Below are 52,205 nucleotides of genomic sequence, written 5' to 3' on the forward strand. Positions count from 1 at the left end.
GCTCGGGCTGTTCCCCTTAATCGCCTCGTTCCTGTTCGAGCTCGGCGAGACCTCGCTGTCGATCGCCGGCATCGTGATCGCGGGCTTTGCGATCGGCGGCCTGCTCTACACGCTGACGGTGGCGCGCCTTTTGCCGTTGATCGGGGTGAGGGGGATGATGATCGTTGGCGCGACGCTGGTCGCGATCCAACTCGTCGGCGTCGCCTTCGGGCCGCACTGGAAGCTGCAGATGGCGGGCCTCCTGGTGATGGGCCTCGGCTTCTACATGATCCACGGCTGCCTGCAGGTGTTCGCCAGCGAGCTGTCGGTCGAGGCGCGCGCCACCGCGCTGTCGCTGCACTCGTTCTTCTTCTTCATGGGCCAGACCGTCGGCCCGATCGCCTACGGTTTTGGGCTTCAACACGCCGGCAAGACGACGACGTTGGTCTCGGCCGCCGCCGTGATGGCGGTGCTCGGATTTATCTGCGCGAGATTTTTGAAGCAGACGCGGCCGGCGGATGCTGCCGCGAGGCCGGACGTCGAGCCTTAGTGATCCGCCGAGGAAACGAGGTTGGATTGCGTCGGTTCGCTGCGCGTCCGTTGTGATGCCATCAGTTTCCTGACGCTCCAGATCGTCAGGTCAACGACCAGCAGAACGTAGGAAACAGCGGCTGCGAAACCGAACCACAGTTCGAAACCGTCGACGCCTGAGGTGTGATCCTCATACGTCCCAGCTTGCGTAAAACATTCGTATGGGGTGTTTGCCGCTATGTGCAGAATTGATCCGGCACCACAAACTGTGACCAAGCCTATGATGAGGTTCGCCAGGATCAAGGCGTTGCTACGGGCCAAGAATAGCGGAACAGTGACAATGGCGAGCGCCATACAGAGGAAGTTGACCGACCATCCCTCACCGAAGGTCATACCTTGGCTTGAACAGAGATCATTATAGGCCTTGGCGGCTATCGGATAAGCATAGCTGACAATAAAGACAGAAAGGCCGTAGAACAGCAGCGGCGCCAACCGGAACGACGTCTTGAGATTGCGCATTGACGCGTGTTCTCCTGCTGACGCAGCCCAACTACGCTGGCTTAGGAGGATAAGCAGGCGCGGCGAATTTGCCAGAGCCCGCCTAACCCCGCCCGCGATACGTCGCGACGCCCTGATCGGGAACCCAGATGCCCTTCGGCAGCCGGCCGGTCTGGAAGAACACGTCGATCGGGATGCCGCCGCGCGGATACCAGTAGCCGCCGATGCGCAGCCATTTCGGCTTGATCTCGTCCGATATCCGCTTGCCGATCATGACTGTGCAGTCCTCATGGAAGGCGCCATGGTTGCGGAAGCTCGCCGCGAACAGTTTCAGCGATTTGGATTCCAGCAGCCAGCGGCCCGGCACATAGTCGATCACCAGATGCGCGAAATCCGGTTGGCCCGTCACCGGGCAGATCGAGGTGAATTCCGGCACCGTGAAGCGGACCAGATAATCGGTACCAGCCTGCGGATTGGGCACGCGGTCGAGCTGCGCCTTTTCCGGCGTGTCGGGCCATTCCACCGCACGGCCGAGTTGCAGGCCGGGGGAGGTCGTTGATTTGCTGGATTTCTTTGCCATTGGGGTCTCCGTGCGGGTCTCATAGAGCATGATCCGGAAAAGTGGAAACCGGTTTTCCCGCAAAACAACCCCATGCAAAGTACGGCAATGCGGGCCGTCAGGCGGCCTTTTCCCCCTCGATGCATTGCGGTAGAAGCACCGCCATCCGACCCCCTCACTGCCCATAAGAGGTTCTCATGACTGACATCGTCGACATCATCGGCCGCGAAATCCTGGATAGCCGCGGCAACCCCACGGTCGAGGTCGATGTGGTGCTGGAGGATGGGTCGATCGGCCGCGCGGCGGTGCCGTCGGGCGCCTCCACCGGCGCCCATGAGGCGGTGGAACTGCGTGATGGCGACAAGTCGCGCTATCTCGGCAAGGGCGTCGAGAAGGCGGTCGCAGCCGTCAATGGCGAGATCTTCGAGGCGCTCGCCGATCAGGCGGTCGAGGAGCAGGTCGCGATCGACCAGATCATGATTGATCTCGACGGCACGCCGAACAAGAGCCGGCTCGGCGCCAACGCCATCCTCGGCGTCTCGCTGGCCTGCGCCAAGGCGGCAGCCGAATCCTTCGACATGCCGCTGTATCGCTATGTCGGCGGCACCTCGGCGCGGACGCTGCCGGTGCCGATGATGAACATCATCAATGGCGGCGTGCATGCCGACAATCCGATCGACTTCCAGGAATTCATGATCCTGCCGGTCGGCGCCACCTCGTTCGCCGAGGCGCTGCGTTGCGGTTCGGAGATCTTCCACACGCTGCGCGGCGAATTGAAGAAGGCCGGCCACAACACCAATGTCGGCGACGAGGGCGGCTTCGCGCCGAACCTGCCGTCGGCCGACGCCGCGCTCGAGTTCGTGATGAACGCGATCGGCAAGGCCGGCTACAAGGCGGGTGATGACGTCGTCCTCGGCCTCGACTGCGCCTCCACCGAATTCTTCAAGGAAGGCTCCTACGTCTACGGCGGCGAGAACAAGACTCGCTCGCGTTCGGAGCAGGTGAAGTATCTCGCCGATCTCGTCAGCCGCTATCCGATCGTCACCATCGAGGACGGCATGTCGGAGGACGACATGGACGGCTGGAAGGAGCTGACGGATGCGATCGGCAAGAAATGCCAGCTGGTCGGCGACGATCTGTTCGTCACCAACGTCACCCGGCTCGCCGACGGCATCAAGAACGGCCGCGGCAATTCGATCCTGGTCAAGGTCAACCAGATCGGCACGCTGACCGAGACGCTGGCGGCGATCGAGATGGCCTACAAGGCCGGCTACACCGCCGTGATGTCGCACCGCTCCGGCGAGACCGAGGACTCCACCATCGCCGATCTCGCGGTCGCCACCAATTGCGGGCAGATCAAGACCGGCTCGCTGGCGCGCTCCGACCGCACCGCCAAGTACAACCAGCTGCTGCGCATCGAGCAGCAGCTCGGCACGCAGGCGAAATACGCCGGCAGGGCGGCCTTGAAGGCGCTGGCGTAACGCCCCAACTGATCGGGACTGAATAAAACGCAAAAAAGGGAGGTCGGGATGAGTGACGGCAAGAGCGGTCTGCAACTGCGTTCGCTGCTCAAGAAGAATGGTGAGCTGGAATTGTCGCTGGTCAATGTCCCGACCCCCGAGCCCGGACCCGATGAGGTCGTGGTCCGGGTCGAGGCGACCCCGATCAATCCGTCGGATCTCGGTCTCCTGATCGGGCCGGCCGACATGTCGGCCGCAAAGGTCTCCGGCAGCAAGGACTTGCCTGTCGTGACCGCGCGCGTGCCGGACGCGGCGTTGGCCGGCATGGCCGCGCGGCTCGACGAGTCGATGCCGGTCGGCAATGAAGGTGCCGGCGTCGTGATCAGGACCGGTTCGTCGGACGCCGCGAAAGCGCTGATGGGCCGGACGGTCGCGATGATTGGTGGTGCGATGTATGCGCAATACCGTACGTTGCGGGTCAACGAATGCCTGCCGCTGCCCGAGGGCATCACACCGGCGGAAGGCGCCTCCTGCTTCGTCAATCCGCTGACTGCGCTTGGCATGACCGAGACGATGCGGCGCGAGGGACACAAGGCGCTGGTGCACACCGCGGCGGCGTCCAATCTCGGCCAGATGCTCAACAAGATCTGCCTCAAGGACGGCATCGGCCTCGTCAACATCGTGCGCAACGAGGAGCAGGCCGGCATCCTGCACAAGATCGGCGCCAGGCATGTCGTCGATTCCAGCGCGCCCGATTTCATGGACAAGCTGACCAACGCGCTGGTCGAGACCGGCGCGACCATTGCCTTCGATGCGATCGGCGGCGGCAAGCTCGCGGGCCAGATCCTGGTCGCGATGGAGACCGCGATCAACAAGACCGCCAAGGCCTACAGCCGGTACGGCTCGAATGTGCACAAGCAGGTCTACGTCTACGGCAGCCTCGACAACCGCTCGATCGAGCTGCCGCGCGGCTTCGGCATGGCGTGGGGCGTCGGCGGCTGGCTGCTGTTCCCGTTCCTGATGAAGATCGGTCCGGAGGCGGGCAACAAGCTGCGCCAGCGCGTGGTGGCTGAGTTGAAGACGCCCTTCGCGAGCCACTACACCAAGGTGGTCTCGTTGCAGGAGACCTTGCAGCTCGACAACATCGCCGTCTACGGCAAGCGTGCGACCGGAGAAAAATTCCTGATCAACCCGAACAAGGGCGCGTAACCGCGCGGCCACTTCGCTCGAAAGCGCTCTATTCGCGCTCGAATGCCAGCTTCCTGGAGCGCTTGTGACGCTCCAGGGCATGGCGGATCAGGACATCCATCAGTTCGGATTGCGGCAGGCCGCTGGCCTCCCACAACCGCGGATACATGCTGATGTCAGTGAAGCCGGGCAGGGTGTTCGCCTCGTTGACGAACGCCTGCTCGCCATGGAGGAAGAAGTCGATCCGTGCCATCCCTTCGCAGCCGAGCACGGCGAATGTCTTGTTCGCCAGCTCCCGGATGCGGTCGGCGACGGCAGGCGCGACGTTGGCGGGCACCTGAAGCAGTGCGCCATCCGCGTCGAGATATTTTGCGTCGTAGGAGTAGAAGCCGTGCTTGTCGGACGGAACGATCTCGCCGAGCTGCGAGGCGCGGACGCGGCCCTCGGCATCCTCGAGCACGGAGCACTCGACCTCCCGGATCGGCGCGACGCAACGCTCGATCAGGATCTTGGTGTCGAAGCGGAACGCCAATCTGCAACCGGCCTCGAACTCCTCCGCATTGCGCGCCTTCGACACCCCGACCGATGATCCCATGTTGGCGGGCTTGACGAAGACCTCTCGCGATCCGAGGGCGCCGGCCGCGTCGTCATAGCTGATCGGCGCTGTCGTCGACATCACGACAAAGGGGACGATCGGCAATCCCGCCTCGCGCAGCAGCCGCTTGGCGACGTCCTTGTCCATGCCGGCCGCCGAGCCCATCACGCGCGAGCCGACATAGGCGACGTCGGACAGCTCGAGTGCACCCTGGACCGTTCCGTCTTCGCCGTTCGGGCCATGCAGGACCGGGAAGACGACATCGAACGCCGGCAATTCCTGAACGCCTGTGGCGCCGCCGCCCAGCGCCAGCGTGCGGCCCTGGCCTCCCGGCAGCAGCGCGAGCTGCGGTCCGTCGGGGGAAATGGTCAATGCGCTGTCGCCGGTGCCAGCGCCGTTTCCCGCGCCAACCGCGATCCAGCGGCCATCCCGGGTGATGCCGATCGCCGTGGCGTCGTAGCGATCCGGGTCGAGCGAGCGAAGCACGTTGGCGGCCGATGCCCGCGAGACGTCGTGTTCGGCCGATCGTCCGCCGAACAGGATTGCAACCCGTATCTTGCGCTCTGCCATCAGCTGCTCTTCAGTTGGCGCGATGCTTGCCTGGAATCGCGACAGTATGTTTCGAGGAACGTGTCGACAATTTGCCGCCGGTTGCGCCCGGCGCGGCTTTCGGGCGGAATGGCATTCTCCGGGGGCGAGCTGACGGGGCTTGAGCGGCGCAGCCTCGGCGCCGTTGGTGCAAAATTCGCAAACGCTGCGTTTCCGGAATTGGACGATCCATGCACTTGCATCTTTCTCGGCGGGCCGGTAGGTGAAGTGCAGTGTTACGCGCAACCCGAGGGGAATATGCAATGGCCTATAACATCGTCACCGTCGTCGGCAGCATTCGCAAGCAGAGCTTCTCGCTCAAGATCGCCAATGCGCTGGCCAAGCTCGCCCCGGCCTCGCTGAAGCTCGACGTGACGACCCTCGAGGGCATTTCCTTCTTCAACCAGGACCTCGAGGCGGCCCCGCCGGCGGACTGGCTCGCCTTCCGCGAGAAGCTGCAGAAGTCGAACGGCGTCCTGTTCGTGACCCCCGAATACAACCGCTCGATCCCGGGCGTGCTGAAGAACGCGATCGACGTCGCCTCGCGGCCGTACGGCAAGAGCTCGTTCATCGGCAAGCCGGTCGGCATCATAGGCAACTCGCCCGGACCGCTCGGCGGCGTCAGCGCGGTGAAGCATCTGCAGAACATCCTGCCGGGTATCTCCGGCCCGATCCTCGGCCAGCCGGAAGCCTACCTCAACGGCGTCGGCGATGCCTTCGACGACAAGGGCGAGCTGACCAAGGAGTCGCTCAAGGGCGTGCTGCAGCAGTATCTCGATGCTTTCTCGGCCTTCATCGAAAAGCAGAACCGCTGATCTTGTTTTGACGCGTTTTCTACCGCAGATAAGTCTACGCGATCTGCGTAAACTTGATTGCTACGCGAACCGGCATCCACTTCGCTCGAAAACGCTCTGGTTTAGCAGTCCGTTAACTCCATGGCCGCATCTTCGCGGCCATGGTTTCTCGCACACGGCTCAAATCGATTCTGACCGGGCTCGCCCTCTACACGCTGGCGGCGCTGATGGTCGGCTATTTCGGCGTCAATGCCTACACCGGCAAATACGGCCTGAATGCGCGGCTGGAGCTCGACCAGGAAATCATCGCGCTGACCTCGGAGCTGGCGCGCTTGAAGAAGGAGCGGGCCGAGGGCGAGCAGCGGGTGTCGCTGCTGCGCTCGGACCGGGTCGACCCCGATATGCTGGACGAGCGCGCGCGCTTCCAGCTCGACTACGCAAACCCGCGTGATCTCGTTCGGATCAACAAGACGAACTGACGCCGGCAGTTATTTTAGGACAGCTGCATGTCCGAAAATAACTGGCTGCTGTTCTTCAAATTTCAAAATCGATCGATCCGTATCACAAAAGTGTCGCGCCGCGCTGCACTGCGGCATAGCAAAATTCCGTCGAGCGAACGCAATCCTTCCAAGGTGATTTGAGTTGGGTTAGAGAGGGTTCTTCGACTTCTCTCACCCGGAATTGCCATGGCCACACCCAAGAAAACCGTCGCAAAGGAATCAGGGCAGGAGAAGGCGGGCTCTCCCCCCGAATTCAGCAGGGAGCAGGAGCTCAAGGCCCTGCGGGACATGCTGCTGATCCGGCGCTTCGAGGAGAAGGCCGGCCAGCTCTACGGCATGGGTGCGATCGGCGGTTTCTGCCATCTCTATATCGGCCAGGAAGCGGTCGTGGTCGGCATGCAAATGGCGCTGAAGCAGGGCGACGAGGTCATAACCGGCTACCGTGACCACGGCCACATGCTGGCCTGCGGGATGGAATCCCGGGGCGTGATGGCCGAACTGACCGGCCGGCGCGGCGGATATTCCCGCGGCAAGGGCGGCTCCATGCACATGTTCAGCAAGGAGAAGCATTTCTACGGCGGCCACGGAATCGTGGGCGCGCAGGTGTCGCTCGGCACCGGCCTTGCCTTCGCCAATCGTTATCGCGGCAACGACAACGTCAGCGTGACCTATTTCGGCGACGGCGCGGCCAACCAGGGCCAGGTCTACGAGAGCTTCAACATGGCCGAGCTGTGGAAGCTGCCGGTGATCTACGTGATCGAGAACAATCGGTATGCGATGGGCACCTCGGTGTCGCGCGCGTCGGCCCAGCAGGACTTCTCCAAGCGCGGCGTCTCCTTCAACATTCCCGGCAAGCAGGTCGACGGCATGGACGTGCGCGCGGTGAAGGCTGCCGCCGATGAGGCCACGGCCTGGTGCCGCGGCGGCAACGGTCCGATCATCCTGGAGATGCAGACCTATCGTTACCGCGGCCACTCGATGTCCGATCCCGCGAAGTACCGCACGCGTGAGGAAGTCGAGAAGGTTCGCCACGACCAGGACCCGATCGAGCAGGTGCGCAACCGCCTGCTGGCCGACGGCGTGAGCGAGCAGGACCTCAAGGCGATCGACGCCGAGGTGCGCGAGATCGTCAACGAAGCCGCCGACTTCGCGCAGCACGATCCCGAGCCCGATGCGTCCGAGCTCTACACCGACATCTACCGCTGACCCCACCCGCGCAGACGAATTTCAAGACCGATTTCGGGAGCCGATATGCCCATTCAAGTGCTGATGCCTGCGCTGTCGCCCACCATGGAGAAGGGCAACCTCGCCAAATGGCTGAAAAAGGAAGGCGAGACCATCAAGTCCGGTGACGTCATCGCCGAGATCGAGACCGACAAGGCGACGATGGAGGTCGAGGCAACCGACGAGGGCACGCTCGGCAAGATCCTGATTCCGGAAGGCACCGCCGACGTCCTGGTGAACACGCCGATCGCCACCATCCTGGCCGACGGCGAAAGCGCCGCCGACCTCGCCAAGGTGCCCGCCGCGCCGGCGCCGAAGGCTGCCGAGGCTGCGCCTGCTGCTGCCGAGGCCAAGGGAGATGCAAAGGCGGAAGCGCCGCAGCCTGCGGCGAAGGTGCCGGCCGCGCCGGTCAGCGAAGCGCTGCCCGATCCGGAAATCCCTGCGGGCACCGAGATGGTCACGCAGACCATTCGCGAGGCGCTGCGCGATGCGATGGCCGAGGAGATGCGCCGCGACGGCGACGTCTTCATCATGGGCGAGGAGGTCGCCGAGTATCAGGGCGCCTACAAGGTGACGCAGGGCTTGTTGCAGGAGTTCGGCGCCCGGCGCGTGATCGATACGCCGATCACCGAGCACGGCTTTGCCGGCGTCGGCGTCGGCGCGGCGATGGCCGGGCTGAAGCCGATCGTCGAGTTCATGACCTGGAATTTCGCGATGCAGGCGATCGACCAGATCATCAATTCCGCCGCCAAGACGCTGTATATGTCCGGCGGCCAAATGGGATGCTCGATCGTGTTCCGTGGTCCGAACGGCGCCGCCGCGCGCGTCGCGGCCCAGCACAGCCAGGACTACGCCGCCTGGTACTCGCAGGTGCCGGGCCTGAAGGTGGTCGCGCCGTATTCGGCCTCTGACTACAAGGGCCTGCTCAAGGCCGCGATCCGCGATCCCAATCCGGTGGTCTTCCTCGAGAACGAGATGCTGTACGGCCACACCGGCGAGATACCGAAGCTCGACGATTTCGTGGTGCCGATCGGCAAGGCGCGCATTGCGCGGGCCGGCAAGGACGTCACCATCGTCTCCTGGGCGATGGGCATGTCTTATGCGCTGAAGGCTGCCGACGAGCTCGCCAAGGAAGGCGTCGAGGCCGAAGTGATCGATCTCCGCACCATCCGTCCGATGGATACCGAGACCATCATCAACTCGGTGAAGAAGACCGGCCGTGCGGTGACGGTGGAGGAGGGCTGGCAGCAGAGCGGTGTCGGCTCGGAGGTCGCGGCGCGCATCATGGAGCACGCCTTCGACTATCTCGATGCGCCGGTGGCGCGGGTCTCCGGCAAGGACGTGCCGATGCCTTACGCGGCCAACCTCGAAAAGCTCGCTCTGCCCTCCGTCGCCGAGGTGGTCGCAGCCGCCAAGGCCGTGTCCTACCGGTAACGCCGATGGCCGGTCCCAAGGAGCAGCCGCTGCCGCCTGACGTGATGGGCCGCGACGACGCCATCGAGGTGCTGCGCGCCTTTGTCGTCGACGGCGGCCTGTCGATCGCGTTCCAGCGCGCTTTCGAGGAGCCGGACATGTGGGGGCTGATGCTCGTCGACATCGCCCGTCACGCTGCGCGCGCCTATTCGCGCGAGAGCGAATACACCGAAGACGAGGCGCTCGCGCGCATCGTCGAGATGTTCGAAGCCGAAATCGCCCGGCCGACCGACATGGGCCAAACCAAACCGCGGTCGCAACAAGGTCACTGACAATGCCGATCAATATTCTCATGCCCGCGCTGTCGCCGACGATGGAAAAGGGCAACCTCGCCAAGTGGCTCAAGAAAGAGGGCGACAAGGTCAAGTCCGGCGACGTGATCGCGGAGATCGAGACCGACAAGGCGACGATGGAAGTCGAGGCGGTCGATGAAGGCACGATCGCCAGGATCCTGGTGCCCGAGGGCACGCAGGACGTGCCGGTCAACGACATCATCGCGGTCATGGCCGGCGACGGCGAGGATGTGAAGGCGGCCGCCAGCGCCGGAGCGGGCGCGGCACCCGCAGCCAAGCCCGCCGAGGCACCGAAGCCCGCGGCCCCGGCTGCGCCTGCGGCAGCTCCCGCTGCGGCGGCAGCGCCGAAGCCGGCCGCAGCGCCCGCAGCCGCGCCTCAGGCGGCGGCACCGGCCGCGCAGGCCAATGGCCACGCCCGCGTGTTCTCCTCGCCCCTGGCGCGCCGGTTGGCAAAAGAGGCCGGCATCGATCTCGGCCGCATCACCGGCACCGGCCCGCACGGCCGCGTCATCGCGCGCGACGTCGACGATGCCAAGTCCGGCAAGGGCCTGAAGGCACCGGCGGCGGCACCCGCCGCAGCAGGACCGAGCATCGCTCCCCAGGGCGCAGTTGCGCCCGGGATGTCCGACAAGCAGATCCTGGCGCTGTTCGAGCCGGGCTCCTACGAAGTCGTGCCGCATGACGGCATGCGCCGCACCATCGCGCAGCGTCTCACCGCTTCGGTGCAGAACGTTCCGCACTTCTACCTGACGATCGACTGCGACATCGGCAAGCTGCTCGCCGCGCGCGAGGAGATCAACGCGTCGGCGCCGAAGGACAAGGAGAAGAAGCCGCTCTACAAGATTTCGGTCAACGACTTCGTCATCAAGGCGATGGCGGTCGCGTTGCAGAAGATTCCGAACTGCAACGTCAGCTGGACCGAAGGCGGCATGCTCAAGCACAAGCATTCCGACGTCGGCGTCGCGGTGGCGATGCCGGGCGGCCTGATCACGCCGATCATCCGCAAGGCCGAGACCAAGACGCTGTCGACCATCTCCAACGAGATGAAGGATTTTGCGGCGCGCGCCCGCGCCCGCAAGCTGAAGCCGGAAGAATATCAGGGCGGCACCACTGCGGTGTCCAACCTCGGCATGTACGGCATCAACCACTTCACCGCCGTGATCAATCCGCCGCACGCCTCGATCCTCGCGGTCGGCACCTCGGAGGAGCGTCCGGTGGTACGTGGCGGCAAGATCGAGATCGCGCAGATCATGAGTGTGACCTTGTCGTGCGATCACCGCGCCATCGACGGCGCGCTCGGCGCCGAGCTGATCGGCGCCTTCAAGCAGCTGATCGAAAACCCCGTGATGATGATGGTGTGACGGGCATCCGCCATGTACGCGATGTCAGGTCCGTACGTTCTGCTCGCCGCCATCGCCGTTGCGCTGCTCGTCGCGGTCAACCGCGACCTGATATCGACGTTCCAGTTCCGGTTGATGATGATCGGCGCCGGTGTGCTGGCGCTGGTGTGGACCATATTTCTTGGTGCGGTATGGCAGGAGTACCGATGAATGGCCGGCTTGGCCCGCTCGCGCTGGCCCTGGATCTCGCTGCTGCTGTCGGCCGTGCTGGTGTTCAACCCGGTCGGGTTGAATCTCCTGCACTCCGCGTTCTTCGCCGGCGAGCAGCTGGCGCGGGACATCGCCCAGCCGATCGTGCTGACGGCCCTGGCCCTCACGGCCGTGGTGATCGGGCTCGAATGGCTGGTCAGGTCGTTGATCGCAAGAAGCCGCGCGCGCGGCGTCACACGTTGAGTTGAACGGGAGCCGCCATGGCCGACACATCCTTTGACGTCATCATCATCGGCTCCGGCCCCGGCGGCTATGTGACCGCGATCCGCGCCGCGCAGCTCGGCTTCAAGACCGCGATCGTCGAGAAATCCTATCTCGGCGGCATCTGCCTGAACTGGGGCTGCATCCCGACCAAGGCCCTGCTGCGCTCGGCCGAGATCTACCACTACATGCAGCACGCCAAGGATTACGGGCTGTCGGCCGACAATGTCAGCTTCGATCCGAAGGCTGTGGTGCAGCGCTCGCGCGGGGTCTCGAAGCGCCTCAATGACGGCGTCGGCTTCCTGATGAAGAAGAACAAGATCACGGTGATCTGGGGCGACGCCACGATCGATGCGCCCGGCAAGATCACGGTGAAGAAGTCGGCGGTCGAGGCGCCGAAGGGCGCGAGCGGCGAGGGCAGCTACCAGGCCAAGCACATCGTCGTCGCGACCGGCGCGCGGCCGCGCGTGCTGCCAGGGCTCGAGCCGGACAAGAAGCTGATCTGGACGTATTTCGAGGCGATGGTGCCGGAGCGGATGCCCAAGTCGCTGCTGGTGGTCGGCTCGGGCGCGATCGGCATCGAGTTCGCTTCGTTCTTCCACACCATGGGAGCGGACGTCACCGTGGTCGAGGTGCTGCCGCAGATCCTTCCCGTGGAAGACGCGGAGATCGCCGGCCTGGCGCGCAAGCGGTTCGAGAAGCAGGGCATCAAGATCATGTCCTCGACCAAGGTGACGAAACTGGAGAAGAAGGCCGACAGCGTTGTCGCGACCATCGACGACGGCAAGGGCCAGCCGCAGACCAAGGAATTCGAGCGCGTGATCTCGGCGGTCGGTGTGGTCGGCAATATCGAGAATCTCGGGCTGGAGAAGCTCGGCGTGAAAACCGACCGCGGCTGCATCGTGATCGACGGTCTCGGCAAGACCAACGTCCCCGGCATCTATGCGATCGGCGACGTCGCAGGCCCGCCGATGCTCGCGCATAAGGCCGAGCATGAGGGCGTGATCTGCATCGAGGCGATCAAGGGCCTGCACCCGCATCCGATGGACAAGCTGATGATCCCGGGCTGCACCTACTGCAACCCGCAGGTCGCTTCCGTCGGCCTCACCGAAGCCAAGGCCAAGGAAGGCGGCCGCGAGATCCGCGTCGGCCGCTTCCCGTTCGTCGGCAACGGCAAGGCGATCGCGCTCGGCGAGGACCAGGGCCTCGTCAAGGTGATCTTCGACAAGAAGACCGGGCAGTTGCTCGGTGCGCACATGATCGGCGCCGAGGTCACCGAGCTGATCCAGGGCTATGTCGTGGCGATGAATCTGGAGACCACGGAAGAGGAATTGATGCACACCGTATTCCCGCATCCGACCTTGTCGGAAATGATGAAGGAAGCGGTGCTCGACGCCTACGGGCGCGTGCTGAATATTTGATTGGCGGGAGCGGAAGCTTCGCAACGTTAGCAGTTCCGTCATCCTGAGGTGCGAGCGCAGCGAGCCTCGAAGGATGCACGGCCAAGACCTGGCAGCGGGGCCTGTCGCCCTTCGAGGGCCGCTGAAGAAGCGGCCACCTCAGGCTGACGGGTCTCATATTGGTGAACCTAAAAACAAGAAAGAGCGCACCCCATGAAAGACAACGACAACCTCACCATCGAACGCCCGACCTTCGTGACCCATCTCGAATGCGCGATGGAGGGCGACCATTATGCGGCTGACCAGGTGCACAATCTCTCCAAGGCCGGCAAGCCGCTGCTGGTGCGCTACGATCTCGCCGGGGTGAAGACGGCGCTGACGAAAGACGCGCTGGCCCAGCGCCCCGCCGACCTGTGGCGCTATCGCGAGCTGCTGCCGGTGCGCAAGTGCCAGGACATCGTCAGCCTCGGCGAAGTCACGACGCCGCTGATCCGGCTGCCGCGGCTCGGCTCCAAGCTTGGCGGCGGCGAGATCATCGTCAAGGACGAGGGACGGTTGCCGACCGGCTCGTTCAAGGCGCGCGGCCTCGTAATGGCGGTGTCGATGGGCAAGGCGCTCGGCATCAAGCACATGGCGATGCCGACCAACGGCAATGCCGGCGCGGCGCTCGCGGCCTACGCCACCTCGTGCGGCATCAAGACCACGATCTTCTGTCCGGCCGATACGCCGGAGGTGAATGTCAGCGAGATCGAGCTGCAGGGCGCCACCGTCTATCGCGTCAACGGCTATATCGACGACTGCGGCAAGATCGTCGGCGAGGGCAAGACCAAGGTCGGCTGGTTCGATACCTCGACCCTGAAGGAGCCGTACCGGATCGAGGGCAAGAAGACGATGGGCCTCGAGCTCGCCGAGCAGCTCGGCTGGGACGTGCCCGACGTGATCTTCTATCCGACCGGCGGCGGCACCGGGCTGATCGGCATGTGGAAGGCATTCGACGAGCTCGAGAAGATCGGCTTCATCGGCTCGAAGCGTCCGCGCATGGTTGCAGTGCAGGCCTCCGGCTGTGCGCCGATGGTGCGGGCCTATGAGGCCGGCACCCAGCACGCCGCGCGTTGGGAGGACGCCCACACCATCGCCTCGGGCATCCGCGTGCCGCAGGCGATCGGCGATTTCCTCATCCTGCGCGCGGTGCGCGAGAGCAAGGGGTTTGCGATCGCCGTCGACGACGACAAGATCACCACAGCGCTCAACGAGGTGGCGCGCGAGGAGGGGCTGCTGCTGTGCCCCGAGGGCGCCGCGACCTACGCGGCCTACAAGGAGAGCCTTGCCGACGGCCGGGTCAGCAAGACCGACCGCGTGATGCTGTTCAATTGCGCCAGCGGCCTCAAGTACCCGCTGCCGCCGATCACCCGTACGCTGGACCGGCATAAGCCGATCGACTTCTCGCAGTTCTGACGCCTCATCCGAAGGGCCATCTTGTCGAAAGGTGGCCCTTCAAAATAATCAGAAACAAGAAAAGTCGGGAGAGCGTGATGCGGAAACTGGTTCTGGCCGTGTTGGCGATGTTGGCGTTCACGGGGACCGTTGCCGCGGAAACCTGGCCGGCGCATCTGATCACCATCGTGGTGCCGTTCGCCGCCGGCGGCCCCTCGGATGCGATGGCGCGCATTCTCGGCGAGCACATGAAGCAATCGCTCGGCGAGGTGCTTCTGATCGAGAACGTGACCGGAGCGGGCGGCTCGATCGGTGTCGGCCGCGCGGTGCGTTCGGCGCCTGACGGCTACACCATCTCGTTCGGCCATCTCGGCACCCATGTCGCGAACGGCGCGATCTACAAGCTCGGCTACGACCTCGTCACCGATCTCGAGCCGGTGGTGCTGCTCCCGAGCAATCCGATGATCATCGTCAGCAAGAACGCGGTGCCGGCGACATCGCTGAAGGAGCTGTTGGCATGGCTGAAGTCGCGGCCGGCGCCGCCGACCGCAGGCACCGCGGGCGCCGGCAGCGGCAGCCACATCGCCGGGCTGTATTTCGAGAATGTCTCCGGCATCAAGCTGCAATACGTGCCGTATCGCGGCACCGGGCCGGCGCTGAACGACCTCGTTGCCGGCCAGATCGACATCATCGTCGACCAGACCTCGAACTCGATCAACCAGGTCCGCGCCGGCAACATCCGCGCCTATGCAGTGACCGATTCGAAGCGGGTCGCGAACGCGCCCGAGGTTCCGACGGTCGACGAGGCTGGCCTGCCGGGATTCCACATGACGCTGTGGTCCGGCCTTTGGGTGCCGAAGGGCACGCCGAAGGAGATCGTGGCCAAGCTCAACGCCGCCGCGGTCGCGGCGATGGCCGATCCGGCGGTGCAGAAGCAGCTCGAAAATCTCGGTTTGCAGATGCCGCCGAAGGATCAGCTCACGCCGGAAGCGCTCGGCGCCTGGCAGAAGGCGGAAATCGCCAAATGGTGGCCGATGATCAAGGCGGCCAACGTGAAGGTGGATTGAAGGCGGCGCTCTTTCTTCCACGTCGTCCCGGCGAAAGCCGGGACCCATACTCCGCGGCCTTGGTAAGGGGCATGCGGCCCGACGATTTTCAACCAATCGATGGCGGTGGTTATGGGTCCCGGCTTTCGCCGGGACGACGATTGAGGGGGCATCGTCTCACTGCGCCGGCGCTGCGTTGCTCTCCTGCGTCACGACGCGGTCGCCGCCCTTTGTCGCCACCGCCGTGCCTGCGTCCTCGAAGCGCGCGCGATAGACCGCGAAATTCTCCATCACGCGCTGGACGTAGTTGCGGGTTTCCGAGATCGGGATCCGCTCCACCCAGTCGACCGGATCGACTTTGGGATCGCGCGGATCGCCATAAGCCTTGATCCAGTCGCGGACACGGCCGCGGCCGGCGTTGTAGCCGGCAAACGTCATGATGTGGCAGTTGCGATATTCGGACAGCAGCGCGCTGAGCTCGGCCGCGCCCATCTGGGTGTTGTAGACCGGATCGGACACCATCCGGCTCCAGTCATAGCTGACGCCGAAGCGCTTTGCGGTGTCGCGGCCGGCTTCGGGTGTGACCTGCATCAGGCCGACGGCGTTGGCCGCCGATTTGTCGCGCTGGTCGAACGCGCTTTCGGTGCGCGCAATCGAGTAGGTCATGCTGCGCCCGATATCGGGAGCGATCGGGGTGTGCTTGGGAATGCCGATCACCGGGAAGGCGTAATGGTCGAAGGTGAAGCCGCGGCCGAGCGCGATCTTGCCGATCTGCAGCATTGCGCGGGCATCGCTGTGGCGCCCGGTGAGTTCGCCGAGCGCTTCGAGCATGCCGACATCGGTGCTTTCTTCGGCGAGGTCGGCGGCGAAATAGAGCACGATGTCGGGCTCGCCGATCGCGTAGAGCATATCGGCGGCACGCACCCGCTCGTCGGCGGCCATGCTGTCGGCGCCGGCGGCCGGCGAGGGCGCGCGCAGCTCGATGCCGTCGCGGCCGAGCTTGGCCAGCGCGAGCTGGCCGTAATAGGCGGTCGGGTACCTTGCGGCGGCCTGGTAGTCGGCCCGCATCGCTGCGCTGTTGCCGAGCGCCTCGGCGGCGCGGCCGCGCCAATAGGCGGCGCGCGCCAGCACCGTCGGGTTGGTCTGGCCTTCGTCGATGTGCGCGAAATGCGCCGCGGCGGTTTTTGCATCGTCGAGATAGCGCAGCGCGATCCAGCCGCGCATGAAGTGCATGTCGGAGCGGTAATAGGGATTGTCCGGCGCCGCCGCGCCCCTGATCACGTCAGAGGCTGCCTGGTATTCGCCCTGATCGAGCAGCTTTCGGGACAGGATGCGGCGCTCGCGCCACCACTGGTCGGTGTCCTGCTGCGCCATCGTCTCGGGTGCGGCTGCAATCGTCACGCGCGCGGCGTCGTCGATCCTGTTCTTTGCGAGCAGAAACTGAATACGGCATAGCGTGTAGCCGAGATCGCTACGCGCATCGGCCGGCACATCGTTAAGCGTGTCCTCTGCCTTGCTTGATTGCCCGCGAACTGCACCGCAGGCTTTCACGATGGCGAGCTCGTCGCTGCCGAGATGCTGCGCCGCGCGCCGGGCGCCGGCGAGATCCTTGGCGCCGATCCGCTTGTCCATGCGCGCGCGGTGGTCGTCACGCGTGAGCAGGTCTTTGAATGCGTCGTAGGCGTCGCTCTCGGTCCGGTCCAGCAATTCGTCCGAGCGCCACGCATCGCGAACCAGCCGTGCGGCGCCGTCGCGGTCGCCTTCGGCCAGCAGCGTGCGGGCGAGCGCGAACTTGCCTTTGGCGCTGATCGGTTGATCGAGGGTGAAGCCGTGCACCGTGGCCGGATCGCTGCGCTCCTGCCACATCCGCGCTTCGGCGCGCTTGCGCATCAGCGTGACGCTTGGCCAGTCCGGGTTGGCGGTGATGAATGCCGCATAGCGGCTGAATGGTGCATTGGATTCGGAGTGGCGCAGCAGATACCACTCGACGAGCTTGCGCCCGACCGGGTCGGCGATCTTGGCCTGAATATCGGTAGCGTCGTTGGTCTTGCCTCGGCGCGCGGCGATGATCGCATCCCTGACCATGGCGAGATCGCCGGACAGCTGCGGCCCGGCGGGTTTCTCAGGCTCTGATGCTTTCGTGGTCTCAGCCGATTTGGACGGAACGGATTTGGCCTTTGCGGATTTGTGTTTGTCGGCGCTGTGCCGGGCGTGCCGGCGTTTGCCGGAGGCCTCGCGCGCAGATTTGCTGCTGGCCTTCGAGCTGGCCTTGGCGCCATGGATCTTCTTGTCGCCGTGGCCGCTCTTGGCCTGGTGCTGGTGATGCGGCTTGGCGTCTGCCTTGATTGGAAGCAGCGCGAGCGCGGCGGCGGTGGCGAAGCACGCCAGCGGACGTAGGCAACGGTTCATTCCCTGGTCCCCCCTGAGAAACCATGAGGCACAAACAGAACGCGTCATACGGCGGCACAACCGCCGCAGATTATCACTACCCTCGATTCTCGAGTGTTAACGCTGCTGCAACTCAACAGGGAAACGCGGCGAAATATAGAATAGCACCGGCGGAACCCGCGGGAACCGGGGTTTATACGGGTGAAGAGCGGACGGATGGCGCCCCACCTTGCACGGTTCCATCGGAGATGTACCCTCGTTGCAAGCGCGCCGCGGGGGTTGCCGATGTCACAGATAGATCACTTGTTGCTATTCGGGGCGTCGTGATGCCCAGCCTCACGACCATCCTTGACGGCGGCCGCTATTTCGAAGGCCCGCGCTGGCATCGTGGGCGGCTGTGGTTCGTCGACTGCATGGCACGGACGCTGCTCAGCATCAGCCCGTCGGGCGACTTGCAGGAACATGCAGGGGTGACCGACGACACGCCGTGCGGCCTCGGCGTGCTTCCTGATGGCGATATCGTCGTGCTGACGATGTTCAAGAAGCGGCTGCTGCGTTTTTCGGATGGGGGGCTGACGCTCTATGCCGACCTGTCAGAGGTCGCGACCGGCACGATCGACGACATGATCGTCGACGGGCAGGGGCGCGCCTATGTCGGCGATCTCGGCTTCAATCTGCCGCCGCCGGAGGGCCGCGGCGCCGTCGGGAGGATCATCCTCGTGATGCCCGACGGCAACGCCCGCGTCGTCGCGGACGGCCTGCGTTTCCCCAACGGCATTGCGGTCTCGTCCGACCATCGTCGGCTCGTTGTCGCCGAAATGGATGGTGCTACGCTCGCTGACTACGACATAGCGCCTGACGGCGGCCTGAGCCTTCGCGGGCGGCTCGGCAGCGTCAACGAACCAGACGGCATCTGCCTCGATCGCGACGGGGCGGTCTGGGTCGCGTCATTCACCGAAGATGCGTTTGTCCGGATCGATCGCAACGGTGTGGAGCGTGCGCGCATCACGGTACCCGGCCGTCGTGCGCTCGCCTGTGCGCTCGGCGGCACCGAGCGCAGCACGTTGTTCTGCCTGAATGCGGAGACGTCCTACGAGGAACTGCGGAAAGGCAAATCGGTGTCGCGGATCGATGTCGTCGAGGTCGACACGCCGGGTGATGGCTATCCCTGAGCCGTTGCCCGAGAGCTAGGACCGCTTCTTCTTTTTCTTCTCTTTCTTCTTCAGGATGTCCGCCTGGCTTCTGAAGGCGCGGGCCAGCGAGCGCATCTGATCGGCGACAATTGCGTCGGCCGTTGCCGACGCGACCCGTTCCGCGGTCTGGGCCTGCTTGCGAATTGCCTTGGCCATTTTCATGAAGGACCCAATCGCGCCGCGGCCGTCTGGTTCCAGCCTTGCAGGATCGGGCCGCTTTGATGTTGAACTTTGTTCTTGTTTCGTTCATATTGAAGCGCCCCGGGAGAATGCCATGGACGCCGAGCGAGACCGCGAAATCATCAGGCTATGGAACGAGCTCCGCCGGCTCCAGCGCGAGGGACGTCCGACGGCGCGGCTGGTGCGCCGGATCGAGCAGGCTATCGCTGCAAGGGAGCAGGAAGCGGCCTGACCGGTAGCCAGGTCGCTCACGAACGCGCTAGCGCCCGCCGTCCGGCCCCATCACCAGGTTCGGCAGCCAGGTCGATATCTCCGGGAAGAAGCAGAGCATCAGCACTGCGAACATCATCAGCAGCACGAACGGCAGCGTGCCCCAGATCACCTCGCTCAGCGGGATGTCGGGCGCGACGTTGCGGATGACGAAGATGTTGAGGCCGACCGGTGGGTGGATCAGGCCCATCTCCATCACGATGGTCATGACGATGCCGAACCAGATGATGTCGAACTCTGCCGCGCGCAGCGGCGGCAGGATGATCGGCGCGGTCATCAGGATGATCGAGACCGGCGGCAGGAAGAAGCCGAGCACGATCACCATCACGAGGATCGCAAACAACAGCTCCCAGCGCGGCAGGTGCATCGCGACGATCGCCTCCGCAGCCGACTGCGAGATGTGCAAATAGCTCATCACGTAGGAGTACAGCAGCGACATGCCGATGATCAGCATCAGCATAGTCGACTCGCGGATGGTCGATTTCAGGATCGGCGACAGGTCGCTCGGTTTCCACACGCTGTAGATCACGGCGATCAATCCGAGCGCCAGCAGGCCGCCGAGGCCGGCGGTTTCCGACGGCGTGGCGTAGCCGCCATAGAGCGCGATCATCACGCCGGTCAACAGCAGCACGAACGGGATCACGCGCGGCAGCGCGCTGAAGCGCTCGGCCATGGTGAACTCGTCGCGTTGCAGGATCGCGGCATCCTTGCCGGTCGCGTCATAGGCGGCCTTGGCCATGGCGTATTCCTTGCGGAAGCGGAACACGGCGTAGAGGCCGAACAGCGACACCAGCAGCAGTCCGGGGCCGATGCCGGCGAGAAACAACCGTCCCAGCGATTTCTCGGCGGCGACGGCGAACAGGATCATCGTGATCGAGGGCGGCAGCAGGATGCCGAGCGTGCCGCCGGCGGCGATGATCCCCGCGGCAAAGCCGCCGGAATAACCGCGCTTGCGCATCTCCGGAATGCCGGCCGAGCCGATCGCCGAGCAGGTCGCGGGCGAGGAGCCGGCCATCGCCGCAAACAGCGCGCAGGCGAACACATTGGCGACGCCGAGCCCGCCGGGCACGCGGTGCAGCCAGGCATGCAGCGCCGAGTAGAGATCCTGGCCGGCGCGCGATTTGCCGATCGCCGCGCCCTTCAGGATGAACAGCGGGATCGACAGCAGTGTGATCGAGGCCATCTCCTCGTAGACGTTCTGCGTCACCGTATCGAGCGAGGCCGCCGGCATGTAAATCGCCATGAACACGACCGCGACCGCACCGAGCGCGAATGCGATCGGCATGCCGGAGAACATCGCAAGCAGGGTGGCAAGCCCGTAGGAGATGCCAATACCAAACACGGTCATCGACGCGCGCCACCGGTCAGCGGAATGAGGATTTGCAACAACAGCTGCACGCAGAGCAGCGTCATGCCCAGCGCCATCAGCCCATAGGGGATGGCAAGCGGCGGTGACCACATCGAGTTCGACACTTGGCCGTCGACATAGGCCTCGTGCGCCAGGGTCCAGGACTTCCAGGCGAAGAAGGTGCAGAACGCGAAGCTCGCGACATCGACCAGCCACAGCCTGATGCTGTTGGCACGCGCCGAGAGTAGTCCGACGAACGCCTCGATGCTGACATGGCCACGCTGGCTCTGGACATAGGCCGAGGTCATGAAGGTGGCGCCGACCAGCAGGAACACGGCGGCCTCGTCCTGCCAGTAGTTCGGGCTATGGAACAGGGCGCGGCCGAGCACGCTGTAGCTCAGGATCACGCAGGCCGCGATCAATGCGAGCGCGGCGAACACCACGATGATGTTGTTGCAGACGGACAGCGCGCGTCCAAGCATGGCCACGGGCGTACTGCCCGCCGCCGTGCTTGCGGCTTCAGCCTGATCCGCGACCGGACCATGCATCATGCGGCGACGTCGCTTGCGAGCTTCAGCAGGTTGGCTGCCGTCGCCGTCTTGGCGCCGTAGTCCTTCCAGGCGGTGTCGCGCGCGATGTCGCGCCACTTGCCGACAACGGCAGCATCGAGCGCGCTGACTTTGGCGCCGGCCTTCTCATAGACCTTGGCCACTTCGGCATCGTCATCCTGCGCGCCCTTGCGGCCGAACGCCTCGAGCTCGGTGCCGACAGCGAGGATGATGTCCTGCTGGTTCTTCGGCAGCTTGTCGAAGATCGCCTTCGACATCATCAACGGCTCCAGCATGAACCAGTAGGAAGCGCCGGCACCCGAGGTCAGCGACTTCGCGACCTCCTCGAGGCGGAACGAGATCAGGCTGGTCGAGGAGGTGATACCGGCGTCGCAGGCACCAGTCTGCATTGCGGCGTAGATCTCGTTGGACGGCACCGACAGCACGGCGGCGCCGGCGGTCTGCAGCACCATGTCCATCTCGCGCGAGCCGCCGCGCACCTTGAGGCCCTTGGCGTCCTCGGGTGCCACGATCGCCTTGGAGCGGCTGGCGACGCCGCCGGCCTGCCAGACCCAGGAGATCAGCAGGATGCCCTTGTCGGCGAGGAAGTCGCTCAATGCTTTGCCGACCGGCTCCTTCTTCCAGCGCAGGCCCTGGTCGTAGGTCGTCACCAGGCCCGGCATCAGGCCGATATTGGTCTCCGGCAATTCGCCGCCGGCATAGGGCATCGGATAGAGGCTGAGGTCGAGCGCGCCCTTGCGCATCGCCGAGAACTGCGCGTTGGTCTTGATCAGCGACGAGTTCGGATAGACCTCTGCGGTGAGGTCGCCGCCCGAGCGCTTGGCGACCTCGGCCGCGAACATCCGGCACAACCTGTCGCGGAAGTCGCCCTTGTCGATAGTGCCGCCGGGAAACTGATGCGAGATCTTCAGCGTGGTCGCGGCATGCGCGGTCCCGACGCCCATCCGCAGGATCGCGGGTGCGGCGAGGGCGGAAGCGAGGACGTGGCGGCGTGTGAGCATGGTTGTTCCCCTGAAGAGCTTCTTGAGTGGCTGTTAGGCTGGCGCGGAGCTTCAGCTTAGCCGGTCTTGGCGTGAATATTCTCTAGTCTGATAGTTCGAGGCGCCGTGATAGTGCGAGCCGATGTGCGTCAGCAAGTCGTGCCGTTGCTGCGGCGCACACTGCCGCGCCATGGCACAGCGCCGCCACTCAACCCGCGCGCGACCAAACGTCCGGGCGTGCGTGCAGCGTTGCTTCAAGAAATCGTTATTGGAGGTAACAACGGGCGGTGCAAGTGCGTCGAGCAGAGAGCGGCAAGTCGTCGCGCTCACATTCGACCACACAAGGGATCATCGACATGACCACCAAGACCTCCCTCGGCCTTTCCGCCGCGCTGCTCGCGTTCAGCCTGGCGCTGGCGCCCGCCGCCTTCGCTCAGGACAAGATGGGCAAGGACGACGCGATGAAGAAGGAAGACACGATGTCCAAGGATGCCATGAAGAAGGACGGTGGCATGATGAAGAAGGACGACGCCGTGAAGAAGGACGGCGGCGCGATGATGAAGAAAGACGACGGCATGAAGAAGAACTGATTGCCGCCATCGCTCATCGTCTACAGGCCCGCCGTCGCGGCGGGCCTGGTTGTGCCTCAGCGCTTCTTCTTGCCGCGTTCCTTACGCGCCGCGTAGCGGGCGTCGCGCTTGGCCTTCTGGTCCGCGAGCAGCGCCTCCTCACGGGCGGCTTCCTCTTCCTTCTCGCGCGCGATCCGCGCGGCCTCGGCTGCGGCGGCCTCTTCCTCGCGCCGCTTCTGTTCAGCCTTCTCGGCCTCACGGGCTTCCTTGGCCTTGGCGCGGCGGTCGGCGATCGCCGCGCGCTCTTCGGCGCGGGCCTTCACGATCGGATCGTCAGCCCCCGGTTGGGAGCGAAATTTGTTGAGGAGGTCTTGCCGCGCCTGCAGGGCCGCCTTTTGGCGGTCGGCAAAACCCGGTTCCTTGAAGCCACTCATAGAGGAAGCCTTGCTGCTTTCTGTTCGGGTGATGGATTGGGTTCGGTTCGGCGCTTCAATAAGTGAAAGGCGACGAAAATGCCAGTGGTGAACGGTGGGTTGTGGAGCAGGGGAGATATGATTGGACGGCAAATGGCCGATGGCAGCATTTGCGCCCGCCTGGCCGCCGGCGTGGTGAGTGGTTGGTCACCGAAGCTGCCGGCTGCCTAACCGCGCTGAAACTGCTCGCGCCGCCCGTTGCCCGAGACTTTGATGTCCAAGACCTTGATGTCCAGGACCTTGGTGCCCAACACCTTGGCGACGGTCTCGGCGGTCATCGCGCTCCGGTCCGAGACGCGCTGGGCTTCCAGCCTGTCGCGGGCCTTTTCGGTGATCAGAAGGCTGATCAGCCGCAGCCTGCTGGTCTCGTCGACAGCTTCCGAAAGCAGCTGCCTGTAACGCTGATAGTCGTAGGTCGCTTCTTGCTCGCTCACCGGCACGCCCCGCACACGCGCTCCACTTCAGCGCGTAGTTTTTCGCGAGTCGTGGCAGCCCGCAATGGAATTGCGGTGCCGACGGCGGCGTGTGCGCATTTCGTTGGGCGACTGTTGCAGAATTGATCGCACGCAACCGTGCAAACGGTCATGATGCGGGCGACGGCAATTGGGAACCGAAGCGGCATGAGCGAATCCGAGGACGGAGGCAATCGCCGCAGCGCGCTGATCGGACTGCTGGTCGCGGTCGTCATGCTCGCGGTCGGACTTTGGCTTGCGCGCAACCTGACGGCGGCGAGCAAGATGCAGGATTGCCTGATGTCGGGCCGGACCAACTGCAATGTGATCGAGCCGGCGCGCTGACCCAACCTTGCGGCAGTGCAATATCGATCCCACATCTCCCGTGAAGACTCGGGCTGAACTGTTTGGTCCCGGTTGTGATTCCAGTCACACGCGGACGGCGGGCTGCCTCATCTATTCCCAGAGATCGGCGGGAACCAAGGCCATGATGTCAAAGCTGTGGTCCGGAAAGGGCGCGGCGCTGGCTGCCGCAGGCGCGGCGGGTGCCGTTTTGGTTGCGTATCTGTCCCTGGCGCTGGCGTCGCCCGAACCGGTGTCCAGCGCGGCGCTCGGGCCGGCGTGGCAATGCAGCCGGGTGGCTTTCGTGCTGACCACTTGCACCCGCACCGCCGGGACCGAGCGCGAGGCCGAGGGCGAGCTCAAGGCGATCCCGGTACGGGCGAAGGATGATTGTCCGCCGGAGCTCTAGGTTTTTGCTTTCTGACGCGTCGTCTTCACGCGAACCGCTGCGCTCTTCGCTCGCGGCAGCTGGCATGGGCCGGGTGGACGCTGCGGCCGTATTTAAAATTATTTCTTGATGGAGCTACGCGGCTTGATCGAGAGGCCGAGGCGCATCGCCATCTTCTTGATTCGTTCCGGCGAGCGGCCGGTCGCTTTCACGACCTCCTCCAGCGACTTTGAGGAGCGTGCCAGTTCCATCAGTCGTCGGTCCTCCTTGAACGACCACCGCGGCTTTCGGGCCATCTTGTTCGTATCCTTGTGCATTGCTGGGCAACAAAGCCGCCAGGCGGGGTCGCCTGACGGCCTTGCCGGTGTGGGCCCGGACCTTGGGGAAATGTCCGGTGGATAAGCAATACCGCTTCCGGATAAGGCCGCAATTGAAACCGGAATTTAACCTAACCTATCAAGGTTACTTGCAGGGTTACTTGGATTTCGAGCGTGGCAGGAGGCCTTATGCGCAAGGTCGCCATTTTGAGTGCCGCAGCATTTTTACTGTCCGGTTGCTGGCCCGACCCCGAGGTCACGGGATCGACCAACAGTTGCGCGGCCAATCTTTATAGTCAGTTCAATCCCAAGGTCATGGATCAGTGCGTGAACGCCTGCATCAAATGTGACCACGGCAATGTCACGACCTGCACGACCTCCTGCACGCTGAAGGGCGCGCGGTAATCGATCTGCGAATTTGCCCTTGCGAGCGGCGGTGAGGCCCCGCGGCGCCACGCCAACGGCCGCCTTGCGCGGCGCAATGAACGCCGTTATCGCGTCTCGTAGCGGCGCCGTCATCGGGCCGGAAACTGAGGGCGTGGAACAGCGCGATGAGCGGTCCTTCCTATGTCGCGGTCGATTGGGGCACCAGCAGCTTCCGGCTCTGGCTGATGAGCGCCGGTGGCCAGGTGCACGGCGAACGCCGCAGCGACCAAGGCATGACCGCGGCCGCCAGGACCGGCTTTGCGGGCGTGCTGCAATCGCATCTCGACGAGCTGGGTGTCGCGGCCGATTTGCCGGTCGTGATCTGCGGCATGGCGGGTGCGCGGCAGGGCTGGGTCGAGGCCGGCTATGTCGATACGCCCGCGCATCTCTCCGACATCCTTAAAGGCGCCGTCGTGGTCGCCGGGCAGCCGCGCGATATCCGCATCCTGCCCGGGATTGCACAGCGCGATGCCGCGGCACCTGACGTGATGCGTGGCGAGGAGACCCAGCTGCTCGGCGCGCTCGGTCTGGACCCGGCACATGAGGCCGATGTCTGCATGCCGGGAACGCATTCCAAATGGGTGCGGGTGCGTGGCGGCACGGTCGAGCGCTTTGCGACCTTCATGACCGGAGAGCTGTTCAGTGCGGTCGCGCGCGACACCATCCTGTCGCACGCCGTTGCCGGCGCGGAGGAGGCGGTCGATGGTGATGCGTTCCGCGCGGCCGTCGCCGAGGCGTATGCCGCGCCGGCGCACTCAGCCAATCTGCTGTTTCGAGTGCGATCGCGGCAGCTGCTGTTCGGCGGCAGCGCGCAGGCCGCGCGAGAGACGATCTCGGGCACATTGATCGGCGTCGAGCTGGCCGCGGGCCTTGCCGAGCGGGAGCGAGCAGTGCCGGTTACGCTGATTGCGTCAGGCCGGCTGCAGCGGCTCTATCAAATGGCGCTCGAACGCCTTTCGATTCCGCTCGATGTCGTGGATGCGGAGGAGGCGGTTCGCCGTGGCCTCGCCGGCGCCGCGGCGGCGATCTGGAACAATTGAGGGATCCAACGCATGAGCATTCCATTTCCGCCGATGATGCGTCCGTTGGTCGCGATCCTGCGCGGCGTCAAGCCCGACGAAACCAGTGGCATTGTGAGCACGCTGATCGACGCCGGCATGACGGCGATCGAGATTCCGCTGAACTCGCCCGAGCCGTTCCGTTCGATCGAGATCGCGGCAAAGCGCGCACCTGCCGACGTGCTGATCGGCGCGGGCACCGTGCTATCAGCGGCCGATGTCGATCGTCTCCATGACGCCGGCGGCCGGCTCATGGTGTCGCCCAATGTCGATGTCGACGTGCTGGCCCGTGCCCGGGATCACGCGATGGTCACGATGCCGGGCGTGTTCTCGCCGACCGAAGCCCTGCTCGCTGCACGCGCCGGCGCATCGAGCCTGAAATTCTTTCCGGCGAGTGTGCTCGGCGCAGCCGGCATCACTGCGATCCGCGCCGTGCTGCCGCCGGATGTGATGATCGCCGCCGTCGGCGGTGTCTCGGACCAGAATTTCGCCGAGTACGTGAAGGCAGGCATTCGCGCCTTCGGGCTCGGCAGCAGCCTCTACAAGCCGGGCATGACGGTCGCGGATATCGCCGTCAGGGCAAAGGTGACGATCGAGGCATATGACGCGGCGGTGCAGGGCGCAGGCTAGACTCGGCGTGTAACTTTTGGCGGCGCGCTAGTCGTCCCGCTTGCCGCCGTCGATGACCCTGAACAGCGGTGCTGCCTCGCGGGGATTCTCGAGCAGTTCCTCGACCATTGCGATCGCGGCGGCGACGTATTTTTCGGTCGCGGCGTCCAGCGGCCGTTCAGCTTCGTCTGATAGCGCCAGCTTGGCGCCTTCGAGCAGTTTGCGGGTGCGGACGGCGGACTCGTCGCCGGCGGTGAGGGCGGCCCGGGCGATCGATCGCAGCACGAACAGCTCGCCCTCCAGCCGCAGCAGGCGGTCGTTCAGCTTGCTCAGGACAGTGTTCAGGTTCCGCATGACGTCCTCTCCGGGCGTTGGACCCATCTTCCATACACGGTCAATCCTGACGAAATTCTTGTGCCGGCCACACAGCAGGCGACGGCATCTGCCGGAGCCATTTGTGGATCAGGGCGAATGGCCCTAGTAGAATGACCAGCGCCGAGGCGCCCCAGGCGGGGCGCGATGGGAGCATCCGCTTCACGCCATTACGACGAAGGAATGCACATGAGGATTGCCGTCGAAACCACCGTTGCCGCGCCGGTTGCGGATGTCTGGCGCGCCTACACCACGCCCGACGATATCAAGCAGTGGAATGCCGCCTCCGAGGATTGGCACACCACGGCCGCGACCGTCGACCTGCGCGCCGGCGGCGCCTTCTCGTCGCGTATGGAAGCCAAGGACGGCAGCATGGGTTTCGATTTTGTCGGCACCTACACCAAGGTCGAGGAGCCCCGGCTGCTCGAATATGCATTCGGCGACCGCACAGCGCAGGTTGCATTCACGCCGGAGGCCGCCGGCGTCAAGGTGCAGGTCAGCTTCGACGGCGAGGACACCCATTCGGCGGAGCAGCAGCGCGGCGGCTGGCAGGCGATCCTGGATAACTTCAAACGCTACGTCGAAGCAAAGCAGCGGTCCTGATCCGCGGCGACCGGAGGACGACGTGACGTTGAAGCGACCGCGCGCGACGATGCCGGCGAGCCTGATGCGGGCGTTCAAGCGGCGATGGTGCATCGGCCGAGCACGCGGGTGAGGTGACAGGTCGCTCGGCGCGATCGCGATACTGGGCCGGAGCGAATGCGATGCGTTTTATCTTGGCACTCGGTCTGCTGGTCATCCTGTGCGTGTCTGCGAGCGCCGCACCGCTGCGCCACTCCCACGCACGCCAACCCGGAGCCGTTCGCGCGCCCGCGGCAGTGACGCCGCCGTCGCGCTTCGCCGTTCCTGGCTGGAGTGACGAGGCGACACGGCAATGGCTTGACCGCGCCTCGTCCTACGTCGGCTTGGGCGGTTAGTCGCGCAGCCGCCTGCGCCGAACTTAATCGTCGTCCTCGGCTTCAGTCCTCCGTGAGTTCGGTGCCGAGCGGCCGCCGTACTGCCGGGGAACGGCGGCGGCCTTTCGCGCGCTCACACCTTCGCTCTCACGCATTTCCTCCCGTGCACGCCGCGCCGTTCGCATCGCGCGCTTGATGTTTGGATCGTGCGAGTCCTCGTCGAAGAAAAGGACGGTCTCACAGCTCGGGCACTGGCGCGAATACCCGTTCTGCAGCCGCTTGGCTCGGTCGCGAAAGACGTTCTTGCAGCGTGTGCAACGGACCTGGACGGAATCTTCCATAGTGCTCCTGAAATACCGGCGAGCAGCGCGAGCGTTTGCAATCTGCTTGAGGAAGCAATTCCGGATTAAGAAATTACCAAGCGCGTCGTGTGCAATCGGGGCGGAACTTTGTTCACGCACGGAGAACTACGGAAGCGTTTCGTGCGCTGAATGATAAGAACAAGACGCGATTTCAGAGCAGACCGTGAACATCAAAAGAAAGGCCCCAGCGCGTGGGCCACGCTGAGGCCAAGTTGACACTTTGGTCGTGAGGCACCGTCACCGGCGCCTCGGTGCCTAACCTATCTTCGTTTCGCTCCAGCCAAATAGCCCATATGGGCCATGATCGCTGGCACAAGGTGTGCAGACTTCGGACCATCAGGATGTTGCACGACCTGGGGCTGGAGCCAACGCCGTCCGCAAGCATTTCAAGCGGACGGCGTTGTGTATTCATCTGCGTCTCTCTTTGATTGCGGCACGACGAACCTCATTGCGTTGCGCACAAGCTCGGTTCGTTGACGCTGCCGATCTCGCCATTGCTCGATCTCATGGAAGGCCGAGACGAGACAAGCGCCAAGGCAGCTGGACAGCAGCATAAAGCAGAATGCTTGTTCGGCACCGCTCATGACATCATGGAACGAGAACACCAGGCATCGGCTTTGTCGGGAGCGGAACGAATGCACTGGGCTGGCTCCGCACCATCGTCAGCACAGCAAACACCGCTACGGTGACCGTCAAAAGCTTCGTCATGAAATTCGTCAGCAAAGAATGTCTGTAAGAATTCTAGCAGTGTAGCACTCGGCTCGCGAAGCCTTTGTGAACCCTCTCACATGCGCAGAACGGGCACCGATCCGGCCGCTCCATTGGATGTCGATCAAGCTGCAATTCCGGGCAACCTGACGCCAGATTGTGCTCGCGGTCCGCTTGCGACCAGGTGCCTCGCCACGCTTCATTGTGGGGCCGACGAGTTCCAATGCGGGCAGGCCGCCTCCGTGATAGCCAATTTGGGACATGCGCCGTTGGCACGAAGTGTGCAGACTTGGAGCTGTCAGGATTTTGCATCACCTTCCTGGGGCTAGGGCCAACGCCGTCCGCATGTATTTCAAGCGGGCGGCGTTGTGCATTTTGGCGACGACGGGCTTCCCGCCAGGCTGCGCTCATGTCAGGGATCGACCGGCCGAAGTTCGAGGTTCTCGATTTTCACCGACGGAGAGGGAGCGTCCTGCTCGTTCGGCGGACGCAACGTGATCGGAGCATTCGATCCGCCGATCAGAACGTTGACGCCGGCGCCGTCGGCGTGGGTGTAAACACCGGCAATATCGTCGCGTCCGAGCCACGGCACCGACGCCATCACCTTCCAGGTCACGGAGACGTCTTGATCGCCGATGAAAGCGTCGAGGTTGCGGATGGCCGCGACGTAGCGACGGTCCGGCGCGCTATCGACATGCAACACGCAGTCGAGATTGGTCACCGGGCCTAAAATGAACCCGGTATCGGGGCCACCGCGACACTCAAGCGTCCCGGCCTCCACCTGCTGCGCGTCGGCCGGTCCGACGGGCGTGACAAGAACTGCCGCAGCACATGCGGCAGAGACGATCGAATGGTTCGTTGGACGCATGGTGGTGTACAACGCGAATGGACGCGCAATCGGCCCATGACCTCTGATGCGGCCTTCGCTTGTGGTTAAGAGAGCCTTAGAGATTGGGGGCTGCCGCAGCGGGAAGGAAACGTATGCGAGCGACCCAAGACGCGAACGCAAGACGCGACGCAAGGTCGCGACGTCGAAGCAGCCTGATCAGGCAAGGCCGGTATCGGCGCGGCAGAGGCAGCAGGAAAAAGCACAACGAGCGGCCCTGGCGCCGACGCCAGACCGTTCCGATCCACGCTCAGCCTGTCCTGCGAAACTACGCCGCCGGGCTCGAAATTCAATGTCCCGGCGGCGCCCTGTTCCAATCTGGGCCCGCAATCCCAGTGATTGTCTGTCTGCAAGACTGGCGCCAAGGTTCGAAGCCACCGTAATCATACGGGGCTTAGGATGGCGCCGGCCAAGGTCTGGTCGATGTCCATGCTCCGCCCGACTTCAGCCGCGGTGCTCGAGCTTCCGCATTTCCTGCAAGCGAGCCAGGCAAAAATCCCGATACAACTCGTTGATGAAATCCCACATGACCGAATCCCCTTGGTCCAATGCTGGGACGCTAGGCCGGGTTTGTTTCCGGCCGGCTTCGCGGCTTGCGGAAAATGGTTTCATCGAGGGGGAGGTGAGTGGCGGTTCTGGCCGGTGATCTCGCAGCACAACATGTCATGCGCGTTGCGGGAAGGGAGGCATTGCAGCCTTCGCCTGCCGGTATCTCATCAAGATGATCGCGATCACGGCAGCGCACATGAACGGACCAACGGGCACGAACACGAACGGGAAGGCGTATCCCAAGACGAATATGACACTGACGCCGATCCGGAAGGTGCGCCGGTTCGAAGGCGGCGAGATCTGCTCGTCCATGGTTGCGTTCATGAGAAAGACCAACGCGATCGCCAGGATCGGCATATCGTAGATGGCGAAGTAAGGAGAAATGAGAGGCGTCACCGCAAGCAGGCTTGCGGCCTGGACGGAAAAGCTGACCTTGCGGCGCCATATGGTCAGCACCCAAACCGCGGCTGCCAGCGCGGTGGCCACGTGCAACGTCATGGCCAATCCGTAACCAAACCCGGCATACCGAAGAAGACCATAGACACTCTGCAATTTAGGCCAGGGCAGCGCCCCGCTGAGGTGAAATTGCGTCGTCGCGAACGTTGCCGCCGCACGAAACCCCTCGAATGTATCCCAACCGAAGATAATTCCGCTGATGAGCAGGAGCGCCGGCACCACCAGAGACGCCGTGATGAAGGCACTCCAGCGCTTGGTCGCGATCAACACAAGGGGGAGAAGAACTCCGTATTGAGGCTTGAAGATCAGCAGCGCGAGCAAGAAGCCGCTGAGCAGCGGGCGCCGATCCAGTGTCAGGAGAACTCCGCCGAGCAGCGAAGCCGCCAGCAGAGAGCTTTGACCGGCAATGAAATCGTAGAAGACGGGCGGAGCGGCGAGTGCCAGCAGCAGCGCAGCGGAGCGCGGCCGGATCGCATGCACCACGAGAACCCAACAGAGCAGCTTTGCCGCACTCCAAACCGCGAATGCTATCGGGAACGGCAGCAGCGCCAGGGGGGCTACAACCAGGAAAAACACCGGCGGATAAAAAAACGGCACGGGAATTTCATCGTAAGGATAGGGCGCGTGATCCATCGGCTGCATGCGCAGAACAAGTTGCTGATGCAGTTGTTGCCAATCGTAGGCGGTCGCCGCATGGCCTTCGAGTGCCATCGTGCCCGCGCCCCAAAAGCATGAAAAGTCGATCCCGGCGTTGCTTCCGCCACTGACAAACATCAGCACCGCCGCAACGATCGTCATGCCGAGCAGGACAGCGCAAGCCAATGCTTGCGCCGGGTCGTCTCCCGCAGAAACGTCCCAGTCCAGCATTTGCTTCATCGGCGCGCGTCCCCGGACTGCAGCGACATCGCCGGTTGCCGGCATTGCAGCCAGATGATCGCGATGATGGTCGCGCACATCAACGGACCAACGGGCGCAAGTGCGATCGGGTAGGCAAACCCCAGCAGGACAAGCACGGCGTACCCGATCCGGAGTGCGGAGCGCTTCGAGAGAAGGGAGCCCTGTTCGGCCGCCGGCGCATTCATGAGAAAGACGAGAGCGACAGTCAGCAGCACCGTGTCGTAGATCGCGAAGTAGGGAGAGACGAGCAGCGTTCCGGCGAGCAGGCTCGCGGCCTTGATGGCGAAGCTGACGTTGCGGCGCCATATGATCAGCACCCAGATTGCGACTGCGCCGGCAACGGCGATGTGCAATGCCATGGCCAATTCGTAACCAACGCCGGCAAACCGAAGCGCGCCGTAAATGCTCTGCAGCTTGAACCAGGCCAGCCCGCCAGTGAGGTGAAACTGTGTCGTCGCGAAGGTTGCCGCCGCGCGGAATCCCTCAAAGGTGTCCCAGCCGAAGGTCAACCCGGTAAGCAGCATGAGGATCGGTATGGCCAAGCTGGCCGTGATGAAGACGCGCCAGCGCCCAGTGGCTATCAGCACGAGGGGAAGCAGGACGCCATATTGCGGCTTGAAGATCAGCAGCGCGATCAGCAAGCCGCTGATGATCGGTCGCCTGTCCAGCGTCAGCAGGATGACGCCAAGCAGGGATGCCGCGGGCAGTGAGCTTTGGCCGACGATGAAATCGTACAGCACGGGCGGCGTAGCGAATGCCAGCAGCACCGCGGCGAAGCGTGGCCGGATGGCGAAAGTAACGAGCGCCCAGCACAGCAGCTTTGCCGAGCTCCAGATCCAGAACGCAGTCGGAAACGGCAGCAACGCCACCAGCGCTGCCACAAAGAAAAACACCGGCGGGTAGAAGAACGGGACAGGATTCTGATCAAGGGGATACGGAGCCTGGTTCACGATCGGATGAACCCGGAGGATCAGTTGCCGCAGCTGCTGCCAATCGTAGGCGGCGGCCGCGTGGCCATCGAGGGCCATGGTCCCCGCGCTCCAGAAACACGAAAAGTCGATCCCGGTTGCGCCGCTCCCGTCAACGGTTTTCGGTACAAACAAGAGGAGGGTGAGGCTCAGTACGATCAGGCAGGCAATGGCTAACGCGCGGTCGTATCCGCTGTGCTCCGCGCGGGCGTGCGCCACTGCAATTCCATTCATGAAAATTCTGCCGGAGCATTAAAATATAAGGTGTTCTAGACCGCAGCCAGCGGTGGCGCAAGCAAGTGACCAGCCGCCTGCTATCGCGATTCAGCTGGCAATTGGTCCATTGCACGAAGACCCAACGGATATGGAGTTGGTCGAAGATCGAACTATGCCGCCTCGCTGAAGACCTTGTGCTGAATTTTCTTCGTGAGACGCTGTTCGAGTGTAGCAATGGTTCCCTTGAGATTGTCGTGCCGCTCATTGAGCGACTTCGCCAAAATCGGATATCTCGCGTCCGATTGGTCGAAAATCCCCGTACGCCCTTCTTCGGCTGCGATATCGGCTTCGATCAGTTGGCAGGCGAGGACGAGTTCGGTGAGTATCTTGCTAACCGTCGAATCCGGTACCGTGTTGTTGCGAGCTGTCACATAACGGGGATGCATATTCACCTGCGTGCTCCGAATGTCTGAGTTCGGCACATCGAGAACAGCCGGCGCCGAACGATTGAAACACGCATCGCAAATTGCCTGCCAGTAGCGGGTCCGTAAGAATACGGTCGGGGAAGTCTGACACCGGACTCGCTCCCTGAAACCAGGCAGGTCGAACAGAAGCGAGATCGCTGTCTGCGTCACCACACTGAAATCGATCGCGTCCGACCGCCGTTTTCGATCGACCGCCGGGAACGGCCCCGACTCGGTTGGCACGTCGAACTCTCTCACCTGGAGCGGGCCGCGTCTCCTGTCTCGGCCTTGCCGGCTGGTCTTGGTGTACGATCCGCGCCAAACCGACTCAGCAGACTAAGCGGGAAGGCCCGAAATCAACGGGATTCCGTCAACCAGCGCCGAGGCGCGGCACTTCGATGGACGGAACATGTATCGTGTTGAAATGGCTGGCGATCCCGGCAGGACCTCCGGCAGCAAGCAATTTCAGGCTCTTGCGGGGAAGTGGGTCACATCAGCGCTCCACTGATTTCCCAGTCGTTTTGGGCGCGTGTGACCCACTTTTACGCAGGGTTCTCCCCCGTCCGATCAATCCCCGACACGACCACGATGAACTGATCGGTCTTGTCGGTGATCTCCAGCCAATCCACCGACGGGTCGCCAGGGAGCAATTGAAGGAACACCCGCACATTGCCGGCCTTGTCCTCGGCTCGGTAGCCGGCATAGTCAGCGGCCTCGCTGATCGCGCCGTTGGGGTATTCGATACGTCGAAGGCCAATCAGGTTCAGCTTCCTTAGAGCGCAGTTTGCAAGGTCCGGACGCACGGCAATCTCCAAATGATTACGGATTGCCGAAATGTGGGCATGCCATATCTGATTGCCACGCGGGCGCACAAACATTTGAAGGCTTTACGGCTGGCCGCCCGGCGTGAACACCAGCAGGTTCATCGCGCCGCCGGCCATCAGTTGCTGCTGCACGGCCTTGGTGTAGAGCTCGGCCTGCGCCAGCGTCTTCCAGCCGAAAATCGCCATCAGTTGGTGCGGCGTCGCCCCGTTCTGCGCAGAGATGGTCGCGCCAGCCTTGCGGAGGCCGTGGGCGCGGCCGGGGACCTTGGCCTCGCTACAACGGTCACCGAACCAGTTGCCGAGCCCCTTGACCGTGAACGGCTTGCCGTACTCGGTCTCGAGGAAGGTCATGTCGCCGAGCACGCCGGCCTGCTTAGAGATCGCCAGCACTTCCTCGAGCTGCGGCAGGATCGGGATCACGAGGTCGACCGGGCTGCGGTTGCGGTTCTTGTGCTGACGGAAGGCCAACCAGCGCCCCGGATGGATCTCGCGCAGCTTCGCAGCGACGTGGTCCGGCCGGCGGATGTGCTGCTTGCCGAACTTGGCGACGTCGGAGATCCGCTGGCCGAACAGCAGGAACAGGTGCAGCGCCAGCCACGCCTTGGTGCCGGGCGGATGCCGCTCGCAGTACTGCTCGATCTCGGCGACGTCGAAGGTGTGGTGGCCGCCGGTCCTCGGTGCCTTCAGCAGATCGATGCCCTTGGCGACGTTTTTCACCATCAGGGGCGGCTTCTCGGCAACTGCCCATTCCGACAGCTTGCGGATCGCCTTTAGCCGGGCATTGGCGCTGTTGATCGAGCTCTCGGCCTTGCGCCTGACCATGACCACGATCGCGGCCTCGGGCATGTCGCAGGGCAGGTCGCCGATTTCGCGCTTATCGTCCTCGCTGACGGGTTCCTTGCAGAGCGATTTCAGGATGTTGCGGCGGACTTTCTTTGTCTCTTCATCGTAGGCCCGGAATTCAAGGCTGTCCTTGTAGTAACGCTGCACGAGCCAGCGCAGCGATCGCTCGACGACCTTAGGAGGCGGAGGCGTCGGCGGCTTCTCGCCGGTCCGGATAAAGGGCCGCCCGGCCAGCGCCGCAGCGAACTCCTCGTGAAACTCGGGGGTATCGGGCTTCTCTCGCAGTCGGACCTTGCGGAATTTGGCGGAGCCGGGGATGCGTCGGCGGAAATAGCGGCGGGTGTTACCGTGGCGGTCCTGGTCCTCGTAATAGTAGCGGACGTCGATCGGAGGCATGGACCCGTCTGTGGTCATTTCACCCCGCTCCAGGCATCGGCGGCGGTGTCCGGGGTCAGCCCCGGCGCGGCCCGGCCATCGAGGGCATGTTCGAACTCAATGTCAAGCTGGTAGCGGTCCCAGACCCGGCAGCCGAGCACCATTTTACCCTCATGATAGTGTCCGGCCGCTACGGCCTCGTCGAATTTGGTCGGCGACAGGCCGACCCAATAGGCCGCCGCCTCGCGTCGCAGGCCGCGAGGCGCGTAGACCCGGTCACGGTGGGCGCCGGCCGGTCCCCTCGGATCACGGCTCCCGGAACTCGCCATGCCGTGCTCGGGTAGCCCTGGCTCAATGGTTTGTGTTCGTCCCACTAAACAATAGTCTCCACAATTGCCGTTCTATTGATTTGTGTCATGCAGACTCGAAAGCCGTAGCTTTTCGGCCATCTGGGGCGAGCCCGTATTTCGCGAGCAGTTCGGCGGGGACCTTGCAGCCGGTAAGCCCAGGCTCGGGCCCCGCGTGCCGAGACCACACCCGCGTCCGCGCGTAGAACTTGACCGCGCTCTCGAGCTGCAATTCGCTCACGGTGGTTCCCGCTGCATCGGCGAGCGCCGCGACAGCGGCGTGGTCAGACCAGCGTTGTTGATTGAGCCAGGTGACGGCCTGCGGGATGAACCGCGTTCCAATGTTGCCGCGGCCGTTTTCGTCCATGGCGAGTTTCTTCGCCGCGTTGATGAGCATTTCCGGATCCAGCCCGGTCTTCACCAGCGCGTTGAACTTCGATTCGGCCGGCTTGCGCGGGTTCGGTCCCTCGCGGCGAGGGTATGCCGTCCAGAATTCCTCAAACCGTGAGGTCTCGGGCTTCACCTTCGCTGCTATCGCTTCTTCAAGGTCAATCTGCGCGCTCGCCGGGCGATCGACTTCGATCGACCGAGAGAGTTCTTTCTTTAATGGTTGTGGTTGTGGTTGTGATTGGTAGAGCAATGCGTCAGCATTGCTAGTAGCAATGCTAGAGTTTTGCTTGTTCTTTGCTTTGGCTTCGCCACCTGCTTTGCCAGCGGTTACGCGCTTTTCGTGCTTTTCGGCGGCGATTTGCCGCTCTTTCTCGATTCGCTTGTGTGTCCATCGACCATCAGTGATCGAGAAGAATGGAACGAGCTTAGAGCGAAGCTTAAGCCACGCCTCAAGCGAAAGCCTAGCAATGCTAGCCAAGATCTCGTCATCGTCGGGCGGAGCGCCGTTCGCCCAATAGTCGAGCATCAGCAGCAGATAGGCGCCGTGCCCCTCGGTGGTGAGCCGCCCAGTATCACGAACGTAGTCGCCGACGTAGAAGGGAAACCAAGGTTGGCTCAAGCCGTTGCCCTCTCGCTGCTGCGCTTGATCTTGGTCCAGCAGACGCCAGCGAAGTAACGGAAAGCCCTTTCGCGGCTCCATGGCATCTTAGTAGTCGCCAATTCCATAGCTTCCTGAACTTCGTAAACGCTTAGCTGGTCCAGGAAGGAGCGAATGCTTGTTAAGCGGGTCCCATGGATCGAACTATCGCGAAACGTCGTCATGAAGATCTTCGCAACGAACATACTCTCGTCGTCTCGCTGCTGTTTGCGCGTTTCCAGCTCTTCGCGACGAGAGCGCGTCGAATCGACAGGCGGTTTAATGGTCATCAGGCGGTCGCCTCGGTGGCGCTCACTGCAGCTCTTTGAAACGCCTCGACTTCATCTTCAAACCAGACGATCGCGCGTGCGTCGGGATCTAGCTTTCTTCCGGCGGGGAATTTCCCTTCGGAAATTTTCCGATAGAGGGTTGGCTTTGCCCATCCGGTGGCATCTAGCACCGCCGGCAACCGCAACACTTTTCTAATCGCCATCTTGTCTCCTGCTTCCTAACTATTGGAGGTGATTGAACGGAACGGAACATCGTTCAAGTCTCATAAGTCGTCATGGGGTGTCGTTACTCATGCACAGGAACCGCACAGGTTTTCGTACGCCTGCGCTAATCACTGCGGCAACTCAGTGAAGCTCTCGCGAGCATGAGCAGTCAGTGATTTGACATCAAAAGGGCAACGTGAAATGGGGCAAATCCACACAACCCACAGGCATGTTTGCTTCTATTGCCCCTCACGCAGAGGGCGCTAGCAAGCCGCTAGCGGCGAGCTAGCGACGCACCCGAACGATCGGACGCTCGCTTGCTTTTTATCCAGCTTTGGACGATCGCCGATGATGCGGGGAGGGCTCGCGCATCCTCGCGAATGCTCGCGAGCCTTCTTTACCCATACGACGACGATGCGGCAGCCCTGATGGATGGGTGGCTCGACGAGCTTGAGGCGCGTCGTATGATCAGGCGTTATGACGTCGATGGCTCCGCATATCTCGAAATCGTTAAGTGGTTGGAACACCAGAAGATTGATCGCCCATCTAAGTCGAGATTGCCTGAATTCGTTGAGAATTCGCGAGCCCTCGCGAATGTTCGCGAGCCCTCGACGACGGACCTAGGACCTAGGACCAGGACCAAGGAAGAGGACCATTCTCGGTCGATCGAAGTTGATCGCCCGAGAGCGTCTGTGTGTTCTGTGCATTCGCGGGCATGTTGTGGCATCTCGCATTGTTAGCTTAAGCCAAATCACTGCTCATGTTCGCGTATGAGCATTGAGCAATCTCTCAGCTACGATCCGAGCACCAACGCATTCGTCCGGAGCGTTAAGTCGTTCTTTGCGGCGCGAGGCGCGCAATGAACGCGCACTTCCCAACACCGACCCAGGCGCTCGCTATTGGACGGCGCCGGGCCTTCCATCAAACCATCGCCGACGGCGCGGCCAAGCTCGCCACCGGTCGAGCAGCCCCAGCGGGGCTCGCATTCCCTGCGCGCCCTGTTCCGCGCATTAACGAGATTGCGCAAGGGCTCACCATTGGACTGCCGGATTGGTATTTCGTCATTCCGAAGCCATGCGGTGACGAGTATGACCCGGCGGGACGCCCCCGCGTGTCGTTCATCCAGTCGACTGTTGCGAAGCATTTCCATATTCCGCTCGCCGAACTGCTCTCGGACTCGCGCACCAAGGAAGTCGTACGGCCGCGGCAAATCGCGATGTACTTCGCAAAAGAGCTCGCGGCGAAGTCAATGCCCGAGATTGGCCGCCGTTTCGGCGGCAAGGATCACACCACGGCGCTTCATGCTCACCGGAAAATCTCGCGCCTGGTCGCCGAGGGTGGGGAGGTTGCGCGAACGGTCGCCATCCTGAAAACCGTGATGACAGAGCGTTGAGCAGCGAGCACATATGCGCGCGAAACCTGTGCGCTTCCTGTGTATGAGCAACGCTCCGCAGTGACGTCGTAAGTCAAATCACTGCTGATAGTCGCGCATGAGCATTCGATATCTCAAAGAGCGGCTTCGCGACGTACCGGGCATCGAGACGTTGACGATGCAGATGCTGGCGGGTCGGCAAATCTACAGCTTCGTCGGTAGGGTTGTTGCGGTCGACGCCGCTGCATCTGACGCCGAAGTGATGACCGCAATTCGCGCGGCCGTTTCGAGCGACGCGATTGCACAGATACCAGCTGGCACCCCAGTAGCGACCGCAAACAGCGAAGGCGCGCCAGCAGCGGAGGATTTTGTAAACCCTCCGCAAGCGGGAGAGGCCAGCCCTGTAAGCGGAACCTCTCCCGCATCAATACCCGCAGCGAGCACAGAAGGGACGGCGGGGGAGGCGACATTGATGGCCTCTCCCGCTGGCGCTGCGACTAACACCGTGCAGGGAGGGACGGCGACCGCGGATGTAACGGCGCCGTCCCAGTCTGCCTCTCTCATCCCGCCCGTCAACGTCCCGGCCTCTGCGCCGGTGACTATCCAGCCTCAGGCTCCCGCCATGACAACTCCCACCAAGCCAGGCGCTCATGCGCTTACGGTCAAGGACGTGCTGGCGAGCCATGGACAGAAGCTTGATCAGATCCTGCAGGCGCAGATCGCCAAGCTCCAAGCGACGCTGAACAGCCAGGTGGACACAGTCGTGGCTGGTACTGACGCGGTCATTGCTCACGCTGAGAGCCAGACCGCCGAATTCCAAGCGATCCTTGGTCAGATCTCGAACATCCCCACCGAGTAATCCCGAAACGTATCAAAGCGGTACTAATTCAGAACAATGGCTTTCGAGAAGGGCAAATCTGGGAACCCCGGGGGCAGGCCAAAGGCCAAGCCGTTCCGTGACGCGCTCAACATGGAGCTGGCCGCGATCGGTGAGGATCACAAGGCTTTGCGCGCCATGGCGAAGAAGCTGATCGACCGCGGCATGAAGGGCGATCTCGCGGCCATCAACGTGGTCGCCGACCGGCTCGATGGGAAGCCGGCGCAGGCGATCGAGAATGCCGAGGGTGAGGCCTTCAACGTCGTCAGCCGGATTGAGCGCGTGATTGTCCGGGCTGAGAATGCCAGCAGCGAGGCGCCGACTGAATGACGCTTCCGGCAACCATCAGTGAGCGGCGCCCGCGACCGCCGGCTGACCTGGCCGAGGGAGCCGGCACGGCTATTCCATTCTGGCCGGCGCCGGACTTCGCCGCGTGGATCTTCGACACGTTCATCAACGAGGGCGCGCCGCTGGAGAATGCCGAGCATGCACACCTGCGTGAGGCGTCCATTGGCGTGCTCTGGACCGGCGTTGAGAACTCCAAGCGGCAACGGACCATCGTGGGCCGCGCCGAGCTCGGCGAAACCATCGGCGGCTCAGACCCGTGGTCGAAAGGCCGCGCCGTTCAACAGCTTGAGGGATGGTTCGGCCTCGTGCCGGATTTCATCCTGACGTTCTCGGCTCCCTACGCAGACCAGGCGGATGACGCGACGTTCTGCGCTCTGGTTGAGCATGAGCTTTCGCACTGCGCGCAAGAGCGCGACGCCTACGGCATGCCGAAGTTCCGGAAGTTCGGCGCCCCGTCGTTCTGTATGCGCGGGCATGACATTGAGGAATTCGTGGGTGTGGTCGCGCGCTACGGCGCAGATGCATCTGGCGTGCGCGCTCTGGTCGACGCGGCCAATGCGGGCCCGACGATCGCCGCCGCTGACATCACTTTCGCTTGTGGCAACTGCCAACGATAGGAGAGACCTGAATGGCACCCACGCAACCCGCCGCGCCCGAGCCCGATTCGCTCGCCGAGGCTATCGCGAAGATAGCCGGCGGTTTCGACCGCCTGCAAAAGAGCGGCCTCAACCGCAAGGCCATCGTCATCCTGCTCAACGATTGGACCGGCGTCGGTAAGCGCGACATTGAGCGCGTCCTGTCCGGGCTCGCCGATCTGCCCAAGGTCTATTGCAGGCCGCAGCGATGAGCGTTGGACCTCACGCCGGCGGCCTTCTGATCTTGGCCTATTTGATTTTGATCGGCATCGCGGTGGGCGCGGTGCTGCTGTTCACGTAACGCCGCTAGCGCGTTGCTAGCAACATGAAAGCAGGGGGATAGCAATGAGCTCCAACCGTCACACCGTATCCATCACGCTCGCCGTGGCTGCCACTGTGCTCGCGCTTGCCGATAAGGCATCTGCCAGCGTCTCGTTCTACCTCCTGGCTGGCGCGATCGAGATCGTTGACGCGCTGTTGGTCGCCCGCGCGCAGGATCGGTGAGTGCGTGAGCTGGCTGATTGACCACGCGATTGCAATCGCGGTCGTGGTCGCTCTGTTCGACCTCGCGAGAGGTGTGTGGGGCGTCGCCGAGGCGCTGCGGAAGCTCGGGGACGAAGACTAACCGGCGCGGGCGCGCCATCGGGGGACTATGAAGGCCAATGCAGAGACTGTGATCTACACGCCGGGGGCTGAGGGCGGCTGGATGGCTACTGGCCATTCACGGCCAGAAGCTGAATTCAACTATGCCAAGGCCGTCATCAGCGAGGTAGTGAGGCCTGCGCTTTATCGCGTCGTCGCTCAGTTGAAGGTGGACCAACACGATTGCGGCGAGCATCAGCGCTCGTTCGCGGTCCATTGAGGGCGCCGATGCATGATCGCCATGCCCTTCTAGATCGAATCGAGCAGCTCGAGGGCGTGCTCGGCGTCGACCGCAGCGCCACCGGCCGCATCCGCGAGGCCTTCGGCATTGAGCCGATGCTCGCCCAGGTGCTCGGGATGCTGCTCGCCCGCGAATTCGTCACGCGGGATGGCCTGTACACCGTGCTCTATGAGGATCGGCCCGAATGCGAATGGCCGGATGAGAAGATCCTCGACGTCCAGATTTGCAAGCTGCGCGCGCAGCTTAAGAAGCGCGGCCACAAAATCAGCATCGTCACGAAGTTCGGCGAGGGTTGGTCCATCCCTGCTGTCGACAAGATGAAGATCCGCGCCGCGATCACGCGCAAACCGGATGCTGACGGCCTTCCGGCTGTCACGGACGCGCCGCCGCTCGCTCCCGCGGGAGCTCAAGGCAAATCATTGAAAGAGCGCCGCATGGCGTTCCTGGAGGGCGCGTGATGTTCTTCCGCGATTTCATCCGGCCGTTCTTCGACGCGCGCGCGCTCAAGCGCTATCCCGTGGAGGATCTTAGATCGGGCCGGCGCGCTATCGACTTTGATGAATTCGAGCGTCGGCGCGCGGCCGACAAGCGCATTCCCGCCGACGTCTGCGAGCTCAAGCGGGACGATGAGCCAACGCCCTGTTGGTGGCCTTACTGCAATTGCGGGGAACGATGACACCGCGCTGCACCACCTGCCACGGCCACGGCGAAGTGGTCATCAGCATCACCGGGGAAGTCCGCCCGCCGAAGCTCGGCGAGGCCACCACGGACGATTGCCCGACATGCGGCGGTACCGGCGCGGCGCCTGGCGCCCGTGATGAGCTGGTAGCGCTCGATGGCGTGACGGAGACCGCTTGACCACACTTCGCCTGCCCACCGCTGAGGTATTCGAGCCGCTGTTGAAGCCGGCGCGCTACAAGGGCGCGTATGGCGGCCGTGGCTCGGGCAAATCCCATTTCTATGCGGAGCTTGCGGTTGACCAGGCGCTTGGCTTCCCGGGCGAGAACGCCGGCGAGGGGCTGCGCATTGTCTGCGTCCGCGAGGTGCAGAAGGACCTTTCGCAGTCATCCAAGCTCATCATTGAGGACAAGATCCGCAAGATGGGCCTTGGCGCGGCCGATGGCTTCAAGATCTGGAAAGACCGGATCGAGTTTCCGGGCGACGGCATCGCCATTTTCAAGGGCATGAACGACTACACCGCCGAGTCGGCCAAGTCGCTCGAGCGGTTCAAACGGGCGTGGATTGACGAGGCGCAGACCCTTTCGGCGCGATCGCTCTCGCTGCTGCGGCCGACCATTCACCGCTGGGCCGGCTCCGAGATTTGGGCGAGTTGGAACCCGACGCGGAAGAGCGACGCGATTGATGAGTTTCTCCGCAATCCGGCTGGGCTGCCGTCCGGCGCCGTTGTGGTGCAAGCTAACTGGCGCGACAACCCGTTCTGGAACGCCAGCGCCGAGGAAGAGCGCCTCACCGAGCTGCGGCTCTACCCCGAGCGCTATCCGCACACCTATGAGGGCGAGTACGCCAAGGCATTTGAAGGCGCCTATTACGCCAAGATGCTGGCGGAGGCCGCGATGCAGAAGCGCATCGTTGCGAACCTCTCGGTTGAGCCGCTACTCCCGATCCGCGCCTATGTCGACATCGGCGGCGCCGGCGCGAACGCTGACGCCTTCACCATCTGGATTGTGCAGTTCGTCGGCGATGAAATCCGGGTTCTCGACTACTACGAAGCCCGCGGGCAGGTGCTCGCCTATCACGTCGACTGGCTGCGCAAGCATGGTTGGGAAAAGGCTCACATCTATCTGCCGCACGATGGCGTGAATTCCAACGCCGTCACCGGCAAGCGGTATGAGGACCATCTCCGCGAGGCCAACTTTCAGGTGACCGTCATTCCCAACCAGGGGAAGGGCGCCGCCGCGCAGCGCATCGAGGCTGTCCGCCGCCTCGGCCCGAAATACCGCTTCCATGAAGCCAACACCGAGGCCGGCCGCGCCGCGCTCGGCTTCTACCACGAACGAAAAGACGAAGTCCGCAACGTCGGCTTGGGACCGGAACACGACTGGTCCAGCCATGGTGCGGACAGCTTTGGCTTGATGGCCGTTTGTTACGAGCCGCCGGCGACCTCAGCCAATTTCAACAGGCCGCTCAACTATGTGGGTAAGGGATGGCGATGACCGCAGAGCAAGTACGCATGTGGCTCGAGTTCGAGAAGACGAAACGGGAAATCAAAGAGGCGCTCTGGCAGGTGCCGGCCGATATAGACCGCGCCAAGGTGCTGATTTCCAAGAAAATGGGCATCCTGATCGCGCTCGATGAGCGCCCGGTGAAGCTCAAGACGCCGGTCATTCACATCATTGAGCCCGATAGCGACGCGCTAGCGGCTTGATAGCGGGAGAGCAGCAATATGAAGCCAATCCAAACGGAACACACGAATGCGGTTCTCGGTGCCCCGCCAAACTGGGACGCCGAGGCGAATGGTCCATGCGGTGGCCTTCCGGTGCTTGTGCAGGATGAGGGCGGTTTGCCCGCGTTCTATTCGTACTGGCGCCCGACATGGCGCGAGCGCTTCGAAATTCTGTTCGGGCGACTGATTCGACTTTGTGTCGTCGGCCGCACGCATGCGCCGGTCCATCTCGATACCGAGCTGATTTAACAACCGCGCTGGCCGGACGCCAGCACCCTTCAATCTAAGAGGAATATTCAATGGTACACGCATCGCAGCAGTCTGTTGGCTTTACGAAATACTCGCCGTCTGAGACCGAACAGAAGAGCTTGGAGAACCGCGCCTGCGGCGCCTCCCGCGAATGGACCGTCGCCGAGCTGATTGAGAGCCGCATCGCCGATCACAGCGCAAGACTGGCGGCGTTGAGGAGCCTCTCCGATTCGCTGCCCGCCTCCTTCCTGAATAGTGGCTCGTCCCGCATCAGCGCCCTCCTCAAGTAGGTATCGATCCAAACGATCGATCCAACCGCGCCGGGCGGCTCCCGGCATTCTCTCTAATATTGGAAGTGAATATGACGACACACGTCACAGTCAGCGTGAACGGCCGCTACAAGGCCATCGTTCATCAGGTCTACGGCAATGGCGCCACGTCCGGCCCGACCGTCGTTCATGGCCGTTACGAAGGATCGCCGAACCCGTCCGGGGAGCACACCTTCTATCTGTCTCACCCGGCGCATTCGACCTTCGTGGTGCACGAAGAGTATCTGCGCGAGGAAGCCGTGCAGGCCTCAAAGAATGAGGTGCCCGCGAATGGCTAACGTCATCATCCCACCGACCGTGGGTCGCGTCGTCTGGTTTCGTCCCAGCGAGTTTGACCCGATCACTCGCTGTGACCAGCCGCTTGCGGCGCAAATCGCTTACGTCTGGAACGATCGTCTGGTCAATCTCGGCGTTCTCGATTCGAACGGCGCGCCGCACGGCCGCACTTCGATAACGCTGATCCAGGCGGGCGAAACTGCGCCCGAGGGCGCCAGCTACGCCGAATGGATGCCCTATCAGCAGGGGCAGGCAGCGAAGACGGAAGCCGCGGAGGCCAAGGCCGCTGCCGTCGCGACCGATACCGCAACTCAGGGCGCTGGCGCGTCCGGTGCAGAGAGCACCGAGGACGCCAATGCATAGCTTTGGCATCGGCCGCGCCGTCAAGGAGATGCAGGAGGGGCGGGCGGTGCGCCGGGCCGGGTGGAATGGCAAGGGCATGTTCATCGTGCTCATGCCGGCGCTCCAACTGCCGCCCTACAATACGCAGGGCACCGAGCGAAAGGTCAACGATCGCACCGCGAAGTGGATCGGCGAAGATCAGCCGCTCGACTGTCAGCCCTATATCGCGATGTACACCGCGGCGAAGCAGTGGCAGCCCGGTTGGTTGTGCTCGCAGGCCGACTTGCTCGCGACCGATTGGGAAGTGGTCTAGCCAGCCATGAAGCCCGTCAAATCCTCCACCATCGAAGCGGTCGGGCATGATCCCGACCGCAAGGTGTTGACCGTCCGTTTCAACAGCGGCGCGACCTACACCTATGAAGGCGTATCCGCCGATCAGCACTCCGCACTTATGGGTGCAAAGAGCGTCGGTACGCACTTCTCGCAACACATCCGCAACCGCTTCAAGGCCACCAAAGCCTGACAATGGCGAAAATGGACACCTTGACGGTTCAGTCGCTCGTCGGCTCCCAGCGAGCCGACGCGCTGGCTGCCATGAGCGCGGCGCAGCTCGCTGAAGAGCGCGCCCGCGCCATGGATTACTACCTCGGCAACATGGACGAGGACATGCCGCCGGAAGATGGGCGGTCGCAGGCGGTGTCAACCGACGTTTCCGACACGATTGAGGGGCTGCTGCCGCAGCTCATGGATATTTTCGCCGGCTCTGATGAGGTGGTGGTTTTCGAGCCAGTTGGGCCCGACGACGAAGACGCCGCCGCACAGGAGACTGATTACGTCAATCACGTCTTCATGCAGCAGAATTCTGGCTTCATGGTGCTGTATTCGCTCTTGAAGGACGCGCTCCTCTCAAAAGTCGGCATCGTCAAGGTTTGGTGGGACGAGCGCGAGGAAGAGCAGCAGGATACGTTTTACGACCTGTCCGAGGATCAATTCGCGCTGCTCGCGCAAACCGTCGCCGAGTCGGATGGCCAGCTCGAGATAGTCGAGCACACCGCACATGACGGCAGCGGCAACCCGATCAAGAGCGAGGCCACATCTTGAGCGAAATCAGGGGCGCTGTTCGCCCATTCTGCGTTGCCATCGACTATGACGATACGTTTTCAACGTGTCCGGAGACGTGGGGCAAGGTCATTGAGGTGTTGCGCCAAGCTGGCGCGCGCGTGTTCTGTGTGACCTTCCGGCGCCCGGATATGGTTGTCACCGACTTCCCCGGCGAAGTGTTCTACACGGCCGGCCGCCTCAAGGCGGACTTCATGCATGACCTCAAGCAGGATGTGCATGTGTGGGTTGACGATCGGCCCGAGCTCATCGGCGAAAACCCGGAGCGCCGCCGGTTCCGGGAAATCCTTAACGAGGCTGTCTGATGGCTGCCAATCCAGCACAATTGCCCGTTCCTGCCGCGTCCGGGGTTCCGATCCCGCCGATGGCAGCCCCATTGCAGGGGCAAATTCTCCCCCCGGCGCCGACGTTTCATGACGTCACAGTGCGCTCTACGCGCAAGCTTGCCCGCGTCAAGGTGATGGGCGTTCCGCCGGAAGAATTCGGCATTGAGCGGGGCGCGCGCACCATCCAGGAGAGCAATTACTGCTTCCATGACGTTGTGACGAAGACTGAGGCCGAGCTCATCGGCGAGGGCTTCGACGCCGAGCAGGTCAAAGGCCTTTCGTCTTACACCGGTCAGACCGATATCGAGACGCTCGAGCGCGACACGGTCCAGGAACACATGTTCCAGACCAACGATACCAACAGCGCAGCGCGCCTCATCAAGATCACCGAGCATTATGTTCGGCTGGACTATGAGGGGAACGGGCGCCCCGGCCTCTATCAGGTCGTGACTGGCGGCGATCAGGGCGAGATCCTCAGAAAGGACGGTAAGCCGTCCATCGAGCGATTCGACGCGATGCCGTTTGCCGCCACGTCGCCTATTCCGATGACCCACCGCTTTATCGGCCGATCGGTGGCCGATGTGGTGATGCCGGTCCAGCGTGAAAAGACCGCCATGAAGCGCGGCGCGCTGGACAACCTCTATCTGCACAACAACCCGCGTGTTGAGGTGTCAGAGCAGCACGCCGGCCCGAACACGCTGGATGACCTGTTGGTGTCGCGCTCGGGCGGTGTGGTGCGCGTCAAACAGCCTGGCGGCATCAATTGGCAGGTGGTCCCTGACATCACGGGGTCAATCTTCCCGGCGATGCAATATCTGGACGCCGAGCTTGAGACCCGGACAGGCCTGACGAAGCAGGCGCAGGGCATAGACGCCAACGCGCTGCAAAATCAGTCGGCGACGGCGACGGCGCAGGTATTCTCGGCATCGCAGATGCGCATCAAGCTGATGGCGCGCATCATCGCCGAGGGTGTCCGGGACATGTTTTCGCTCGTGCACGCCACCATTCGCAAGCACGGCCAGCAATCCGAGACGGTGAAGCTGCGCCGGCAGTGGGTCGCTGTCGACCCGCGCGAGTGGAAAGAGCGCGACCACATGACCATCAACGTCGGGCTCGGGACCGGCGGCAAGGCGCAGCAGTTCGCGCAGACCATGGCAATCGCCAACGTCCAAAAGGAGATGGTTGCGGCTGGCAAGGTCAATATTGTTGGCGATACCGAGCTCTACAATACGGCCTGCGAGCTCACCAAGATCATGGGCCACAAGAACGCGAATCGGTTCTTCAAGGATCCTGCAGCGAAAGACCCGCAGACCGGGCAGCTCCTCAACCCGCCACCGCCACCGCAGCCGGACCCCAAGACGCAGGCCATTCAGGCGCAGTCCCAGGCGACAATGCAGGAGCAGCAGCAGCGTTCCCAGCTCTCGCAGCAGGAAACGCAGCTCGAGGCCCAGTTGGCGCAGATGAAGGCCGAAATTGACGCGAAGCTCAAGCTGCTAGATGCGGCGATAAACGCGCGGGCGGCCGATCGTACCCACCAACATGACCACGAACGCCATCAAATCGGCGTGGCGCATGACGTGCTGGGCATCATCGCCCACGCGCACGCCCACGATACGTCGATGGCGCAAAAGCATGCCGACCATGAGGCGAGGCAGGCTCAAATGGAGAGCAGTGCAGCCAATGCAGATTGACGAACATAAGGCCCTGCGCGACGCCGCGCGCGCAGCCAAGGCCGCAGCAGTCCTCAATGACGAATTGATTTCCGAGGCGTTCAAGACGCTGGAAGACGCTTACGTCGCGGCCTGGCGCTCCACCACCATCGAGAACGTGTCAGGCCGGGAAAAGCTCTTCCTCGCCATCAACGTCATTGGGAAGGTCAAAGAGCACCTTTCCCGGGTCGTCGCCGACGGCAAGCTTGCGGAAGCGGACCTCCGCGCCCTGGCTCAAGTCGGCGAGCGCAAAAAGGCCTGGCACGAAGTCAGGTAGCCCGAAACTTTTTCACAAGCCGAACACAGGACAGTCCGAACCATGACCGACGCAACCCGCCTTAACGCAAGCGTGAGCCACATCTCCATGATGCAGCGGCCCTTTGGCGCGCCGCGCATTCACATGGATGAGGGCGCTTCCGGCGGTGCGCCCGCTGGCGGCTCTGCGCCTGCTGCCGGTGGCGATTCGGCCACCGCGATGCCGGAAAGCTTCGATTCGGTCGATGGGGCGATGCGCTTCCTGTCGTCGCGCCCCAAGCGCGAGCAGGCTGCCGCATCTGACACCGGCACCAACGATAATTCGTCCGCAGAGCACGCCGATGCCGGCGCCGCGGATGACAATGCATTGTCCGATGAGGGCAACGCCGCCCCGGGTGAGAACCCGGCTCTCGGCGAAGATCAGGACGTCGACCCGGCCGCCAATCAGCCGCCGCCCATCGAGCGTCCGAAGTCTTGGGCCAAAGACGAGCAAGCCGAATGGGATGGTCTCCCGCGCTCCCTGCAAGAGAAGATTGCAGCCCGCGAGGACGCCCGCGACAAGGCCGTTCGGAAAGGCCAGAACGACGCCGCTGAAAAGCTCAAGGGCCTCACGGCCAAAGAGCAGGCGGCGGAACAGGCGCGTACTACCTATGAGCAGAACGCCCGCGCCGCGCTGGACATTCTCGCAAGGGAACAGCAGCGCGATTTTGCCGACATCAAGAGCGTTGAAGACGTCACCAAGCTCGCACAGACGGACCCGCTGCGGTACATCCAGTGGCAGGCCCATCAGTCGCAGATTGCTGCCGTCAAGAACGCTGTCGACGATGCCGACAAGCGCAAGGCTGACGAGACTGCCAATGCGTGGAAAACCTTCCGGCAGACGGAAGACGCAAAGGCAGCCGAGCATATCCCCGATCTGGCGGATAAGGCCAAGGCGCCGAAGCTCATGGAAAAGGCCGTCTCGCTTCTGCAAAAGATTGGTTTCACGCCGGAAGAGCTCGGCAAGTACGACGGCGGCGAAAAGCTCTCGCTTTTTGACCACCGCGTGCAACGACTTCTCTTCGACGCGATCCGCTATAGCGACTTGCAGGCAGCGCGAACGGCCGCCGTCACCAAGGCCGTGCCGCCTGTTCAGCGCCCCGGAGTGAAGCAGCCGACCGGCAACGCCAACTCCGAGCGCGTCCAAGCCCTCAACACTCGTCTCAACAATTCCGGCGACATCATGGACGCGGTGAGCCTGCTCCAGGCCCGTCGCTCCTCGAATCGCCGGTAATCGCAAGCCAAAGGGACCGTTATGTCCACTCCTACCAACACTTTCGGAACGGGCACTGCCGTCGGCAACCGCGAAGACCTGTCGGATATGATCTATCGTATCGATCCGACCGATACGCCGTTCATGAGCGCGATCGACAAAACGAAGGCGTCCGCAGTCAACCATGAATGGCAGACGCAGGCTCTGTCTCAGCCCGACAACAACAACGCGCAGCTCGAGGGCGACGATCCGGAGACCAACAACGCGCCGCCGACCGTGCGCCTGTCGAACGTCGCCCAGATTTCGTACAAGGTGGCGCGCGTCTCGGGTACCCAGCAGGCGGTTGACCACGCTGGCCGTGACAACGAGCTTGCGTATCAGGAAATGCTGCGCGGCCTCGAGCTCAAGCGTGACCTTGAGTACATCCTGCTCGGCAACCAGGCGAAGTCCACCGGCAACTATGTCGGCGCGATCCCCACGCCCGGCTCGCCGAATGCTCCGCGCTACACGGCCTCGGTGCTGTCGTGGATCATGACCAACACCTGGAAGAACTCGGCCGCTGGCGGCGCCGATCCCACGGCGGCTGACGGCACCGGCACGCGCACCGACGGTACGCAGGTCGCGTTCCGCGAAAACCAGCTCAAGGGCGTTCTGGCCTCGATCTGGACCAACGGTGGCAAGCCGAACATCATCATGACCGGCTCGTTCAACAAGCAGGTGTTTTCGACCTTCACCGGCCGCGCCACGACCGTGCAGGAGAGCAAGAACAAGACCATTCAGGCGTCGGTTGACGCCTACGAGTCGGACTTCGGCAAGCTCAAGGTGGTCGCCAACCGCTTCCTGCGGAAGGACGCCAACAACAACGTTGGCCGTGACACGTTGGTGCTGGAAACCGGCAAGTGGGCCGTAGCCTACCTGAATGGCCGAAACATGATTTCGATCCCGCTGGCGAAAACCGGCGATTCGGATCGTCGTCAGATCCTCGCCGAATATGCGCTGGAGGCCCGCAACGAGAAGGCTTCCGGCGGCGTGTTCGATCTCACCGCAGCCTAATAGCCAGCCATACGACATCGAGAGGGGAACACACCTATGACGAACTACTATGGCTATGGCTTTCCGGCCAACTTCCGCAACCTGATTGACGGTGGAGATTTCACCGTCAATCCGTGGCAGCGCGGTACGGCGTTCACCGGCATCGCGAACACTCTGACCTATACCGCCGATCGCTGGTTTGCGGTCGGTGGCGCGGCCTCGTCCATCAGCGTTTCGCGGGCGGCCGTGAGCGCTGTGCTGGGCTTCGCGCAGGCGCTCCAGTTCGGTCGAGCTGCGGCCAATACCAACACGGCCGTCATCTCGCTCGGTCAGGTGCTCGAATCGGCGGACGTCTACCGCCTGCAGGGCAAGCAGGTAACGCTGTCGTTCTGGGCTCTTGCCGGCGCGAATTGGTCGCCCGTCAACGGCAACCTCAACGTCCAGCTCAACACGGGCACCGGCGTAAACGAGGGGTCGGCGAGCATGATTGCCGGTACCTGGGCTGGCTACCAGTCGCGTCAGCTGCTCCCGAACCAGTCGGTGGCGCCGGCGGCGGGCTCGAACATCGCTCAGCCGATCGCGGCGACCTGGAAGCAGTATTCGTTCACTGGCGTGGTCCCGACCAACGCCAGCGAACTCGGCATCCAGCTCAACGCAACCCCGGTGGGCACCGCAGGCGCGGCCGATTACATCCAGATCATGGGTGTCCAGCTCGAGCTTGGTTCGGCGGCCTCGGTTTTCGAGGCGCGCGATATCCAAGTTGAGACGGAAATCTGCCAGCGCTATGCGTGGGTCACTCCCGAACCCGCAGCCGGCGTCATCGTCGGTTCGGGCATGAACACGGGCGCGGCCACGCAAGTGTTCTATATGGCGACGCCGGTGCAGATGTTCAAAGCGCCGACCGTTACCGTGACTGCCGGTACCTTCAAGACCAACCAGGCCGGCACCGCGACCGCGACCGCCATCACCGCGGGCACCACCCACACCGTCAATGCCATCAGCATCAACGGCAACTCGGCCGGCACTGCCGGGCAGGGCACGTTGCTGCAGGGTGGCGGCGGCGCGGGCTCCATCGTCGCAAGCGCTGATCTGTAAGGGGGACTGAATGCCGCTTCCTG

The 52,205-nt window shown here is 63.3% G+C and carries 72 protein-coding genes (1 of these 72 running past the window's edge); 50 read left to right on the forward strand and 22 right to left on the reverse strand.

Annotated features, from left to right (window positions below):
• The coding region (locus tag FNJ47_RS02610; protein ID WP_163150360.1) for an MFS transporter at window positions 1-529 on the forward strand (529 nt) is incomplete at its 5' end.
• Here FNJ47_RS02610 and FNJ47_RS02615 read toward each other — a convergent pair.
• Window positions 526-1,029, reverse strand: a complete 504-nt coding sequence (locus tag FNJ47_RS02615) for a hypothetical protein (RefSeq protein WP_163150362.1) — start codon at window positions 1,027-1,029, stop codon at window positions 526-528. The two genes, FNJ47_RS02610 and FNJ47_RS02615, sit on opposite strands and share 4 nt — an antisense overlap.
• Window positions 1,030-1,111: 82 nt before the next feature.
• The gene (queF, locus tag FNJ47_RS02620) at window positions 1,112-1,588 is read right to left on the reverse strand and encodes a preQ(1) synthase (protein WP_163150364.1); all 477 of its coding nucleotides are present in this window, start codon (window positions 1,586-1,588) and stop codon (window positions 1,112-1,114) included.
• 176 nt (window positions 1,589-1,764) lie between these two features.
• Here queF and eno point away from each other — a divergent pair, with 176 nt between their 5' ends.
• Complete coding sequence (eno, locus tag FNJ47_RS02625; RefSeq protein ID WP_163150366.1) at window positions 1,765-3,048, forward strand: phosphopyruvate hydratase; 1,284 nt, start codon at window positions 1,765-1,767, stop codon at window positions 3,046-3,048.
• 48 nt (window positions 3,049-3,096) lie between these two features.
• Entirely contained in the window at window positions 3,097-4,236 is a 1,140-nt protein-coding gene (locus FNJ47_RS02630; RefSeq protein WP_163150368.1) for a zinc-binding dehydrogenase, read from the forward strand.
• A 28-nt stretch (window positions 4,237-4,264) separates the two neighbouring features.
• On the opposite strand, the gene FNJ47_RS02635 is transcribed toward FNJ47_RS02630, so the two are convergent.
• Entirely contained in the window at window positions 4,265-5,380 is a 1,116-nt protein-coding gene (locus tag FNJ47_RS02635) for a D-alanine--D-alanine ligase family protein (RefSeq protein WP_163150370.1), read from the reverse strand.
• A 281-nt stretch (window positions 5,381-5,661) separates the two neighbouring features.
• Between FNJ47_RS02635 and FNJ47_RS02640 the strand changes: the two genes are divergently transcribed.
• From FNJ47_RS02640 to FNJ47_RS02685, 12 genes are all read left to right on the forward strand, one after another.
• Window positions 5,662-6,213 carry an NADPH-dependent FMN reductase gene (locus tag FNJ47_RS02640; protein WP_163150372.1) on the forward strand — a complete coding sequence of 184 codons (552 nt, stop codon included), beginning with the start codon at window positions 5,662-5,664 and terminating at the stop codon, window positions 6,211-6,213.
• Between the two features lie 140 nt (window positions 6,214-6,353).
• On the forward strand, window positions 6,354-6,671 hold the full coding sequence (locus tag FNJ47_RS02645) for an FtsB family cell division protein (RefSeq protein WP_163150374.1): 318 nt from the start codon (window positions 6,354-6,356) through the stop codon (window positions 6,669-6,671).
• Window positions 6,672-6,698: 27 nt separating this feature from the next.
• Window positions 6,699-6,833: a hypothetical protein gene (locus FNJ47_RS53150; RefSeq protein ID WP_283811183.1), complete on the forward strand. Its 135-nt coding sequence runs from the start codon at window positions 6,699-6,701 to the stop codon at window positions 6,831-6,833.
• 45 nt (window positions 6,834-6,878) lie between these two features.
• Window positions 6,879-7,898, forward strand: a complete 1,020-nt coding sequence (pdhA, locus tag FNJ47_RS02650) for a pyruvate dehydrogenase (acetyl-transferring) E1 component subunit alpha (protein ID WP_163150376.1) — start codon at window positions 6,879-6,881, stop codon at window positions 7,896-7,898.
• 45 nt (window positions 7,899-7,943) lie between these two features.
• Window positions 7,944-9,350: a pyruvate dehydrogenase complex E1 component subunit beta gene (locus FNJ47_RS02655; RefSeq protein WP_163150378.1), complete on the forward strand. Its 1,407-nt coding sequence runs from the start codon at window positions 7,944-7,946 to the stop codon at window positions 9,348-9,350.
• Between the two features lie 5 nt (window positions 9,351-9,355).
• Window positions 9,356-9,661, forward strand: a complete 306-nt coding sequence (locus tag FNJ47_RS02660; protein ID WP_024583574.1) for a DUF5076 domain-containing protein — start codon at window positions 9,356-9,358, stop codon at window positions 9,659-9,661.
• 2 nt (window positions 9,662-9,663) lie between these two features.
• The gene (locus tag FNJ47_RS02665; RefSeq protein ID WP_163150380.1) at window positions 9,664-11,043 is read left to right on the forward strand and encodes a pyruvate dehydrogenase complex dihydrolipoamide acetyltransferase; all 1,380 of its coding nucleotides are present in this window, start codon (window positions 9,664-9,666) and stop codon (window positions 11,041-11,043) included.
• Window positions 11,044-11,055: 12 nt separating this feature from the next.
• Window positions 11,056-11,232, forward strand: a complete 177-nt coding sequence (locus tag FNJ47_RS49760) for a hypothetical protein (RefSeq protein ID WP_165445499.1) — start codon at window positions 11,056-11,058, stop codon at window positions 11,230-11,232.
• Window positions 11,233-11,475, forward strand: a complete 243-nt coding sequence (locus FNJ47_RS02670) for a hypothetical protein (RefSeq protein WP_163150382.1) — start codon at window positions 11,233-11,235, stop codon at window positions 11,473-11,475.
• A 17-nt stretch (window positions 11,476-11,492) separates the two neighbouring features.
• Entirely contained in the window at window positions 11,493-12,914 is a 1,422-nt protein-coding gene (gene lpdA, locus FNJ47_RS02675; RefSeq protein WP_163150384.1) for a dihydrolipoyl dehydrogenase, read from the forward strand.
• Window positions 12,915-13,106: 192 nt separating this feature from the next.
• Window positions 13,107-14,348, forward strand: a complete 1,242-nt coding sequence (locus FNJ47_RS02680) for a threonine synthase (protein WP_163150386.1) — start codon at window positions 13,107-13,109, stop codon at window positions 14,346-14,348.
• A 77-nt stretch (window positions 14,349-14,425) separates the two neighbouring features.
• The gene (locus FNJ47_RS02685; protein WP_163150388.1) at window positions 14,426-15,394 is read left to right on the forward strand and encodes a tripartite tricarboxylate transporter substrate binding protein BugD; all 969 of its coding nucleotides are present in this window, start codon (window positions 14,426-14,428) and stop codon (window positions 15,392-15,394) included.
• Between the two features lie 156 nt (window positions 15,395-15,550).
• Here FNJ47_RS02685 and FNJ47_RS02690 read toward each other — a convergent pair whose 3' ends face one another.
• Window positions 15,551-17,782, reverse strand: a complete 2,232-nt coding sequence (locus FNJ47_RS02690) for a lytic transglycosylase domain-containing protein (RefSeq protein WP_163150390.1) — start codon at window positions 17,780-17,782, stop codon at window positions 15,551-15,553.
• 305 nt (window positions 17,783-18,087) lie between these two features.
• On the opposite strand from FNJ47_RS02690, the gene FNJ47_RS02695 reads away from it, so the two are divergent.
• Window positions 18,088-18,933 carry an SMP-30/gluconolactonase/LRE family protein gene (locus tag FNJ47_RS02695; RefSeq protein ID WP_163150392.1) on the forward strand — a complete coding sequence of 282 codons (846 nt, stop codon included), beginning with the start codon at window positions 18,088-18,090 and terminating at the stop codon, window positions 18,931-18,933.
• A 15-nt stretch (window positions 18,934-18,948) separates the two neighbouring features.
• Here FNJ47_RS02695 and FNJ47_RS02700 read toward each other — a convergent pair whose 3' ends face one another.
• Complete coding sequence (locus tag FNJ47_RS02700; RefSeq protein WP_163150358.1) at window positions 18,949-19,116, reverse strand: hypothetical protein; 168 nt, start codon at window positions 19,114-19,116, stop codon at window positions 18,949-18,951.
• Between the two features lie 112 nt (window positions 19,117-19,228).
• On the opposite strand from FNJ47_RS02700, the gene FNJ47_RS02705 reads away from it, so the two are divergent.
• Window positions 19,229-19,366, forward strand: coding sequence for a hypothetical protein (locus FNJ47_RS02705; protein ID WP_163150394.1), 138 nt, complete (start codon window positions 19,229-19,231; stop codon window positions 19,364-19,366).
• Window positions 19,367-19,393: 27 nt separating this feature from the next.
• Here FNJ47_RS02705 and FNJ47_RS02710 read toward each other — a convergent pair whose 3' ends face one another.
• From FNJ47_RS02710 to FNJ47_RS02720, 3 genes are all read right to left on the reverse strand, one after another.
• The gene (locus FNJ47_RS02710) at window positions 19,394-20,752 is read right to left on the reverse strand and encodes a TRAP transporter large permease (protein WP_163150396.1); all 1,359 of its coding nucleotides are present in this window, start codon (window positions 20,750-20,752) and stop codon (window positions 19,394-19,396) included.
• Window positions 20,749-21,234 (reverse strand): TRAP transporter small permease, encoded by a 486-nt coding sequence (locus FNJ47_RS02715; protein WP_430649349.1) that lies wholly within the window; start codon window positions 21,232-21,234, stop codon window positions 20,749-20,751. The genes FNJ47_RS02710 and FNJ47_RS02715 overlap by 4 nt, the downstream gene beginning before the upstream one ends.
• A gap of 65 nt (window positions 21,235-21,299) precedes the next feature.
• Window positions 21,300-22,322, reverse strand: a complete 1,023-nt coding sequence (locus FNJ47_RS02720) for a TRAP transporter substrate-binding protein (RefSeq protein ID WP_163150400.1) — start codon at window positions 22,320-22,322, stop codon at window positions 21,300-21,302.
• Between the two features lie 335 nt (window positions 22,323-22,657).
• Here FNJ47_RS02720 and FNJ47_RS02725 point away from each other — a divergent pair, with 335 nt between their 5' ends.
• Window positions 22,658-22,891 carry a pentapeptide MXKDX repeat protein gene (locus FNJ47_RS02725; RefSeq protein WP_165445500.1) on the forward strand — a complete coding sequence of 78 codons (234 nt, stop codon included), beginning with the start codon at window positions 22,658-22,660 and terminating at the stop codon, window positions 22,889-22,891.
• 56 nt (window positions 22,892-22,947) lie between these two features.
• On the opposite strand, the gene FNJ47_RS02730 is transcribed toward FNJ47_RS02725, so the two are convergent.
• Window positions 22,948-23,304 carry a DUF6481 family protein gene (locus FNJ47_RS02730; protein WP_163150402.1) on the reverse strand — a complete coding sequence of 119 codons (357 nt, stop codon included), beginning with the start codon at window positions 23,302-23,304 and terminating at the stop codon, window positions 22,948-22,950.
• 206 nt (window positions 23,305-23,510) lie between these two features.
• Window positions 23,511-23,792, reverse strand: coding sequence for a hypothetical protein (locus tag FNJ47_RS02735; RefSeq protein ID WP_165445498.1), 282 nt, complete (start codon window positions 23,790-23,792; stop codon window positions 23,511-23,513).
• Window positions 23,793-23,927: 135 nt separating this feature from the next.
• On the opposite strand from FNJ47_RS02735, the gene FNJ47_RS49765 reads away from it, so the two are divergent.
• Together FNJ47_RS49765 and FNJ47_RS02740 are read left to right on the forward strand one after the other, a co-directional pair.
• On the forward strand, window positions 23,928-24,140 hold the full coding sequence (locus FNJ47_RS49765; RefSeq protein ID WP_235999366.1) for a hypothetical protein: 213 nt from the start codon (window positions 23,928-23,930) through the stop codon (window positions 24,138-24,140).
• Window positions 24,141-24,282: 142 nt separating this feature from the next.
• Window positions 24,283-24,546, forward strand: coding sequence for a hypothetical protein (locus tag FNJ47_RS02740; protein WP_163150404.1), 264 nt, complete (start codon window positions 24,283-24,285; stop codon window positions 24,544-24,546).
• 98 nt (window positions 24,547-24,644) lie between these two features.
• Here FNJ47_RS02740 and FNJ47_RS49770 read toward each other — a convergent pair whose 3' ends face one another.
• Window positions 24,645-24,821 (reverse strand): hypothetical protein, encoded by a 177-nt coding sequence (locus FNJ47_RS49770; RefSeq protein ID WP_165445502.1) that lies wholly within the window; start codon window positions 24,819-24,821, stop codon window positions 24,645-24,647.
• A 210-nt stretch (window positions 24,822-25,031) separates the two neighbouring features.
• On the opposite strand from FNJ47_RS49770, the gene FNJ47_RS02745 reads away from it, so the two are divergent.
• The 3 genes from FNJ47_RS02745 to FNJ47_RS02755 all read left to right on the forward strand — a co-directional run bounded on the left by FNJ47_RS02745 (window position 25,032) and on the right by FNJ47_RS02755 (window position 26,956).
• Window positions 25,032-25,247, forward strand: coding sequence for a hypothetical protein (locus FNJ47_RS02745; RefSeq protein ID WP_163150406.1), 216 nt, complete (start codon window positions 25,032-25,034; stop codon window positions 25,245-25,247).
• Between the two features lie 146 nt (window positions 25,248-25,393).
• Window positions 25,394-26,308, forward strand: a complete 915-nt coding sequence (locus FNJ47_RS02750) for a 2-dehydro-3-deoxygalactonokinase (RefSeq protein WP_163150408.1) — start codon at window positions 25,394-25,396, stop codon at window positions 26,306-26,308.
• 12 nt (window positions 26,309-26,320) lie between these two features.
• Window positions 26,321-26,956 (forward strand): 2-dehydro-3-deoxy-6-phosphogalactonate aldolase, encoded by a 636-nt coding sequence (locus tag FNJ47_RS02755; protein ID WP_163150410.1) that lies wholly within the window; start codon window positions 26,321-26,323, stop codon window positions 26,954-26,956.
• Window positions 26,957-26,983: 27 nt separating this feature from the next.
• On the opposite strand, the gene FNJ47_RS02760 is transcribed toward FNJ47_RS02755, so the two are convergent.
• Entirely contained in the window at window positions 26,984-27,289 is a 306-nt protein-coding gene (locus FNJ47_RS02760) for a hypothetical protein (protein ID WP_163150412.1), read from the reverse strand.
• 207 nt (window positions 27,290-27,496) lie between these two features.
• Between FNJ47_RS02760 and FNJ47_RS02765 the strand changes: the two genes are divergently transcribed.
• Together FNJ47_RS02765 and FNJ47_RS02770 are read left to right on the forward strand one after the other, a co-directional pair.
• On the forward strand, window positions 27,497-27,910 hold the full coding sequence (locus FNJ47_RS02765) for an SRPBCC family protein (protein ID WP_163150414.1): 414 nt from the start codon (window positions 27,497-27,499) through the stop codon (window positions 27,908-27,910).
• Window positions 27,911-28,071: 161 nt separating this feature from the next.
• Window positions 28,072-28,284, forward strand: coding sequence for a hypothetical protein (locus FNJ47_RS02770; RefSeq protein ID WP_163150416.1), 213 nt, complete (start codon window positions 28,072-28,074; stop codon window positions 28,282-28,284).
• Between the two features lie 1,461 nt (window positions 28,285-29,745).
• Here the strand turns inward: FNJ47_RS02770 and FNJ47_RS02775 are convergent.
• From FNJ47_RS02775 to FNJ47_RS02820, 10 genes are all read right to left on the reverse strand, one after another.
• Window positions 29,746-30,213 carry a DUF992 domain-containing protein gene (locus FNJ47_RS02775; protein ID WP_235999370.1) on the reverse strand — a complete coding sequence of 156 codons (468 nt, stop codon included), beginning with the start codon at window positions 30,211-30,213 and terminating at the stop codon, window positions 29,746-29,748.
• Window positions 30,214-30,882: 669 nt separating this feature from the next.
• Window positions 30,883-32,100, reverse strand: a complete 1,218-nt coding sequence (locus FNJ47_RS02780) for a glycosyltransferase family 87 protein (protein WP_163150418.1) — start codon at window positions 32,098-32,100, stop codon at window positions 30,883-30,885.
• Window positions 32,097-33,323, reverse strand: coding sequence for a glycosyltransferase family 87 protein (locus FNJ47_RS02785; protein ID WP_165445503.1), 1,227 nt, complete (start codon window positions 33,321-33,323; stop codon window positions 32,097-32,099). Before FNJ47_RS02785 ends, FNJ47_RS02780 begins: the two co-directional genes overlap by 4 nt.
• A gap of 152 nt (window positions 33,324-33,475) precedes the next feature.
• Window positions 33,476-34,012 carry a hypothetical protein gene (locus FNJ47_RS50995; protein WP_235999372.1) on the reverse strand — a complete coding sequence of 179 codons (537 nt, stop codon included), beginning with the start codon at window positions 34,010-34,012 and terminating at the stop codon, window positions 33,476-33,478.
• Between the two features lie 299 nt (window positions 34,013-34,311).
• The gene (locus tag FNJ47_RS02795; RefSeq protein WP_163150420.1) at window positions 34,312-34,647 is read right to left on the reverse strand and encodes a hypothetical protein; all 336 of its coding nucleotides are present in this window, start codon (window positions 34,645-34,647) and stop codon (window positions 34,312-34,314) included.
• Between the two features lie 9 nt (window positions 34,648-34,656).
• Window positions 34,657-35,850, reverse strand: a complete 1,194-nt coding sequence (locus tag FNJ47_RS02800; RefSeq protein WP_163150422.1) for a tyrosine-type recombinase/integrase — start codon at window positions 35,848-35,850, stop codon at window positions 34,657-34,659.
• The gene (locus FNJ47_RS02805; RefSeq protein WP_163150425.1) at window positions 35,847-36,140 is read right to left on the reverse strand and encodes an XRE family transcriptional regulator; all 294 of its coding nucleotides are present in this window, start codon (window positions 36,138-36,140) and stop codon (window positions 35,847-35,849) included. The genes FNJ47_RS02800 and FNJ47_RS02805 overlap by 4 nt, the downstream gene beginning before the upstream one ends.
• 85 nt (window positions 36,141-36,225) lie before the next feature.
• Window positions 36,226-37,167 carry a YdaU family protein gene (locus FNJ47_RS02810; RefSeq protein WP_163150427.1) on the reverse strand — a complete coding sequence of 314 codons (942 nt, stop codon included), beginning with the start codon at window positions 37,165-37,167 and terminating at the stop codon, window positions 36,226-36,228.
• A complete protein-coding gene (locus FNJ47_RS02815) occupies window positions 37,164-37,475 on the reverse strand; it encodes a hypothetical protein (RefSeq protein ID WP_163150429.1) in 312 nt (103 codons plus the stop codon). The genes FNJ47_RS02810 and FNJ47_RS02815 overlap by 4 nt, the downstream gene beginning before the upstream one ends.
• On the reverse strand, window positions 37,475-37,678 hold the full coding sequence (locus tag FNJ47_RS02820) for a helix-turn-helix transcriptional regulator (protein ID WP_163150431.1): 204 nt from the start codon (window positions 37,676-37,678) through the stop codon (window positions 37,475-37,477). Before FNJ47_RS02820 ends, FNJ47_RS02815 begins: the two co-directional genes overlap by 1 nt.
• A gap of 860 nt (window positions 37,679-38,538) precedes the next feature.
• Here FNJ47_RS02820 and FNJ47_RS53155 point away from each other — a divergent pair.
• The 25 genes from FNJ47_RS53155 to FNJ47_RS02945 all read left to right on the forward strand — a co-directional run.
• Window positions 38,539-39,072 carry a helix-turn-helix domain-containing protein gene (locus FNJ47_RS53155; protein WP_163150433.1) on the forward strand — a complete coding sequence of 178 codons (534 nt, stop codon included), beginning with the start codon at window positions 38,539-38,541 and terminating at the stop codon, window positions 39,070-39,072.
• Window positions 39,073-39,169: 97 nt separating this feature from the next.
• Window positions 39,170-39,910 (forward strand): hypothetical protein, encoded by a 741-nt coding sequence (locus tag FNJ47_RS02830; protein WP_163150435.1) that lies wholly within the window; start codon window positions 39,170-39,172, stop codon window positions 39,908-39,910.
• A 36-nt stretch (window positions 39,911-39,946) separates the two neighbouring features.
• Window positions 39,947-40,258 (forward strand): DUF5681 domain-containing protein, encoded by a 312-nt coding sequence (locus FNJ47_RS02835; protein ID WP_235999374.1) that lies wholly within the window; start codon window positions 39,947-39,949, stop codon window positions 40,256-40,258.
• Window positions 40,255-40,893 carry a putative metallopeptidase gene (locus tag FNJ47_RS51005; RefSeq protein ID WP_235999376.1) on the forward strand — a complete coding sequence of 213 codons (639 nt, stop codon included), beginning with the start codon at window positions 40,255-40,257 and terminating at the stop codon, window positions 40,891-40,893. The genes FNJ47_RS02835 and FNJ47_RS51005 overlap by 4 nt, the downstream gene beginning before the upstream one ends.
• An 11-nt stretch (window positions 40,894-40,904) precedes the next feature.
• Window positions 40,905-41,123 (forward strand): hypothetical protein, encoded by a 219-nt coding sequence (locus FNJ47_RS02845; RefSeq protein WP_163150437.1) that lies wholly within the window; start codon window positions 40,905-40,907, stop codon window positions 41,121-41,123.
• Between the two features lie 133 nt (window positions 41,124-41,256).
• Window positions 41,257-41,415, forward strand: a complete 159-nt coding sequence (locus FNJ47_RS02850) for a hypothetical protein (RefSeq protein ID WP_163150439.1) — start codon at window positions 41,257-41,259, stop codon at window positions 41,413-41,415.
• A gap of 148 nt (window positions 41,416-41,563) precedes the next feature.
• Window positions 41,564-41,773, forward strand: a complete 210-nt coding sequence (locus tag FNJ47_RS02855; protein WP_163150441.1) for a hypothetical protein — start codon at window positions 41,564-41,566, stop codon at window positions 41,771-41,773.
• A gap of 56 nt (window positions 41,774-41,829) precedes the next feature.
• The gene (locus tag FNJ47_RS02860; protein WP_163150443.1) at window positions 41,830-42,252 is read left to right on the forward strand and encodes a helix-turn-helix domain-containing protein; all 423 of its coding nucleotides are present in this window, start codon (window positions 41,830-41,832) and stop codon (window positions 42,250-42,252) included.
• Window positions 42,252-42,470, forward strand: coding sequence for a hypothetical protein (locus tag FNJ47_RS02865; RefSeq protein WP_163150445.1), 219 nt, complete (start codon window positions 42,252-42,254; stop codon window positions 42,468-42,470). Before FNJ47_RS02860 ends, FNJ47_RS02865 begins: the two co-directional genes overlap by 1 nt.
• Window positions 42,471-42,648: 178 nt before the next feature.
• On the forward strand, window positions 42,649-43,968 hold the full coding sequence (locus tag FNJ47_RS02870; protein ID WP_163150447.1) for a phage terminase large subunit: 1,320 nt from the start codon (window positions 42,649-42,651) through the stop codon (window positions 43,966-43,968).
• Window positions 43,959-44,180 carry a hypothetical protein gene (locus FNJ47_RS02875; RefSeq protein ID WP_163150449.1) on the forward strand — a complete coding sequence of 74 codons (222 nt, stop codon included), beginning with the start codon at window positions 43,959-43,961 and terminating at the stop codon, window positions 44,178-44,180. The genes FNJ47_RS02870 and FNJ47_RS02875 overlap by 10 nt, the downstream gene beginning before the upstream one ends.
• 18 nt (window positions 44,181-44,198) lie before the next feature.
• Window positions 44,199-44,447: a hypothetical protein gene (locus FNJ47_RS02880; protein ID WP_163150451.1), complete on the forward strand. Its 249-nt coding sequence runs from the start codon at window positions 44,199-44,201 to the stop codon at window positions 44,445-44,447.
• A 50-nt stretch (window positions 44,448-44,497) separates the two neighbouring features.
• Complete coding sequence (locus FNJ47_RS02885; RefSeq protein ID WP_163150453.1) at window positions 44,498-44,737, forward strand: hypothetical protein; 240 nt, start codon at window positions 44,498-44,500, stop codon at window positions 44,735-44,737.
• A 71-nt stretch (window positions 44,738-44,808) separates the two neighbouring features.
• On the forward strand, window positions 44,809-45,054 hold the full coding sequence (locus tag FNJ47_RS02890; protein WP_163150455.1) for a hypothetical protein: 246 nt from the start codon (window positions 44,809-44,811) through the stop codon (window positions 45,052-45,054).
• The gene (locus FNJ47_RS02895; protein ID WP_163150457.1) at window positions 45,047-45,415 is read left to right on the forward strand and encodes a hypothetical protein; all 369 of its coding nucleotides are present in this window, start codon (window positions 45,047-45,049) and stop codon (window positions 45,413-45,415) included. Before FNJ47_RS02890 ends, FNJ47_RS02895 begins: the two co-directional genes overlap by 8 nt.
• A complete protein-coding gene (locus FNJ47_RS02900) occupies window positions 45,408-45,707 on the forward strand; it encodes a DUF2829 domain-containing protein (protein ID WP_163150459.1) in 300 nt (99 codons plus the stop codon). Before FNJ47_RS02895 ends, FNJ47_RS02900 begins: the two co-directional genes overlap by 8 nt.
• Before the next feature lie 6 nt (window positions 45,708-45,713).
• Entirely contained in the window at window positions 45,714-45,917 is a 204-nt protein-coding gene (locus tag FNJ47_RS02905) for a KTSC domain-containing protein (protein WP_163150461.1), read from the forward strand.
• A gap of 11 nt (window positions 45,918-45,928) precedes the next feature.
• The gene (locus FNJ47_RS02910) at window positions 45,929-46,495 is read left to right on the forward strand and encodes a portal protein (RefSeq protein ID WP_235999378.1); all 567 of its coding nucleotides are present in this window, start codon (window positions 45,929-45,931) and stop codon (window positions 46,493-46,495) included.
• A complete protein-coding gene (locus tag FNJ47_RS02915) occupies window positions 46,492-46,818 on the forward strand; it encodes a hypothetical protein (protein ID WP_163150464.1) in 327 nt (108 codons plus the stop codon). Before FNJ47_RS02910 ends, FNJ47_RS02915 begins: the two co-directional genes overlap by 4 nt.
• Window positions 46,818-48,530 (forward strand): portal protein, encoded by a 1,713-nt coding sequence (locus FNJ47_RS02920; RefSeq protein ID WP_235999381.1) that lies wholly within the window; start codon window positions 46,818-46,820, stop codon window positions 48,528-48,530. Before FNJ47_RS02915 ends, FNJ47_RS02920 begins: the two co-directional genes overlap by 1 nt.
• The gene (locus FNJ47_RS02925; protein WP_163150466.1) at window positions 48,520-48,825 is read left to right on the forward strand and encodes a hypothetical protein; all 306 of its coding nucleotides are present in this window, start codon (window positions 48,520-48,522) and stop codon (window positions 48,823-48,825) included. Before FNJ47_RS02920 ends, FNJ47_RS02925 begins: the two co-directional genes overlap by 11 nt.
• A 42-nt stretch (window positions 48,826-48,867) precedes the next feature.
• Complete coding sequence (locus FNJ47_RS02930; protein ID WP_163150468.1) at window positions 48,868-50,076, forward strand: hypothetical protein; 1,209 nt, start codon at window positions 48,868-48,870, stop codon at window positions 50,074-50,076.
• A gap of 21 nt (window positions 50,077-50,097) precedes the next feature.
• Complete coding sequence (locus tag FNJ47_RS02935; RefSeq protein WP_163150470.1) at window positions 50,098-51,108, forward strand: DUF5309 domain-containing protein; 1,011 nt, start codon at window positions 50,098-50,100, stop codon at window positions 51,106-51,108.
• Window positions 51,109-51,144: 36 nt separating this feature from the next.
• Window positions 51,145-52,182: a hypothetical protein gene (locus FNJ47_RS02940; protein ID WP_163150472.1), complete on the forward strand. Its 1,038-nt coding sequence runs from the start codon at window positions 51,145-51,147 to the stop codon at window positions 52,180-52,182.
• Window positions 52,183-52,192: 10 nt separating this feature from the next.
• On the forward strand, window positions 52,193-52,205 hold the 5' end (the start) of the coding sequence (locus FNJ47_RS02945) for a hypothetical protein (RefSeq protein WP_163150474.1). The gene runs 365 nt beyond the window's last position; only the first 13 of its 378 coding nucleotides appear in the window; the start codon lies at window positions 52,193-52,195; its stop codon lies off the right edge, out of view.

Origin of the sequence: Bradyrhizobium uaiense (genome assembly GCF_010811875.1) — a bacterium.
In the GTDB taxonomy this organism is placed as follows: domain Bacteria; phylum Pseudomonadota; class Alphaproteobacteria; order Rhizobiales; family Xanthobacteraceae; genus Bradyrhizobium; species Bradyrhizobium uaiense.

Coding starts and splice junctions, on each gene's coding strand:
- FNJ47_RS02875 (WP_163150449.1), top strand. CDS start 43,959: ATGGCGATGACCGCAGAGCAAGTACGCATGTGGCTCGAGTTCGAGAAG.
- FNJ47_RS02770 (WP_163150416.1), top strand. CDS start 28,072: ATGCGTTTTATCTTGGCACTCGGTCTGCTGGTCATCCTGTGCGTGTCT.
- FNJ47_RS02880 (WP_163150451.1), top strand. CDS start 44,199: ATGAAGCCAATCCAAACGGAACACACGAATGCGGTTCTCGGTGCCCCG.
- FNJ47_RS02830 (WP_163150435.1), top strand. CDS start 39,170: ATGAGCATTCGATATCTCAAAGAGCGGCTTCGCGACGTACCGGGCATC.
- FNJ47_RS02660 (WP_024583574.1), top strand. CDS start 9,356: ATGGCCGGTCCCAAGGAGCAGCCGCTGCCGCCTGACGTGATGGGCCGC.
- FNJ47_RS02820 (WP_163150431.1), bottom strand. CDS start 37,678: ATGGCGATTAGAAAAGTGTTGCGGTTGCCGGCGGTGCTAGATGCCACC.
- FNJ47_RS02715 (WP_430649349.1), bottom strand. CDS start 21,234: ATGCTTGGACGCGCGCTGTCCGTCTGCAACAACATCATCGTGGTGTTC.
- FNJ47_RS02900 (WP_163150459.1), top strand. CDS start 45,408: ATGCATAGCTTTGGCATCGGCCGCGCCGTCAAGGAGATGCAGGAGGGG.
- FNJ47_RS02615 (WP_163150362.1), bottom strand. CDS start 1,029: ATGCGCAATCTCAAGACGTCGTTCCGGTTGGCGCCGCTGCTGTTCTAC.
- eno (WP_163150366.1), top strand. CDS start 1,765: ATGACTGACATCGTCGACATCATCGGCCGCGAAATCCTGGATAGCCGC.
- FNJ47_RS02680 (WP_163150386.1), top strand. CDS start 13,107: ATGAAAGACAACGACAACCTCACCATCGAACGCCCGACCTTCGTGACC.
- FNJ47_RS02665 (WP_163150380.1), top strand. CDS start 9,664: ATGCCGATCAATATTCTCATGCCCGCGCTGTCGCCGACGATGGAAAAG.
- FNJ47_RS02795 (WP_163150420.1), bottom strand. CDS start 34,647: ATGTTTGTGCGCCCGCGTGGCAATCAGATATGGCATGCCCACATTTCG.
- FNJ47_RS49760 (WP_165445499.1), top strand. CDS start 11,056: ATGTACGCGATGTCAGGTCCGTACGTTCTGCTCGCCGCCATCGCCGTT.
- FNJ47_RS49765 (WP_235999366.1), top strand. CDS start 23,928: ATGATGCGGGCGACGGCAATTGGGAACCGAAGCGGCATGAGCGAATCC.
- FNJ47_RS02655 (WP_163150378.1), top strand. CDS start 7,944: ATGCCCATTCAAGTGCTGATGCCTGCGCTGTCGCCCACCATGGAGAAG.
- FNJ47_RS02920 (WP_235999381.1), top strand. CDS start 46,818: ATGGCTGCCAATCCAGCACAATTGCCCGTTCCTGCCGCGTCCGGGGTT.
- FNJ47_RS02690 (WP_163150390.1), bottom strand. CDS start 17,782: ATGAACCGTTGCCTACGTCCGCTGGCGTGCTTCGCCACCGCCGCCGCG.
- FNJ47_RS02885 (WP_163150453.1), top strand. CDS start 44,498: ATGGTACACGCATCGCAGCAGTCTGTTGGCTTTACGAAATACTCGCCG.
- FNJ47_RS02780 (WP_163150418.1), bottom strand. CDS start 32,100: ATGAAGCAAATGCTGGACTGGGACGTTTCTGCGGGAGACGACCCGGCG.
- pdhA (WP_163150376.1), top strand. CDS start 6,879: ATGGCCACACCCAAGAAAACCGTCGCAAAGGAATCAGGGCAGGAGAAG.
- FNJ47_RS02700 (WP_163150358.1), bottom strand. CDS start 19,116: ATGAAAATGGCCAAGGCAATTCGCAAGCAGGCCCAGACCGCGGAACGG.
- FNJ47_RS02895 (WP_163150457.1), top strand. CDS start 45,047: ATGGCTAACGTCATCATCCCACCGACCGTGGGTCGCGTCGTCTGGTTT.
- FNJ47_RS02705 (WP_163150394.1), top strand. CDS start 19,229: ATGGACGCCGAGCGAGACCGCGAAATCATCAGGCTATGGAACGAGCTC.
- FNJ47_RS02635 (WP_163150370.1), bottom strand. CDS start 5,380: ATGGCAGAGCGCAAGATACGGGTTGCAATCCTGTTCGGCGGACGATCG.
- FNJ47_RS02755 (WP_163150410.1), top strand. CDS start 26,321: ATGAGCATTCCATTTCCGCCGATGATGCGTCCGTTGGTCGCGATCCTG.
- FNJ47_RS02805 (WP_163150425.1), bottom strand. CDS start 36,140: ATGGCGAGTTCCGGGAGCCGTGATCCGAGGGGACCGGCCGGCGCCCAC.
- FNJ47_RS02745 (WP_163150406.1), top strand. CDS start 25,032: ATGCGCAAGGTCGCCATTTTGAGTGCCGCAGCATTTTTACTGTCCGGT.
- FNJ47_RS02845 (WP_163150437.1), top strand. CDS start 40,905: ATGGCACCCACGCAACCCGCCGCGCCCGAGCCCGATTCGCTCGCCGAG.
- FNJ47_RS02800 (WP_163150422.1), bottom strand. CDS start 35,850: ATGACCACAGACGGGTCCATGCCTCCGATCGACGTCCGCTACTATTAC.
- FNJ47_RS49770 (WP_165445502.1), bottom strand. CDS start 24,821: ATGGCCCGAAAGCCGCGGTGGTCGTTCAAGGAGGACCGACGACTGATG.
- FNJ47_RS02865 (WP_163150445.1), top strand. CDS start 42,252: ATGTTCTTCCGCGATTTCATCCGGCCGTTCTTCGACGCGCGCGCGCTC.
- FNJ47_RS51005 (WP_235999376.1), top strand. CDS start 40,255: ATGACGCTTCCGGCAACCATCAGTGAGCGGCGCCCGCGACCGCCGGCT.
- FNJ47_RS02815 (WP_163150429.1), bottom strand. CDS start 37,475: ATGACCATTAAACCGCCTGTCGATTCGACGCGCTCTCGTCGCGAAGAG.
- FNJ47_RS02855 (WP_163150441.1), top strand. CDS start 41,564: ATGAAGGCCAATGCAGAGACTGTGATCTACACGCCGGGGGCTGAGGGC.
- FNJ47_RS02710 (WP_163150396.1), bottom strand. CDS start 20,752: ATGACCGTGTTTGGTATTGGCATCTCCTACGGGCTTGCCACCCTGCTT.
- FNJ47_RS02695 (WP_163150392.1), top strand. CDS start 18,088: ATGCCCAGCCTCACGACCATCCTTGACGGCGGCCGCTATTTCGAAGGC.
- FNJ47_RS53150 (WP_283811183.1), top strand. CDS start 6,699: ATGTCCGAAAATAACTGGCTGCTGTTCTTCAAATTTCAAAATCGATCG.
- FNJ47_RS02730 (WP_163150402.1), bottom strand. CDS start 23,304: ATGAGTGGCTTCAAGGAACCGGGTTTTGCCGACCGCCAAAAGGCGGCC.
- FNJ47_RS02740 (WP_163150404.1), top strand. CDS start 24,283: ATGATGTCAAAGCTGTGGTCCGGAAAGGGCGCGGCGCTGGCTGCCGCA.
- FNJ47_RS53155 (WP_163150433.1), top strand. CDS start 38,539: ATGAACGCGCACTTCCCAACACCGACCCAGGCGCTCGCTATTGGACGG.
- FNJ47_RS02645 (WP_163150374.1), top strand. CDS start 6,354: ATGGTTTCTCGCACACGGCTCAAATCGATTCTGACCGGGCTCGCCCTC.
- FNJ47_RS02720 (WP_163150400.1), bottom strand. CDS start 22,322: ATGCTCACACGCCGCCACGTCCTCGCTTCCGCCCTCGCCGCACCCGCG.
- FNJ47_RS02940 (WP_163150472.1), top strand. CDS start 51,145: ATGACGAACTACTATGGCTATGGCTTTCCGGCCAACTTCCGCAACCTG.
- FNJ47_RS02630 (WP_163150368.1), top strand. CDS start 3,097: ATGAGTGACGGCAAGAGCGGTCTGCAACTGCGTTCGCTGCTCAAGAAG.
- FNJ47_RS02835 (WP_235999374.1), top strand. CDS start 39,947: ATGGCTTTCGAGAAGGGCAAATCTGGGAACCCCGGGGGCAGGCCAAAG.
- lpdA (WP_163150384.1), top strand. CDS start 11,493: ATGGCCGACACATCCTTTGACGTCATCATCATCGGCTCCGGCCCCGGC.
- FNJ47_RS02725 (WP_165445500.1), top strand. CDS start 22,658: ATGACCACCAAGACCTCCCTCGGCCTTTCCGCCGCGCTGCTCGCGTTC.
- FNJ47_RS02670 (WP_163150382.1), top strand. CDS start 11,233: ATGGCCGGCTTGGCCCGCTCGCGCTGGCCCTGGATCTCGCTGCTGCTG.
- queF (WP_163150364.1), bottom strand. CDS start 1,588: ATGGCAAAGAAATCCAGCAAATCAACGACCTCCCCCGGCCTGCAACTC.
- FNJ47_RS02750 (WP_163150408.1), top strand. CDS start 25,394: ATGAGCGGTCCTTCCTATGTCGCGGTCGATTGGGGCACCAGCAGCTTC.
- FNJ47_RS02850 (WP_163150439.1), top strand. CDS start 41,257: ATGAGCTCCAACCGTCACACCGTATCCATCACGCTCGCCGTGGCTGCC.
- FNJ47_RS02890 (WP_163150455.1), top strand. CDS start 44,809: ATGACGACACACGTCACAGTCAGCGTGAACGGCCGCTACAAGGCCATC.
- FNJ47_RS02905 (WP_163150461.1), top strand. CDS start 45,714: ATGAAGCCCGTCAAATCCTCCACCATCGAAGCGGTCGGGCATGATCCC.
- FNJ47_RS02785 (WP_165445503.1), bottom strand. CDS start 33,323: ATGAATGGAATTGCAGTGGCGCACGCCCGCGCGGAGCACAGCGGATAC.
- FNJ47_RS02685 (WP_163150388.1), top strand. CDS start 14,426: ATGCGGAAACTGGTTCTGGCCGTGTTGGCGATGTTGGCGTTCACGGGG.
- FNJ47_RS02760 (WP_163150412.1), bottom strand. CDS start 27,289: ATGCGGAACCTGAACACTGTCCTGAGCAAGCTGAACGACCGCCTGCTG.
- FNJ47_RS02765 (WP_163150414.1), top strand. CDS start 27,497: ATGAGGATTGCCGTCGAAACCACCGTTGCCGCGCCGGTTGCGGATGTC.
- FNJ47_RS02930 (WP_163150468.1), top strand. CDS start 48,868: ATGACCGACGCAACCCGCCTTAACGCAAGCGTGAGCCACATCTCCATG.
- FNJ47_RS02935 (WP_163150470.1), top strand. CDS start 50,098: ATGTCCACTCCTACCAACACTTTCGGAACGGGCACTGCCGTCGGCAAC.
- FNJ47_RS02640 (WP_163150372.1), top strand. CDS start 5,662: ATGGCCTATAACATCGTCACCGTCGTCGGCAGCATTCGCAAGCAGAGC.
- FNJ47_RS02910 (WP_235999378.1), top strand. CDS start 45,929: ATGGACACCTTGACGGTTCAGTCGCTCGTCGGCTCCCAGCGAGCCGAC.
- FNJ47_RS02925 (WP_163150466.1), top strand. CDS start 48,520: ATGCAGATTGACGAACATAAGGCCCTGCGCGACGCCGCGCGCGCAGCC.